Source organism: Brevibacillus sp. BD137 (assembly GCF_041644655.1).
Taxonomy (GTDB): domain Bacteria; phylum Bacillota; class Bacilli; order Brevibacillales; family Brevibacillaceae; genus Brevibacillus; species Brevibacillus brevis_D.
The window spans coordinates 115,343-173,013 of the sequence record NZ_JAOTNO010000002.1; the positions used below are offsets into that span (position 1 = coordinate 115,343).

General features: G+C 44.2%; 42 protein-coding genes and 4 pseudogenes (2 of these 46 running past the window's edge). 37 read left to right on the plus strand and 9 right to left on the minus strand.

Translation table 11 applies throughout. The features are described from left to right. The 12 genes from tycC to ODZ53_RS04265 all read left to right on the plus strand — a co-directional run. Positions 1–12,601 carry the 3' portion of a tyrocidine non-ribosomal peptide synthetase TycC gene (gene tycC, locus ODZ53_RS04210; RefSeq protein ID WP_372676047.1) on the plus strand. The gene continues 6,863 nt to the left of window position 1, outside the view, so only the last 12,601 of its 19,464 coding nucleotides appear in the window; its start codon lies beyond the left edge, outside the window; it ends in the stop codon at positions 12,599–12,601. An 83-nt stretch (positions 12,602–12,684) separates the two neighbouring features. Next, positions 12,685–14,466 (plus strand): ABC transporter ATP-binding protein, encoded by a 1,782-nt coding sequence (locus ODZ53_RS04215; protein WP_372676048.1) that lies wholly within the window; start codon positions 12,685–12,687, stop codon positions 14,464–14,466. A 2-nt stretch (positions 14,467–14,468) separates the two neighbouring features. Further along, positions 14,469–16,268 (plus strand): ABC transporter ATP-binding protein, encoded by a 1,800-nt coding sequence (locus ODZ53_RS04220; RefSeq protein ID WP_372676049.1) that lies wholly within the window; start codon positions 14,469–14,471, stop codon positions 16,266–16,268. Continuing rightward, entirely contained in the window at positions 16,265–16,957 is a 693-nt protein-coding gene (locus ODZ53_RS04225) for a 4'-phosphopantetheinyl transferase family protein (RefSeq protein WP_372676050.1), read from the plus strand. The genes ODZ53_RS04220 and ODZ53_RS04225 overlap by 4 nt, the downstream gene beginning before the upstream one ends. A gap of 45 nt (positions 16,958–17,002) precedes the next feature. Further along, positions 17,003–17,731, plus strand: a complete 729-nt coding sequence (locus ODZ53_RS04230) for a thioesterase II family protein (protein ID WP_372676051.1) — start codon at positions 17,003–17,005, stop codon at positions 17,729–17,731. Positions 17,732–17,782: 51 nt separating this feature from the next. Next, positions 17,783–19,366, plus strand: coding sequence for an alpha/beta hydrolase (locus tag ODZ53_RS04235; RefSeq protein WP_199926911.1), 1,584 nt, complete (start codon positions 17,783–17,785; stop codon positions 19,364–19,366). Positions 19,367–19,627: 261 nt separating this feature from the next. Then, positions 19,628–20,431 (plus strand): extracellular solute-binding protein, encoded by an 804-nt coding sequence (locus ODZ53_RS04240; protein WP_372676052.1) that lies wholly within the window; start codon positions 19,628–19,630, stop codon positions 20,429–20,431. 38 nt (positions 20,432–20,469) lie between these two features. Then, the gene (locus ODZ53_RS04245) at positions 20,470–20,943 is read left to right on the plus strand and encodes a hypothetical protein (protein ID WP_372676053.1); all 474 of its coding nucleotides are present in this window, start codon (positions 20,470–20,472) and stop codon (positions 20,941–20,943) included. Between the two features lie 96 nt (positions 20,944–21,039). Next, a complete protein-coding gene (locus tag ODZ53_RS04250) occupies positions 21,040–21,585 on the plus strand; it encodes an RNA polymerase sigma factor (protein WP_188068262.1) in 546 nt (181 codons plus the stop codon). A gap of 59 nt (positions 21,586–21,644) precedes the next feature. Next, the gene (locus ODZ53_RS04255; RefSeq protein ID WP_483862213.1) at positions 21,645–22,304 is read left to right on the plus strand and encodes an anti-sigma factor; all 660 of its coding nucleotides are present in this window, start codon (positions 21,645–21,647) and stop codon (positions 22,302–22,304) included. 629 nt (positions 22,305–22,933) lie between these two features. After that, on the plus strand, positions 22,934–24,355 hold the full coding sequence (locus ODZ53_RS04260; RefSeq protein WP_372676055.1) for a serine hydrolase domain-containing protein: 1,422 nt from the start codon (positions 22,934–22,936) through the stop codon (positions 24,353–24,355). A 23-nt stretch (positions 24,356–24,378) separates the two neighbouring features. Next, positions 24,379–25,215 (plus strand): M55 family metallopeptidase, encoded by an 837-nt coding sequence (locus ODZ53_RS04265; RefSeq protein WP_015891098.1) that lies wholly within the window; start codon positions 24,379–24,381, stop codon positions 25,213–25,215. A gap of 51 nt (positions 25,216–25,266) precedes the next feature. Here ODZ53_RS04265 and ODZ53_RS04270 read toward each other — a convergent pair whose 3' ends face one another. Continuing rightward, positions 25,267–25,929, minus strand: a complete 663-nt coding sequence (locus ODZ53_RS04270; RefSeq protein ID WP_372676056.1) for an S-layer homology domain-containing protein — start codon at positions 25,927–25,929, stop codon at positions 25,267–25,269. A 238-nt stretch (positions 25,930–26,167) separates the two neighbouring features. On the opposite strand from ODZ53_RS04270, the gene ODZ53_RS04275 reads away from it, so the two are divergent. Beyond that, the gene (locus tag ODZ53_RS04275) at positions 26,168–26,758 is read left to right on the plus strand and encodes a M15 family metallopeptidase (RefSeq protein ID WP_372676057.1); all 591 of its coding nucleotides are present in this window, start codon (positions 26,168–26,170) and stop codon (positions 26,756–26,758) included. 181 nt (positions 26,759–26,939) lie between these two features. Here ODZ53_RS04275 and ODZ53_RS04280 read toward each other — a convergent pair whose 3' ends face one another. Next, positions 26,940–27,662 (minus strand): C40 family peptidase, encoded by a 723-nt coding sequence (locus tag ODZ53_RS04280; RefSeq protein WP_372676058.1) that lies wholly within the window; start codon positions 27,660–27,662, stop codon positions 26,940–26,942. A 147-nt stretch (positions 27,663–27,809) separates the two neighbouring features. Between ODZ53_RS04280 and ODZ53_RS04285 the strand changes: the two genes are divergently transcribed. The 3 genes from ODZ53_RS04285 to ODZ53_RS04295 all read left to right on the plus strand — a co-directional run bounded on the left by ODZ53_RS04285 (position 27,810) and on the right by ODZ53_RS04295 (position 30,459). Further along, positions 27,810–28,496: a response regulator transcription factor gene (locus ODZ53_RS04285; protein ID WP_064199512.1), complete on the plus strand. Its 687-nt coding sequence runs from the start codon at positions 27,810–27,812 to the stop codon at positions 28,494–28,496. A gap of 12 nt (positions 28,497–28,508) precedes the next feature. Continuing rightward, a complete protein-coding gene (locus ODZ53_RS04290) occupies positions 28,509–29,876 on the plus strand; it encodes a sensor histidine kinase (RefSeq protein WP_372676059.1) in 1,368 nt (455 codons plus the stop codon). 136 nt (positions 29,877–30,012) lie between these two features. Next, positions 30,013–30,459, plus strand: coding sequence for a hypothetical protein (locus tag ODZ53_RS04295; protein WP_372676394.1), 447 nt, complete (start codon positions 30,013–30,015; stop codon positions 30,457–30,459). 84 nt (positions 30,460–30,543) lie between these two features. Here the strand turns inward: ODZ53_RS04295 and ODZ53_RS04300 are convergent, their stop codons facing one another. Continuing rightward, entirely contained in the window at positions 30,544–31,440 is an 897-nt protein-coding gene (locus ODZ53_RS04300; protein ID WP_372676060.1) for a LysR family transcriptional regulator, read from the minus strand. A gap of 129 nt (positions 31,441–31,569) precedes the next feature. Between ODZ53_RS04300 and ODZ53_RS04305 the strand changes: the two genes are divergently transcribed. The 3 genes from ODZ53_RS04305 to melA all read left to right on the plus strand — a co-directional run bounded on the left by ODZ53_RS04305 (position 31,570) and on the right by melA (position 34,585). Further along, complete coding sequence (locus ODZ53_RS04305; protein ID WP_372676061.1) at positions 31,570–32,253, plus strand: MOSC domain-containing protein; 684 nt, start codon at positions 31,570–31,572, stop codon at positions 32,251–32,253. Between the two features lie 131 nt (positions 32,254–32,384). Next, positions 32,385–32,954, plus strand: coding sequence for a cupin domain-containing protein (locus ODZ53_RS04310; RefSeq protein WP_372676062.1), 570 nt, complete (start codon positions 32,385–32,387; stop codon positions 32,952–32,954). A 329-nt stretch (positions 32,955–33,283) separates the two neighbouring features. Beyond that, positions 33,284–34,585 carry an alpha-glucosidase/alpha-galactosidase gene (gene melA, locus ODZ53_RS04315; protein ID WP_372676063.1) on the plus strand — a complete coding sequence of 434 codons (1,302 nt, stop codon included), beginning with the start codon at positions 33,284–33,286 and terminating at the stop codon, positions 34,583–34,585. Between the two features lie 51 nt (positions 34,586–34,636). Here melA and ODZ53_RS04320 read toward each other — a convergent pair whose 3' ends face one another. Next, positions 34,637–35,533 carry an AraC family transcriptional regulator gene (locus tag ODZ53_RS04320; RefSeq protein ID WP_372676064.1) on the minus strand — a complete coding sequence of 299 codons (897 nt, stop codon included), beginning with the start codon at positions 35,531–35,533 and terminating at the stop codon, positions 34,637–34,639. Positions 35,534–35,667: 134 nt separating this feature from the next. On the opposite strand from ODZ53_RS04320, the gene ODZ53_RS04325 reads away from it, so the two are divergent. From ODZ53_RS04325 to ODZ53_RS04350, 6 genes are all read left to right on the plus strand, one after another. Further along, positions 35,668–36,918, plus strand: coding sequence for an ABC transporter substrate-binding protein (locus ODZ53_RS04325; RefSeq protein ID WP_372676065.1), 1,251 nt, complete (start codon positions 35,668–35,670; stop codon positions 36,916–36,918). A 20-nt stretch (positions 36,919–36,938) separates the two neighbouring features. Then, positions 36,939–37,895 carry a carbohydrate ABC transporter permease gene (locus tag ODZ53_RS04330; protein WP_372676066.1) on the plus strand — a complete coding sequence of 319 codons (957 nt, stop codon included), beginning with the start codon at positions 36,939–36,941 and terminating at the stop codon, positions 37,893–37,895. A 22-nt stretch (positions 37,896–37,917) separates the two neighbouring features. Continuing rightward, positions 37,918–38,745: a carbohydrate ABC transporter permease gene (locus ODZ53_RS04335; RefSeq protein WP_064199504.1), complete on the plus strand. Its 828-nt coding sequence runs from the start codon at positions 37,918–37,920 to the stop codon at positions 38,743–38,745. A gap of 25 nt (positions 38,746–38,770) precedes the next feature. Next, a complete protein-coding gene (locus ODZ53_RS04340; protein WP_372676067.1) occupies positions 38,771–40,531 on the plus strand; it encodes a glycoside hydrolase family 36 protein in 1,761 nt (586 codons plus the stop codon). A 125-nt stretch (positions 40,532–40,656) separates the two neighbouring features. After that, a complete protein-coding gene (locus tag ODZ53_RS04345) occupies positions 40,657–42,477 on the plus strand; it encodes a PAS domain S-box protein (RefSeq protein WP_372676068.1) in 1,821 nt (606 codons plus the stop codon). A gap of 107 nt (positions 42,478–42,584) precedes the next feature. After that, complete coding sequence (locus ODZ53_RS04350; RefSeq protein WP_372676069.1) at positions 42,585–43,217, plus strand: YczE/YyaS/YitT family protein; 633 nt, start codon at positions 42,585–42,587, stop codon at positions 43,215–43,217. Positions 43,218–43,669: 452 nt separating this feature from the next. Here ODZ53_RS04350 and ODZ53_RS04355 read toward each other — a convergent pair whose 3' ends face one another. Beyond that, entirely contained in the window at positions 43,670–44,608 is a 939-nt protein-coding gene (locus ODZ53_RS04355) for a helix-turn-helix transcriptional regulator (RefSeq protein ID WP_372676070.1), read from the minus strand. 125 nt (positions 44,609–44,733) lie between these two features. On the opposite strand from ODZ53_RS04355, the gene ODZ53_RS04360 reads away from it, so the two are divergent. Continuing rightward, entirely contained in the window at positions 44,734–45,183 is a 450-nt protein-coding gene (locus tag ODZ53_RS04360; RefSeq protein WP_372676071.1) for a VOC family protein, read from the plus strand. A gap of 324 nt (positions 45,184–45,507) precedes the next feature. On the opposite strand, the gene ODZ53_RS04365 is transcribed toward ODZ53_RS04360, so the two are convergent. Then, positions 45,508–45,945, minus strand: coding sequence for an Lrp/AsnC family transcriptional regulator (locus tag ODZ53_RS04365; RefSeq protein WP_372676072.1), 438 nt, complete (start codon positions 45,943–45,945; stop codon positions 45,508–45,510). 142 nt (positions 45,946–46,087) lie between these two features. Here ODZ53_RS04365 and ODZ53_RS04370 point away from each other — a divergent pair, with 142 nt between their 5' ends. Both ODZ53_RS04370 and ODZ53_RS04375 read left to right on the plus strand, forming a co-directional pair. Further along, complete coding sequence (locus ODZ53_RS04370; RefSeq protein ID WP_372676073.1) at positions 46,088–46,669, plus strand: DJ-1/PfpI family protein; 582 nt, start codon at positions 46,088–46,090, stop codon at positions 46,667–46,669. Positions 46,670–46,921: 252 nt separating this feature from the next. Continuing rightward, positions 46,922–47,554 (plus strand): LysE family translocator, encoded by a 633-nt coding sequence (locus ODZ53_RS04375; RefSeq protein ID WP_372676074.1) that lies wholly within the window; start codon positions 46,922–46,924, stop codon positions 47,552–47,554. 611 nt (positions 47,555–48,165) lie between these two features. Here ODZ53_RS04375 and ODZ53_RS04380 read toward each other — a convergent pair. Further along, positions 48,166–48,525, minus strand: a pseudogene (locus ODZ53_RS04380) (LysR family transcriptional regulator substrate-binding protein); the annotation flags it as partial. Between the two features lie 462 nt (positions 48,526–48,987). On the opposite strand from ODZ53_RS04380, the gene ODZ53_RS04385 reads away from it, so the two are divergent. After that, entirely contained in the window at positions 48,988–49,791 is an 804-nt protein-coding gene (locus ODZ53_RS04385; RefSeq protein ID WP_372676075.1) for an MOSC domain-containing protein, read from the plus strand. A gap of 247 nt (positions 49,792–50,038) precedes the next feature. Here the strand turns inward: ODZ53_RS04385 and ODZ53_RS04390 are convergent. After that, positions 50,039–50,345, minus strand: a pseudogene (locus ODZ53_RS04390) (phosphohydrolase); the annotation flags it as partial. A 314-nt stretch (positions 50,346–50,659) separates the two neighbouring features. Between ODZ53_RS04390 and ODZ53_RS04395 the strand changes: the two are divergent. The 5 genes and pseudogenes from ODZ53_RS04395 (at position 50,660) to ODZ53_RS04415 (ending at position 53,529) form a co-directional block, all read left to right on the plus strand. Next, on the plus strand, positions 50,660–51,604 hold the full coding sequence (locus ODZ53_RS04395; protein ID WP_372676076.1) for a LysR family transcriptional regulator: 945 nt from the start codon (positions 50,660–50,662) through the stop codon (positions 51,602–51,604). Positions 51,605–51,643: 39 nt separating this feature from the next. Further along, positions 51,644–51,772 (plus strand): annotated as a pseudogene (locus tag ODZ53_RS04400) (GNAT family N-acetyltransferase); the annotation flags it as partial. Positions 51,773–51,816: 44 nt separating this feature from the next. Beyond that, positions 51,817–52,764: a DMT family transporter gene (locus tag ODZ53_RS04405; protein ID WP_372676077.1), complete on the plus strand. Its 948-nt coding sequence runs from the start codon at positions 51,817–51,819 to the stop codon at positions 52,762–52,764. Positions 52,765–52,793: 29 nt separating this feature from the next. Beyond that, a complete protein-coding gene (locus ODZ53_RS04410; protein ID WP_372676395.1) occupies positions 52,794–52,907 on the plus strand; it encodes a DNA topoisomerase in 114 nt (37 codons plus the stop codon). Positions 52,908–52,914: 7 nt separating this feature from the next. Next, a pseudogene (locus tag ODZ53_RS04415) lies at positions 52,915–53,529 on the plus strand (FtsK/SpoIIIE domain-containing protein). A gap of 199 nt (positions 53,530–53,728) precedes the next feature. Here ODZ53_RS04415 and ODZ53_RS04420 read toward each other — a convergent pair. After that, the gene (locus tag ODZ53_RS04420) at positions 53,729–54,928 is read right to left on the minus strand and encodes an MFS transporter (protein ID WP_372676078.1); all 1,200 of its coding nucleotides are present in this window, start codon (positions 54,926–54,928) and stop codon (positions 53,729–53,731) included. Positions 54,929–55,190: 262 nt separating this feature from the next. Here ODZ53_RS04420 and ODZ53_RS04425 point away from each other — a divergent pair, with 262 nt between their 5' ends. The 3 genes in view from ODZ53_RS04425 to ODZ53_RS04435 are tightly spaced (at most 18 nt apart) and all read left to right on the plus strand, a layout consistent with a single transcriptional unit that may run on beyond the window. Beyond that, positions 55,191–56,048 (plus strand): histidine racemase CntK family protein, encoded by an 858-nt coding sequence (locus tag ODZ53_RS04425; RefSeq protein WP_372676079.1) that lies wholly within the window; start codon positions 55,191–55,193, stop codon positions 56,046–56,048. Next, positions 56,045–56,851 (plus strand): methyltransferase domain-containing protein, encoded by an 807-nt coding sequence (locus ODZ53_RS04430; protein WP_372676080.1) that lies wholly within the window; start codon positions 56,045–56,047, stop codon positions 56,849–56,851. The genes ODZ53_RS04425 and ODZ53_RS04430 overlap by 4 nt, the downstream gene beginning before the upstream one ends. 18 nt (positions 56,852–56,869) lie before the next feature. Continuing rightward, positions 56,870–57,671, plus strand: the 5' portion of a protein-coding gene (locus ODZ53_RS04435; RefSeq protein ID WP_372676081.1) for an opine metallophore biosynthesis dehydrogenase. 515 nt of this gene lie beyond the right edge of the window; 802 of the gene's 1,317 nt are visible here — the first part of the coding sequence; it begins with the start codon at positions 56,870–56,872; its stop codon lies off the right edge, out of view.

Here is a 57,671-nt window from a genome sequence, read left to right on the forward strand (position 1 = left end):
TTATTCGAGACCTTCTGTAAAAAGCTTTGAGGGTGAGCGATTTGTTTTCGGCTCCGGTGCCCTTTTGAAAAAGGAATTGAATCGACTTGCCCATAGTACAGGAGCTACGCTCTACATGGTTCTGCTGGCAGCCTACAATGTACTTCTCTCCAAATACTCTGGACAAGAGGACATTGTTGTTGGAGCGCCTACTGCCGGCAGGTCCCATGCTGAAACGGATTCGATCATCGGTATGTTTGTCAATACACTGGCATTGCGAAACGAGCCTGTGGGGACGAAAACCTTCCTTAGCTTTTTGGCAGAAGTGAAAAACAATACGCTGAAAGCCTTTGAGAATCAGGATTATCCATTAGATGAGCTGATCGAGAAGCTGAACATTCAACGGGATCTGAGTCGGAATCCTTTGTTTGACACCGTATTTATCTTGCAAAATATGGATCAGAAGCCGTTCGAAATGGAGCAACTGACGTTTACACCGTATATGGCAGAAGTGAATCAGGCCAAGTTTGATCTGTCATTAGAGGCGTACGAAGAAGATGAGGAGATCGTCTTTAGCCTTGATTATTGCACCAAATTGTTTACAAGAAAAACGATTGAAAACATCGCGGCACATTTCATTCGAATCCTCCATGCCGTTATTGAGCAACAAGCCATTCCGTTGTCCGAAATCACGATGCTTTCGGCTGAAGAAAAGCATCGCTTGTTAGTAGAATTCAACCAAACGCATACGGAATATCCGCAGAACAAGACACTACATGAGCTGTTTGAGGAGCAAGTGGAAAAAACTCCACTGGTTGCTGCCATTGAAATTGGCGGCAAGCAGATGTCCTATCGCGAATTAAATGAGCGCGCAAACCAGCTTGCGGTTACCTTGCGTGAACGGGGAGTAAAGGCTAATCAATTCGTAGGAATCATGGCAAACCGTTCTGTGGAAATGGTTGTGGGAATCATGGCCATTTTGAAAGCAGGTGGAGCCTATGTGCCGATTGATCCCGAATATCCAGAAGATCGTGTGGCCTACATGCTGGAGGATTGCGAAGCCCGTCTGGTGCTTACCCAAAAACATCTTGGAGCTAAGCTCGCTTCTAGTGTGAGGGTGGAATGCTTGTATCTGGAGGAAGAGCACAACTATTCTCCTAAGCGTTCGAATCTCGAGCCGATTCAAACCGCTTCTGATTTGGCTTATCTCATCTATACGTCGGGGACAACAGGCAAGCCAAAAGGAGTAATGATCGAGCATCGGGGCATTGTCAACAGCGTGTTGTGGAAAAAAGAGGAGTATCAGTTTAGCGTCCAGGATAGAAATCTGGTGCCTTTATCCTTTGCGTTTGATGGCTTTGTTCTTTCCTTCTTTACACCGATCCTTTCCGGTTCAACCGCCGTCTTGGTGAAGGATGAAGAAGCCAAAGACCCTGTATCTCTCAGAAGACTTATTGCAGCTGCGCGATGCACGCAAATGACATGCGTGCCAAGTTTATTCCAAGCGATATTGGAATGCGGTTCTGCTGCGGATATCAGCTCCCTGCAAACCGTCACACTAGGGGGCGAAAAAGTATCGGCTCAGCTCGTTGAGAAGAGCAACAAACAGAATCCGCAACTGGTCATCGCCAATGAATACGGTCCGACAGAAAGCAGTGTTGTCGCCACGTGGCAGCGAATTTCGCAACTGGATTCTACGATAACGATCGGACGTCCCATTGCCAACACCAGCATCTATATCGTGGACAAATTTCATCAGCTACAGCCAATCGGCGTCGTCGGGGAAATTTGCATCGGTGGCCATGGTTTGGCACGTGGATATTGGAACAAGCCGGAACTCACAGCAGAGAAGTTTGTTTCCCATCCTTATTTGGAAGGCGAGCGCATGTACAAGACCGGTGATCTAGGAAAGTGGCTCCCTGACGGTACGATTGAATTTATCGGTCGCTTGGATGAACAGGTAAAAGTAAGGGGATATCGGATTGAAATAGGCGAGATAGAGTCGGTGATGCTCTCCTTTGAAAAGCTGACTTCGGCTGTGGTGATTGTCCACGAGGATCAGCAGGGCCAATCGTCCCTTGCTGCTTATTACACGGCGGAAGAAAAGCTTGAAGTCTCGAATCTATGGTCGTATCTGTCGAAAAGCTTGCCGTCTTACATGATTCCTGCGTACTTGGTCCAGCTCGATTTTCTCCCACTTACGCCGAATGGAAAGCTCGATAGGAAAGCTTTGCCGAAACCAGAAGGCAGACCTGTAACAGGAGCAGAATATGTGGCGCCAGCAAGTCCTCTGGAAAGCAGGCTGGTAGAGATTTGGGAACATGTGCTTGGGGTAACCGACATCGGCGTTCTCGACAACTTCTTCCAGCTAGGTGGGCATTCCTTGAAAGCTATGTCGCTCGCCGCGCAGATTCATCGAGAGTATCAAGTCGAGCTTCCACTCAGAGTGCTCTTTGCGACACCTACCATTCAGGCATTGGCATCGTATATCGAAACAAGTGGAAAAGACACGCATGTACCGATTCATCCTGCACCGTCGCAAGAATATTATCCCGTTTCTTCTGCACAAAAAAGGATGTTTGTCCTGCGCCAGTTTGAAGGCACCAGTACAATCTATAACATGCCAAGTGTGATGTTTATTGAAGGCGACTTGGATCACGCACGCTTTGAAACTGCGATACAGGGGCTGATCAAGCGACACGAATCGTTGCGGACATCCTTCCACACAGTGAACGGTGAGCCTGTTCAACGTGTACATGAGGCAGTTGAGCTGAATGTGCGCTATGAGGATTTGACCGAAGACCAAGTCGAGCAAACCATCGAAACATTTGTGCAAGCATTTGATCTGGAGAAGGCTCCGTTATTGAGGGTCGGACTCTTCAGATTAGCAGAGAATCGACATCTTTTCCTGATGGATATGCATCACATCATTTCGGATGGCGTCTCTGTTGGAATCATCATGGAGGAATTCTCAAAGTTATATCGAAACCAATTATTACCAGAGTTGTATGTTCAATACAAAGATTTTGCTGTCTGGCAGACGGATCTGTTCCAAACCGACATCTATACAAAGCATGAGAACTATTGGTTGAAGTCCTTTGCGGGTGACATTCCGGTACTGAATCTGCCCGCCGATTATTCTCGCCCGCTGGTTCAAAGCTTTGAGGGAGATTGCATTTCGTTCCACACAGATAAAAGGTTGATGGACAATTTATACAAGCTCGCCCATGAGAACCAAACCACGCTGTTTATGGTCTTGCTGGCGGCTTACAATGTACTCCTTTCTAAATACAGTGGTCAAGAAGACATCGTAGTGGGTACGCCGATTGCTGGTAGATCTCATGCGGATGTAGAAAAAGTCTTGGGGATGTTTGTCAATACGTTGGCTTTGCGAAACTACCCTGTCGGAACGAAATCGTTCCAGGCATTTTTGGAAGATGTCAAACAGAATACGCTGCAAGCATACGCTCACCAGGACTATCCATTTGAAGCGCTGGTCGAAAAATTGGAAATCCAGCGGGATCTCAGCAGAAACCCACTTTTTGACACCATGTTTATTTTGCAAAATCTGGACAAAAAAGCTTATGAGCTGGATGGGCTGAAATTTGAGGCCTACTCCGGAGATGGGCAGCAAGGCAACGCCAAATTCGATCTCACACTGGAAGCGCATGAAGATGAGACAGGAATCCATTTTGATCTCGTGTACTCCACGAAATTGTTCCATAGAGACACGATGGAAAGAATGGCAGGTCATTTTCTTCAGGTGCTTCAAGGAGTCATTGCAGACCAAACAGCGGCGTTGCGTGAAATCAACTTGCTCGGTGAGGAAGAAAAACATCTCGTAACGGTTGCATTCAACAACACGTTTGCCGCGTATCCACGCGAAAGCACGATACAGGAGCTGTTCGAGGAGCAAGTGAAAAGAACGCCTGAACATGCTGCGGTTGTGATGAACGAACAGATGCTGACGTATTGGGAGCTGAATCAAAAAGCGAACCAGATCGCAAGTGCTCTTCGCCGATTGAAAGTAGGAAGAGACAGCGTTGTAGGTATGCTGGCAGATCGCTCTCTCGAGATGATCACAGGCATTATGGGGATCATCAAAGCGGGAGGCGCCTATCTGGGGATTGATCCAGAGCATCCAGCTGAGCGCATTTCTTACATGCTCGAAGATGGCGGCGTGAAGGTTGTCCTTGTTCAAAGACATCTGTTGCATCTCGTCGAAGAAGGTCTCATTCCAATCATCTTGGAAGACGAGAGCCTGGAGCAAGCAGACGCCAGCAACCTGACCAACCTCAATGACGCCAAGGACTTGGCCTATGTGATGTACACGTCGGGTTCAACGGGCAAACCAAAAGGAGTCATGGTTGAGCATCGCAATGTCACCCGATTGGTGAAACATACCAATTACGTTCAGGTACGCGAAGAAGATCGCATGATTCAAACGGGCGCTATTGGCTTCGACGCCATGACGTTTGAGATTTTCGGAGCTCTGTTGCATGGTGCTAGCTTGTTCCTGGTTAGTAAGGATGTTCTATTGGATGCGGAGAAGCTGGGTAGCTTCCTGCGAGAGAATCGGATTACCACGATGTGGTTAACCTCACCACTGTTTAACCAGCTCTCGCAAAATAACCCGGCGATGTTTGAAGGCTTGCGTGCGCTAATTGTCGGTGGAGAAGCGTTGTCTCCGAGACACATCAACAAAGTGAACAGCGCCCATCCAGCTCTGGAAATTTGGAACGGGTACGGCCCGACCGAAAACACAACCTTCTCGACATGCTATTTGATTGAGAAGGAATTCGAAGACAATATTCCGATTGGGAAGCCGATCACGAACTCCACAGCCTATATCGTGGATCGCTACAATCAGCCGCAGCCAATTGGGGTGCCGGGTGAATTGTGCGTAGGTGGAGACGGGGTAGCCAGAGGCTATTTGAACAAGCCGGAATTGACTGCCGAGAAGTTTGTTCCGAATCCGTTTGTTTTAGGTGAAAACATGTACCGTACAGGGGATTTGGCGAGATGGAAGGCGGATGGAACGATCGAGTATTTGGGTCGTATCGACCAACAGGTAAAGATCAGAGGCTATCGGATCGAGCTTGGGGAAATCGAGACCGTTCTGACCAATCTCGAAAAAGTAAAAGAAGCTGTCGTTACGGTACTGGATGATACAAACGGCCAAAAAGCTCTCTGCGCTTATTTTGTTTCAGAAGAGGAACTCGACGTAGTAGAGCTGAGAGAGGCTATATCCAAAGAATTGCCTAGCTACATGGTGCCAGCCTTCTATGTCCAAATGGAAAAACTGCCTTTGACTGCAAACGGGAAGGTCAATCGTAGAGCTTTGCCTGAACCATCTGGAGATCGGGTACAAGGCTCCACATATATCGCCCCACAAAATGCAACCGAGCAGAAGCTGACTGAGATTTGGCAAGAGGTTCTGGGGATTCATCCGATAGGCATTCACCATAACTTCTTTGAACTGGGTGGACATTCTCTCAAGGCAATGAATGTAATCACGCAGGTGCACAAAGCATTTCAGGTAGAGCTTCCGTTAAAAGCCCTGTTTGAAACTCCTACGATCCATGAGCTAGCTGCTTATATCACTGCGAGTGAAATGGAACAGTTCGAGACCATTCAACCGGTAGAGCTCGCTGACTTTTATCCAGTCTCGTTCGCACAAAAAAGAATGTACATCCTGCATGAGTTTGAAGGAAGCGGGATCAGCTACAACGTGCCAAATGTAATGATAATAGATGGCCATCTGGACTACGAACGCTTTGAATATGCGATCCGAACACTGGTAAAACGACATGAATCCTTGCGAACATCCTTCCATTCGAAAAACGGGGAACCCGTGCAACGAGTCCATGAGGATGTCACGCTGCTCATCGGTATTTCCGAGGCGACAGATGACCAAGTAGAGCAACGGATTCAGGAGTTGGTCCAGCCGTTTGATCTGGAAGTGGCTCCGCTGTTCCGGGTTGACTTAATCAAACTTGGAGCAGAACGACACTTGTTCTTCATGGATATGCACCACATTATCTCCGATGGTGTATCGCTTGCAGTCATCGCCAAGGAGTTCGCGAGCTTGTACGAGGAAAATCAGCTCCCAGACATGCGTATCCAGTACAAAGATTTTGCTGCTTGGCAGACGAAGCTGGCCCAGTCTGAGCGTTTCCAAAAACAGGAGGATTATTGGACGAATGTCTTTGCAGGGGAGCTCCCATTACTCAACCTGCCAAATGATTTCCCAAGACCTACTGTTCAAAGCTTCGAAGGCGACACGGTAGCGATCGGTACAGGAAATCACTTACTTGCGGAGTTGCGAAAACTCGCTGCAAATACAGGCTCTACACTGTTTATGGTGCTTTTGGCTGCCTACAATGTGCTGCTGTCCAAATACACAGGACAGGAAGAAATCGTTGTCGGTACACCGATTGCAGGTCGATCCCACGCAGATGTAGAACGAATCGTCGGCATGTTCGTCAACACGCTTGCGCTGAAAAATGTGGCAGGAGGCAACCTGACCTTCCGCGAGTTTTTGGGTGACGTGAAACAAAATGCGCTGCATGCGTTTGAACATCAGGATTATCCGTTTGAACATCTCGTAGATAAGCTGCAAGTGCGGCGCGATTTAAGCCGAAATCCGCTGTTCGATACGATGTTCAGCCTGGGGCTTGCGGACTCATCTGTATTAGAAATTGCAGGACTCAACATGTCCGCTTACCCGGTAGATGGCAAGATCGCAAAATTCGATATCGCGCTGGATGCGATGGAACAACAAGATGAGCTTCTCGTGCAATTCAGCTATTGCACGAAGCTGTTTGCCAAAGAATCGATTGATCGCATGGCGACTCATTACATCCATCTTTTACAGACGATCATTGCCAATCCAGATCGCAAGCTGGCAGAGATCAGTGTCTTGTCAAAAGATGAGATGGAGCAAATGCTGCATGATTTCAATGCAACAAAAGTCGCTTATCCAACGAACAAAACGTTCCAGGAGCTATTCGAAGAGCAGGTCGAAAAAACTCCGAATCAGGTAGCTGTCATCTACGAGGATGAACAGCTAACGTATCGGGAATTGAATGAAAAAGCGAACCAGCTCGCGCGTGTTTTGCGCCAAATGGGAGTCAAGCCAGAGAGCACGGTCGGCATCATGGTAGATCGCTCCTTGCACATGGTTGTAGGGACACTCGGTATTTTGAAAGCCGGTGGCGCCTACGTCCCGATTGATCCAGATTATCCACTGGAGCGTCAGACATTCATTTTGGAAGATAGCGATGCGAAGTTATTCCTTACCTTGCAAAAGATGAATACACAGCTTGTATTCCCTTACGAAACTCTCTATCTGGATGCAGAGGGGCTGTATCAGGGAGAAGCGAGCAATCTAGAGCCTGTAGCACTGCCGGAACACGCGGCTTACATCATTTATACGTCCGGTACGACTGGCAAGCCAAAAGGAGTCGTGATCGAGCACCACAGCTATGCGAATGTCGCGTTTGCATGGCAGGATGAGTATCACCTGGATACCTTCCGGGTTCGCTTGCTGCAAATGGCGAGCTTCGCCTTCGACGTCTCGACTGGCGACTTTGCCAGAGCATTGCTCACAGGAGGGCAGCTGGTCATTTGCCCGAATGAGGTCAAAATGGACCCGGCTTCCTTGTACGAAATTATCAAGCGGTATGAAATCACGATTTTCGAAGCGACACCAGCTCTGATCATGCCATTGATGCATTACATCTACGAAAACAAGCTCGACATCAGTCAGATGAAGCTCTTGATCCTCGGAGCAGACAGTTGTTCAGCGGAAGACTTCAAGACCTTGCTGACCCGATTCAGTCATACGTTGCGCATTGTTAACAGTTATGGGGTAACAGAGGCGTGCATCGATTCCAGCTATTACGAAGAAACAGATGTCTCATCCATTCGCTCGGGAACGGTACCGATCGGCAAACCACTTCCGAATATGCAAATGTATGTGATGGATCAACAATTGAATCTTCAACCTGTTGGAGTCGTGGGTGAGTTGTGCATCGGTGGGGCAGGGGTCGCTCGCGGTTATTTGAACAGACCTGAACTGACAGTGGAGAAGTTCGTACCGAATCCTTTCGCACCAGGTGAGCTGTTGTATCGTACGGGTGATCTGGCGAAGTGGCGTGCGGACGGAAATATGGAGTTCCTAGGTCGAAACGATCATCAAGTGAAAATCAGGGGTGTCCGTATCGAGCTGGGCGAAATCGAGACACAGCTACGCAAGCTAGACGGAATCCTGGAAGCAGTCGTGGTCGCAAGAGAGGATCACAGACAAGAAAAGTATTTATGCGCGTACATGGTGGCAGACCATGAGATCGACACAGCACAAGTACGTAAGCAATTGCTAAAAGAATTACCTCAAGCGATGATTCCATCGTATTTCGTCACGCTTGAAGCGCTGCCGCTTACCGCAAATGGGAAGATCGATAGACGTTCCTTGCCGGTACCAGATGTATCTTTACTCAGAACGACAGAGTACGTGGCACCTCGTACGGAGTTGGAAGCGCAATTGGCCCGCGTCTGGGAGCAAGTACTGAATGTGGAGCAAGTAGGGGTTCTGGATGATTTCTTTGCAATTGGCGGTCACTCCTTGCGTGCAATGAGTGTGATTTCGAGCATGCATAACGAATATCAAGTAGATATTCCGCTTCGTGTTTTGTTCGAAAAACCGACGATTCAGCAATTGGCTGCACACGTCGAAGAGACAGCAAAAGAATATGTCATTTCGATCCAACCAGCACCTGCGCAAGAGTATTACCCTGTTTCATCGGCTCAAAAGCGCATGTATATCCTCCATCAGTTCGAGGGAGTCGGCATCAGCTACAATATGCCTTCGACCATGCTGATTGAAGGGAAGCTGGAACCGGAACGATTAGAGACAGCGTTTAAGCAACTGATTGCGCGACATGAAAGTCTTCGTACGTCTTTTGCCGTTGTAAATGGAGAACCTGTTCAGAAGATTCACAAGGAAATCCCTTTTGAACTTTCGTATACAACGATCACAGAAGACCAGGCACAAGAGGTCCTTTCCTCTCTCGTTCAGCCATTCGATCTGGGTGTAGCGCCGTTGCTTCGCGTACGTCTTTTGCAAATCGGAGAAGATCGTCATGTGCTCTTTACCGACACGCATCACAGCATTTCCGACGGTGTATCCTCCGGCATTCTCCTGTCTGACTTAGTGCAGCTATACCAAGGGGATGTTTTGCCAGAGCTCCGAATTCAGTACAAGGACTTCTCCGTATGGCAACAGGAGCTTTTCCGATCCGATGCCTTCAACAAGCAAGAACAGTACTGGGCTCAAGTGTTTGCAGACGAAATTCCAGTGCTAAACCTGCAAACGGATTTCACCCGACCAAGCATTCAAAATTTCGCAGGCGATCAGTATTCCATCGGAACCGGTAAACAACTCATGGAAGGCTTGAACCAGCTGGCTCGAGAAACGGGAACGACACTGTACATGGTGCTCCTCGCGACGTACAATGTACTGCTTTCCAAGTATTCCGGGCAAGAGGACATCATCGTCGGCACACCGATTACAGGCAGATCCCATGCTGATCTGGAACCAATCGTCGGTATGTTTGTCAATACATTGGCGATGAGAAACAAGCCGCATGCTGGGAAAACCTTCACTGAGCTGTTGCTGGAAGTCAAGCAAAATGCTCTAGATGCGTACGCTCATCAGGATTATCCGTTCGAAGAGCTGGTGGAAAAACTCGACATTCCACGGGACTTAAGCAGAAACCCGCTCTTTGACACCATGTTTACTGTGCAAAATAACTCGGATGATGCTATCGACCTGCACGGCTTGACACTTGCGCCTTTCATGACTGATCAGGCTGGTAACCATTCCAAATTTGATTTGACGTTAATTGCCGCAGAAGAGCGTGAAGAGATTCGCATTGGCGTGGAATACAGCACAAGCTTGTTTACGAGAGAAACGATTGAACGGTTAAGCAACCATTTCATGGCTATTGCCCAAATCGTTGTGCAAAATCCGCATATCCGCTTGAGCGAAATAGACATGCTCAAGGCAGAGGAGAAAAAGCAAATTTTCGAGAGCTTCAATGATACAGCGGTCAGCTATGTACAAGACAAAACGCTGCATCAATTATTCGAAGAGCAAGTAGCAAGGACGCCAGATCAAGAAGCGATTCTCTTTAATGGTCAGTCACTGACGTACAGCAAGCTCAATGAGCGAGCCAACAGACTGGCAAGAGTTCTGCGCACCAAGGGAGTCGGACCTGATCGTCTTGTAGCAGTCATGGCGGAGCGTTCACCAGAGATGATCATTGGCATCCTCGGTATTTTAAAGGCAGGCGGTGCTTATGTTCCAATCGATCCGGCGTATCCACAAGAACGCATTCAGTACCTGCTTGCGGACAGCAACGCAGCATTGCTTCTCTGCCAGTCCCATTTGTCGGAGCTATTGTCTCGCGTGTCGAGCGGGCTTGACTGGCTTGAACTGAGCGCAGAGCATGACGTCGAGATAGATGGCTCCAATCTCTCATCACTCAATCAACCGACCGATCTCGCCTATGTCATCTATACATCGGGAACGACCGGTAAGCCGAAGGGCGTCATGATTCCACATCGGGGAATCGTCAATTGCTTGCAGTGGAGAAGAGATGAATATGGCTTCGGGCCGGGAGACAAGGCGTTGCAGGTATTCTCTTTTGCCTTCGATGGTTTTGTAGCCAGCTTGTTCGCTCCACTTCTCGGAGGTGCTACTTGCGTCTTGCCGGGAGAGGAAGAAGCCAAAGATCCGGTATCGCTGAAAAAGCTGATTGTCTCAGCGGGAGTCACACATTATTACGGTGTACCGAGTCTGTTCCAGGCGATTCTGGATTGCTCGACTGCTGCCGACTTCTCTCCTCTTCGCTGCGTAACATTGGGAGGCGAGAAATTACCTGCGCAGCTTGTGCAAAAAACGAAAGAAAAGCATCCAGCAATCGAGATCAACAATGAATACGGTCCGACCGAAAACAGTGTCGTCACCACCATCTCTCGTTCGATCGAAGTAGGTCAAGATATCACGATTGGACGTCCGCTAGCCAATGTTCAAGTGTACATCGTTGATACACAACATCACTTGCAACCGATTGGCGTAGTGGGAGAGCTATGCATCGGAGGACCCGGACTTGCAAAAGGTTATTTGAATAAACCAGAGCTCACACAAGAAAAGTTCGTCCCGAATCCGTTTGTGCCAGGAGAGCTCATGTATAAAACGGGTGACTTGGTGAAATGGCGGACAGATGGCACGATCGACTACATCGGTCGAGCTGATGAACAGGTGAAGGTGAGAGGGTACCGCATCGAGATCGGGGAAATTGAGAGCACCATACTTGCTTACGATGGCATCGATCAAGCAGTGGTCGTTGTGCAAGAGGATGAGTTAACGGCCGGACAGTATCTTTGCGCTTATCTCGTCCCAGCAGCAGTGGTATCCGTTTCTGAGCTGAGAAGGCATCTGGCGAAGGAACTGCCTGCATACATGGTTCCCAGCTATTTTGTCCAGTTAGATCAACTGCCGCTTTCAGCCAATGGAAAAGTGGATCGCAAAGCGTTACCGAAGCCAAAGCCTTCGGATGCGACCACACGTGAGTTCGTGGCCCCAAGAACTGCGACTGAGCATCAATTGGCTGCCATTTGGCAGGAAGTTTTGGGGATAGACCCAATCGGTATCACTGACCATTTCTTCGAGCTGGGTGGCCATTCATTGAAAGCAACGCTGCTGGTTGCAAAGGTGTATGAGTACATGCAGATTGAACTACCGTTGAACCTCATCTTCCAGCATCCAACGATTGAGAAGGTAGCGAATTTCATTACGCACAAGAACTTCGAGGGCAACTCTGGTGGTGCCATTCTCTTAAATGAAGAGACGGCTAGAAAGGTTTTCTGCTTTACGCCGATTGGCGCCCAAAGTGTTTATTATCAGAAGCTTGCTGATGAAATCAAGGGCGTTTCCTTGTATAGCTTTGATTTCATCCAAGAAGACAATCGACTGGAGCAGTACATCGAAGCCATCGTGGCGATTGATCCAAAAGGACCCTTTTCGCTCATGGGATATTCCTCGGGAGGTAATTTGGCTTTTGAAGTCGCAAAAGAACTGGAGAATCAAGGATATGTCGTGACCGACCTCATCTTGTTCGATTCGTACTGGAAAGACAAGGTGATGGAGCGGACTCTGGCGGAAACAGAGAGTGATATTGCGCAGCTATTTGCCGAAATTGGAGAGAACACCGAGATGTTCAACATGACACAAGAAGACTTCAATTTGTACGCTGCCAATGAATTCGTCAAGCAAAGCTTCATTCGAAAAACGGTCAGCTACGTGATGTACCACAATCAACTGATCAATACGGGTGCAACGAACGCAACGATCCATCTCATTCAATCAGAGCTGGAATCGGGTGAGGATGATCTGGTCGCAGTCAAATGGAATGAAGCCGCTTGGACACAGGCTACGAAACGACTGATGACGTACGAAGGGTACGGAATCCACTCCAGAATGTTGGGAGGAACCTACGTGTCGATGAATGCCTCCATCCTTAGAGACATTCTACAGGAGCTGTTTATTCTGAAATAAGATCACGGCTTTGTGATGATTCCCCTTGGGAACATGTTTTTCAAGGGGAGTTCATCCATTACATCATTGGAGAGGAGCCGCAAATGATTTTTACCAAGCAAGCTCAGAACAGAAAGAAAGAGCCCGTGTTTGGCTGGGTACTCTCATATGTAAAGCCTTATCGAGGTTGGGTCATGATCTGTATCATTGCCGCGCTTCTTGTGGCTGTCGCAGACATTTGGATGGGAATCCTGATCAAAACCATGGTCGAACATACGAACAACTTCGACAAGCTAGTCAGTATTGCTCTCATCATTTTTTGTCTGACCATCGTCGGTTTTCTCTCAAAATATTTCATCACATATTCGGCAGCTAGATTCAGTTCAAGAGCCATGAGAGATTTAAAAAACAGCATGGCTGCCCATCTTGAAAAAGTCCCTATGTCCACCATGGATAAATATCATTCCGGCGATCTCGTTTCACGCTTAACAACAGATGCCCAAATCTTGCAAAGCTTTTTGCAAAAGCATTTTTTTCAGCTTTTTTATTTGCCAGTTGTTTTTGTCGGAGCTCTTGGACTGTTGTTGACAATAAATTGGAAGTTAATCATCTTCAGCATCGCAATCTTACCTGTCGCCATCGCGATCACAGGGTGGATGAGCAAACCGCTTCAAAAATATTCGGAGCAAATGCAAGATCATCTGGGTCAAACGAATGCTATCGCTCAGGATACGCTTTCCGGCATTCACATGGTCAAAGCATTTCAATTGGAAGACGTTTTGTATCGTAAATACCATGCCGGTATGAAGCAGGTTTTGAAAAATGCGTTCCAGGCAGAGAAGAAACGTGCGTGGATGACAGCACCAGGGATTTTATTGTTTTCTTCCCCCATTCTGTTTTTTGTTGCTTATGGTGGGTACTTGATACAGGCAGGAGAACTGGATCTGGGCAGCTTGGTCATTTTCAGTTATTTGCTTCACTTTATTATCGAACCACTTTCACTAGCGCCCGTGTTGTTTGCCCAAGTACAAGAGACATCAGGTGCGGCAAAGCGGCTGCAAGAAATTTTTTCACAGCCAGTCGAACAAAACGATCAACCTGCGATTCCCGTTGATCCAAAGGCGATTCCTGTACAGTTTGAGAATGTTACGTTTGCCTACGAGCAGGCAAAGATTCTTGATCATGTCAGTTTTACGTTACATCCGAACAAGACCATTGCATTAGTAGGGGCCAGCGGAAGTGGGAAGAGCACCATCATGAAGTTGCTGTGCGGGTTCTATCCAATGGAACCGGGTAACGGAATACTGAATGTTTTCGGGCATTCCATGGCGGATTGGAATATGACGGACATGCGGAGCTACCTTTCCATGGTTTCTCAGGATACGACGCTATTTCCCGTGTCTATTGCGGAAAATATCTCGTATGGACGCATTCACGCGACACAAGACGAGATCATCGCAGCGGCAAAAGCGGCCAATGCCCATGACTTCATCATGGAGCTACCGGAGGGTTATCAAACAAAAGTGGGAGAACGAGGCTCTCGTTTATCTGGAGGACAGAAACAGCGCATCGCGATTGCCCGAGCGATTTTGAAGGACGCCCCGATTCTACTGCTGGATGAACCAACGTCTGCCCTAGATACAGAATCGGAAGCTTTGGTACAGGAAGCGCTGGAAAATGTGATGAAAAATCGGACTGTTCTCGTTATTGCCCATCGACTGTCAACGATAAAAGACGCGGATGAAGTGCTTGTTTTGGAGCAAGGACAAATTGTTGAACGAGGTACACACTATGATTTGCTTGCACAAGGCGGCGTTTACACCAGATTGTATCAAAAACAGTTTGCCACAGAGATGCATAGCTCGCTGGCAGCAGGAGGAGTATAGGCATGTTCATCCAGAATTTGATGCGGGAACTACGTCAACTCCTGTCGTTTATGAAATCGAAAAAACGAGCGTATATGTTGGGCCTTGTGGGTGACGGAATCGGTCAAGCTGCTGTATTGGTATCCTTACCTTTCGTGTTCAAAGATCTGACGGATTTTGCGAACACAAAAGACCCTGCGTTATTAACCAGAGCGATTGTCACCATGGCTGTGATGTTCCTTTTGCTGAGTATCCTGTCTCCATTTTTTAGCTACATATATCGTCGATGCGTTCGCGAGCTCATTGCCAACATTCGGCTTCAGGTCTATCAACGTTTGAGCAAGCTGCCTTTCGATTATTATGAGCAGCACCATTCGGGAGATACGATGTCGAGACTGGGCAACGATGTTGTCCTCATGGAAAACGCGTACGCAGAGCAATTGAAAACATTAAGCATCATCCTGCTGTCGCTGATCGGTTCGATCCTAGGAATGTTTGTGATGGATTGGAAAATTGCCGTCGTCCTGTTGCTCGTAAGCGCAGTGACTCTTTATGTAAATACGCTGTTTGCTAAGTCAGTACGGCGCATTGGAGATCGAATGCAGCAGCAGATGGGGATGGGGACAGAAAGATTAAACGATTTTTTGTCTGGGTTGCCCATCATCAAAATGTTTCATTTACATAACGTTGTGACCGCCCGTTACACGGAAGCAAACGAAGAAGTAGCTACGTCTGCCATCAAGCAAGGGCATAAACACGGATTACTGGAAGGGACCAATTTTTTTATCCAATTTGTAAGCTTCGGGGGAATGCTTGTTTTTGGAATCATGATGGTTTCCAAACAAATAATCGGGTTGGGTGTGCTGGTCGCCCTCGTTCAACAACAGATGCTTGTGACACTGGCCTTTCTCCAGCTTGGCCAAGTCATCACAGCGTTGCAGAGCTCGCTTGCAGGCGCTTCTCGGGTCGTCGATTTTCTGAATGAACCTCCCGAACTAGAGGAGTATCACAATAGCACCGATAAACACCAGCATTGTGAAAGCATGCTGAAGCTGGAGCAGGTCGTTTTCGGATACAACGATGCTACAAACGTGTTGGATGGTGTTACGTTGCGAGTCGACAAAGGCCAAATGGCTGGGCTAGTCGGAACGAGCGGAAGTGGAAAAAGCACCGTCATGAAGCTTCTGTTAGGGTATTACCCACCTGCTAGCGGAACTCTTTATTTACTGGGCAAGCCCATGGGAGCTTATTCTCTTGCAGAAATTAGAAGCTTGATCTCATACGTGCCTCAGGATGCCTTTTTGTTCGAAGGAACCATCGAAGACAATATCCGCTACGGATGCCTGGATGCTTCGGATGAGGATGTGATCAACGCAAGTAAAGCAGCGTATGCGCATGATTTTATTAGGGAACTTCCAGACGGCTACCAGACCAAAACAGGTGAACGCGGTGCCAAGCTATCTGGCGGACAGCGTCAACGAATTGCCATTGCCAGAGCCATCCTGAAAAATGCACCGATTCTTCTACTGGATGAAGCGACTTCCGCTTTGGATGCAGAATCGGAATATTGGGTGCAGCAAGCATTAACCGCACTTATGAAGGATAAAACAGTCCTCGTTATCGCTCATCGCCTGTCGACTGTAGAGGATGCCGATGTGATTTGCGTAATGGATCATGGAAAAGTCATCGAGCAAGGGAGCCATGTTGAGTTAATGCAGCACAACGGCACGTATGCCAACTTGTACGAAGTGCAGCAGCGAAAGGATCGAGCAGAACAAATCAGTAGTCTTGATCTGACAGAAAGGAGAGTGAGTGCTACATGATTGCCATTTATGCTTTGAAATGTCCTGCAGTCATGGAGAAAGACTCGTTCAACCGATTTTTGCAAGCACTACCCGAAGAAAAACGGGAACGGGTCAACCGTTTCAGAAATCCGGCTGATTCCTATCGGGCGTTGCTCGCGGACGTGCTCGTACGCTCTCTCATTTGTGAAGCCTACGAGATTTCCAATGACGAAATCGAGTATGACTACAATGCATACGGAAAACCTTTTTTGAAATCATTTCCCAATTTCTGCTTTAACGTCTCTCATTCTGGGGAATGGGTCGTCTGCGCCACGGATGACTCGCAGGTGGGGATTGATGTGGAGCAAATATGCCCAATTGAATTGGATATTGCCACTCATTATTTTGCACCAGCCGAAGTAGAAGATCTTTTGGCAAAACATCCGAATGAACGGGTTTCGTATTTCTATGACCTTTGGACTTTAAAGGAGAGTTATATAAAAGCGAGAGGCATGGGGCTGTCCATCCCGTTGCAATCATTCGCCATAAGAAAAAACCTAGACCAATCGATTACGATATCGCAAAGTGATTCGCGTGAGGCTTGGGCATTTCAGCAGTATGAGATCGATCCAGGCTATAAATTGTCAGTATGCGCGACTACCAATCAGTTTGCTGCTCAAGTAGTCATAAAGGATTTACAAGATTTGCATCAAGCGATTTTTCATTGAAAGAGGTCGAGGTAATTTCGTAATGAGGAGAGGGCGGGAAAAGAGATGAAATTGTTTTGCTTTCCATATGCAGGTGGACTTCCTAGCATTTATTACGGGTGGAAACGGGCAGTGTCGCCAGCGTTATTAGAAATGGTTCCATTCGAGGTACGGCCTTCACTTCATAGCGATAGCGTGGTTCTTGCCACCTCGTTTTATGAGGTCTTGGAGGATGTATACAGACGGATTATACCAGAGCTGGGGGAAGAACCTTTTGCTTTTTATGGCCACAGCATGGGTGGATTAATCGCGTATGAACTGACGAGAAAGCTGTTGCAAAATGGAAAGCCACTGCCCCAGCACTTGTTCTTGTCTGCATCCCGTGTGCCGCATGCGTACCACAAAATGGAAAAAACATACAACCTGCCGCATGACGAGTTCATCGAATCGCTACGTACACTCGGGGGCACACCCGATGAAGTTTTGGATAATCACGAGATCTTGGAGGTGTTTTTGCCTATGATTCGCGCTGATTTCCAGGCCGTGCAAACGTATGAAATGAATCACGAGCTTCCTCAGCAAATCCCCGTCAACATGACGGTTTTGTTCGGGAAAGAAGATTCGATTGAAATCCAAGATATTGTGGCATGGCGAGACTACTGCGGGCGAGAATGCAAATTTTACCCTATGCCTGGTGGGCATTTCTTTATTCATCAGCAAATGAATACGATCCTTGTGATCATTCAAGACACATTGAAGGTAGAACAGGCAGTTGCAATCCGTGCACAATTCTAAACGATTGTGTACGGCAACAATAAATCCTAGGTGAAGGTTGGTGTTTTTTTCATGAATCAGAAAGTACTATCTCGTTTGCTGGCGGCCGTTACATTATCAACGGCGCTGGTCTACCCACAAGCAGCAAGCGCGGCGGCTCCAGCTCCGGTTTTGCATGATGACAATCCAAGTGGTCATTTTGGTGACTGGTACACAGGTGCGGTTCCTCCCAATGCATCCAAAGACAAGCCCGTGATCCTGTTTGTCCAAGGTCTGCACTCCACTTACAATACTTGGTATACAACAGACGGATATTATGATGCAGCCTATAACGCCGGGTATCGTACCGCATTTGTGCAACTGAAGGACGCGGATGGTACTGGTGGCAACATGTGGACAAACGGAGCCAAGCTCGCTGAAGTCATTAAAAAGGTTGCAGATTATTATGGTGTTTCCAAAATCAATATCATTGCACATTCCAAAGGTGGTATCGATACACAGGCAGCACTCGTCCACTATGGCGCGCATCCGTATGTCAACGTTGTTCACCAGCTTTCCACGCCAAACAAAGGTTCAGAATTGGCTGATATGGCGTACAGCAATTGGGCAGGATGGCTCGCCGACATTCTTGGCAAAAAAGACGATGCGGTGTATTCCCTGCAAACGTCATATATGGCCAACTTCCGTGCACAGACTGACAGCCGTAGCGAAGTTAGTTCAACTAAGACATACATGGCAGCCGGAACAGGGGATGATGGCTGGTTTAGTGCGACCTGGTTTGGTCATGCGGTTCTTCCTGGTGAAGACGATGGAGCAGTTTCCGTTGAGTCTGCCTTCGGTTTGCCGTATGGAATCAAGAGCTTTACAAAGGACGTTTCCCACGGTCAAATAGCGAAAGCCTCACAAACATGGGATCTGGTCAAGCCGAAATTACAAAATGCATCTATGAAAGTACGTGCAAATAAAGTAAGCGAAGACAAATCAAAAGAAGCCACTGTGGAAGAGAGCTCCGTCATTCTCCGCGGCGGCGAAGTGGAAGACACCGCCTCCGAAACATTTTTCCTGGAGAGCGGAATCGATAAGCTGAATCTTGATACGATGACCTCGTCAGAAGACACCATTGTGACCTTGATCAGTCCGTCGGGCAAAAAGTACGAGGCGGATCTTAGTAAAAAAAGCGAGTCGGAGGATGAACCAGGAATATTCCAAGATGCTGTTCATCACTTCATTGAAGTAGAGGAGCCTGAAGCAGGCGAATGGACACTGGAAGTGGAGGGCTCTGACGACGCCTTTTTCATGGTTGGTTCCGTGGATGGTGGAGAGGAAGCAAAAGTAAAAGCGAGCAAAAAGGTATTCAAGAAAGGCGACAAAGCGAAGATTTCCGTCGATCTTGGCAAAAACGAAATTGATCAATCATCACTGGAAAAAGCAAACCTGACTCGTTCAATGAACGGCGAAAAAGCAAGCGTCTTGGATGAAGTGAAGTTTGCCGTAAAACAAGATGAGCTTACGGGCAATTTTACTGTGCCGACGAAGCCAGGCGTTTATAATCTCTCCTTTGACATAACCGGCATCAATGAGGATGGCGAACCATTTACACGCTCTATTAATTACAATTTTGCGGTAACAAATAGCGATGGAGAATTAGAAAAATAAGAGCAAACCATTTCACGGCCCTGAAAAAGGGTCGTTTTTTTTCTGCATACAAAAGCATCTCAAAGACAAAGATCACCATACACCTGGCTAGGCTGGCCTAGGTTGTGCGGAGATCTTTATTTATTTTTCACCAGACTAGTTTTCCATCGTTTCATGTAACTTTCTAACTATTTCACAAAATACAATCAAACCGTTTACAGCTTGCCTTCGTTTCCTTTGATAGAACCGTTAAAAAAACCAGTGTGAAATGGAGGAAGAATTATGAGGAAGACTGTGTTCCTAGCAACTCTACTGCTCTTTTTCTTTTCGACTACCGGAATGTCAGCCTATGCAAAAATGGACGGTAAGCCGGCGTCCCAGGCGACACCAAATTCCAGCCAAAGTGACCAAGTCATCCGGGTGTACGGACCAGGTGGACCACTTGGACCGATCAAGGAAGCTGCTGAACATTTTTCAGCTGAGACGGGAATGAAGGTGGAAGTAACAGCCGGACCAGAGAGCAAGTGGATCGGTCAAGCAAAGCAAGATGCAGATATTATTTTCGGTGGCTCCGAGTATATGCTGCAGGACTTTATCTTTAACTACCCCGAAATGATCGACACGAAATCACGTACGGAGCTTTACACACGTGCTGCAGGAATATTGGTGAGGAAAGGAAATCCTAAGAAGATTGAAAAGCTGGAGGATTTAACGAAAAAGGGAGTAAAAATAATCGATGTGAATGGGGCTGGCCAGCTTGGCCTGTGGGAAGACCTGGCGGGCAGAAAAGGGCTGATCGGAGGCATTTCTCAAAATATTAACGTTTCTGTAAAGTCGAGTGCCGAAGCCATTGAACGATGGAAATCGAATTCCAGCCTGGACGCCTGGATTACCTATGAATCGTGGCATTACCGGCTCCAGGATGTGACAGACCTGGTCGAACTGCCCGAAGAAGAAAAGCTCTATCGTGGAACGCCGATCGCCCTGACAAAAATCACTGATCAGAAAAAAGAGGCACAGCAATTTATTGATTATTTAAAAACGGAAAAATCTCACCAAATCTTTCAAAAATGGGGCTGGAAGTAAGGACGAGTTTTCCATCTAAAAAACTGGGAGGAACATACATGAAAAAAGCATTTTTTACCCTTGCGATACTTTCGATTATTTTTGTTTTGGCTGCATGCGGAAAAGGCACGGAGGTAAAAACAGAGACGATTCAACCCGATCAAGCCCAAACGGAACAAACCCCGGCTGACCGCCTCCAGCTATTGGAGAATGAGAAGGCAGGAAAGTACCTGGCGGATTCACAGGGAAGGGCCCTGTATTACTTTAAAAAGGACGAAGCAGGAAAAAGCAATTGCAGCGGGGACTGCCTGGCAAACTGGCCGGCATTTACCCAAGAGGATTTCGCCGTCCCAGAAGGTTTTGACAAAAAGGATTTCGATACGATCACAAGAGAAGACAATGGGAAGAAGCAGGTTACGTACAAAGGCTTTCCTCTCTATTATTTTGCAAAAGACGAGCAAGTAGGGGATGTAAATGGACAAGGAGTAAAAGAAGTATGGTTTGTCATAAACAGCGAAACAGCATTTGAATAAGCTTGCCCAGGGAACGATCAGTCGCGGTCGTTCCCATCTTTACTTTTATAAAAGTGTTATGGCAGTATATTTTTATCCAAAAGCAGGGAGTGCCACATGAAAGAAAATTACGATGCGGAATTAATGCGATTGGTTAACGAAAAAAATGGTCACGCATTAGAGGAGCTCTATGATCGATATATAAAGCTTGTTTACAGCTTCGTTATGAAGTTTTGCAACGGGAATGAGGATAAGACGAAAGAAATTATTCAGCTGGTCTTTTTGAGGCTATGGACAACAAACAGCCATTACGATCCTGCTCAAGGCAGCTTTGTAAATTGGCTCCTCACGATTACCCGCAATATATGCATTGACTACCTTCGCAAAGAGAAAAGGCATACGCAACACCATCAAGAGGAACATGAAGAGATCGCCGACCCTGCAAATGCAGTCGAGCAACGAGTAAATACGAATGATATTGCAATGGCGAAAAACAAATTGCCGACGGCCCAAAGAAAATTAATCGATCTGCTTTATTGGAAAGGGTATTCTCTTTCAGAGATCGCCAAGCTGGAACAAGAGCCGCTCGGCACGATTAAAAGTAGGCTTCACCAGGCTCTTAAAGGATTGAGGAAGCATCTGGAACTGGAGGATATAAAATGACAAGGGTTTGTGATCATTTAATATCATATATAGCAAATGAGCTCAAGGAGAGCGACCACATGGCCTTTGCTGAACATTTAAAGAATTGTAAGGAGTGTAAGAAAGAATATCAGGAATTATCCCAGGCCTGGCATGCTTTGCCGTTCGATTATACCGAAATCGAGGTGCCTGAATCGCTAAAAGGCGAGGTGCTGGGGTTTGTTTTTGAGCACAAAAAGAAAAGTGGTACGGAAACATTCATGGCTAAGATGAGCAAGCTCCCCATGATGCTCAAAAGCCAGTTCACTCCAGTTTCAACCAGTATTGTAACCGTCTTGTTGCTCGCGTCTATTGGTCTTGGAATAACGAATGTACAGGTAAAAAATCGTCATGTGGAAAATGTTCCCACTGAAATTGTAACGGCGATTCCCTTAAAAACAGCCAATCAAAGCCAGCCGGGAACAAACGGCATCGCCTATATTGTCCAGCAGGGATCAGAGAAAAATTTGGTGGTGCAGGTTCACGAATTGCCCGGCGTCGAAGGTTCACAGGTTTACCAGGTTTGGCTGCTGAAAAACAGCACGAGGGAAAATGGTGGCATATTCAGGCCGGACGAAAACGGATCCGGAATACTGACCTACCAGCTCGCCGAAGGGCAGACTTTTGATCAAATCGGCATTACTGTCGAACCGGACGCCAACAGCAGACAACCAAGAGGAAAAAAAATAGCCGGTTCATAGATAGTAACAGAAAAGGACAGATACATTTTAAATATTTGGTTAACCGTATAGTACGAACGAGTGCTTACCCATGGAATCCGCATATGTTCACATGGCTCGGCCAGTTCCGCCTTATGGATTCGATAGTGGAACAAACACATGTAGAGGCTGCTGGTGTTAAAACCGGCAGCCTTTGCTCAACTAACTGGCAGGAAAAACTTAGGTGAAGTACGATTGATACTACTTGACGATTGCAAAGCAAAAGTAGAGAAAACTTGTGATGAATAAGAGATTGTTTCTTATCCATTTTGGAGACGGGACGAGCATAGCCAATGACACGAGGTTCCACAGTCCTGCTAACTGGACCCAATCGGTACAGCGGTACAGCAACGCTCATTACTAAAACAACGAATGATCGAATTTGACCAGCGACATTTTTGGGCCTGGCGTTAACAAGACGAGGGGTTATTTGATTACTTTTATTATGAAAATTAGTTATTTTCAGAATTATATATTGTCGTTTTTTTATCTGCGGCTTATAATTCTACTAGTGCATGAACTTCATATCCTTACTTTTTTGAAGTGTATACTTCAGATTAAGCCTGAAATTGCTTTCCTGTTTATAAGAGATGAACCTAAGGAGGCGTGACATGAAGATGAAGGAGTGGGAAGCGTCGTTCGAAGCTTACGTCCAAAGGCTGATGGATGATTTTCAGGTTCCCGGTGCGATCATTGCTGTAGCCAAAGACGGAGAACTCACTTATGAAAAAGCGTTTGGTTTTCGGGACCGTGAAAAACAAGCTCCCATCGATCTGGATACGGTATTTGGGATCGGATCGATTACGAAGTCGTTTACATGCATGGCGATCATGCAGCTTCAGGAAGAAGGAAAGCTTTCCGTACATGATCCGGTAATCACCTATTTGCCTACGTTTCGCACGCCGGATGAAGCCCAAACGAAAAGTATTACCATTCATCATTTCATGACACACACTCTCGGATTTCCACCACTTCCATCTCTCATACCCGCTATGTTACCGAGCTTACAAGCTGATCCGACAGCAGACGAATTACTTCACCATTTTGAAGACCAATGTAAACACCCAATCGATACCTTCGAAGACCTCATGGCATATATAGAGAAGCTGCCCTTTGAATTGTTGGGACCTGCTGGGACAGAATTCAGCTATTCCAACGAAGCTTTTGGCTTGCTTGGGGCGATTATTGAGCGTGCCAGCGGTAAACCATACGAAGCCTATGTCCAAGAGCATATTTTACAGCCAATTGGCATGGAACGAACGGTTTTTCATGTAGAGGAATTAGGCGAGGACAACAATACTACCATGCTGTACACACGTCGCATGAAAGAGGGTGTTCGTGAAGTAGTACGTGCCCCAGGTTGGTGGGATGCTCCCTCCATGCGTGCAGCAGGCTTCCTTAAATCGACCGCACGTGACATGCTTCGGTATGCGGATGTTTATCGGACAGGCGGGCTTTCAAATGGAGCGAGAATCATCTCGGGAGATAGCGCCTCACAAATGATTGCCCCTCATGTCCGTGTTGATTTGAGCCGCAGCTATGGTTACGGACTCGGCGTGGTTCCATTTTCCGAAGATTACACCTTACTTACCCATACCGGCGGCTTGAAAGGGATGACCGCGCAAATGTTCATCGTCCCAGAGGCGGGAGTAACTGGCATTCTTTTGACCAACATGGATGATGCCCCTATTTCCAATCTGACCTTAGGGCTGTTGAACAGTATCTTCGGTCGCCCGCTCGAGACGCAGTTCGCCACATTTCCCGATTATGAGGTGCCGCTTGCTTACTTGCAACAATGTCCTGGTACATATAAATCAGGAGAAGGAGACGCAGTAGAGATCAGATTTGATGAAGCACAGAGCCAGCTTGTACTCGTTCTAGGCAGTGATGTGTTCCCACTGCGTTCCGTTGGCGAAGATACGTTTCTGTTCACGCGCCACAACATCGATTCACTCATCCGCTTTGTTCGCCACCCAGAGGGTGAGATCAAGCGCTTGGCGTTTGGTTCGCGCCAAATGCCGAAAGCAATCTAATCAAAGATAGGGGGCAGTTTCGCATGAAGGTGTTTATTTCGTTGGACATGGAAGGGATCTCTGGATTAAGTGAATGGGAGGATGTGATCCCCGGTCGCAGACATTACGAAGCGGGGAGAAGACTGTTAACTCAAGATGTGAATGCGGCGATTGAGGGAGCATTGGAAGCAGGAGCTACCCAAATTATCGTCAATGAATCTCATGGACCGATGAACAATATCATCCTGGAAGAATTGCATCCACAGGCAGATGTCATCCGTGGTTTTTTCAAGCCTCTCTGTATGATGCAAGGGATCGACAGTAGCTGCGATGCCGCATTTTTCATCGGCTATCATGGAAAAGCAGGGACAGGAGATGCGGTACTCAATCATACATTGTCTGGCCTCGCTATCCATCGGCTGATCTTAAATGGTAAAGAAGTGGGCGAAGCAGGGTTAAATGCAGCAATTGCGGGAGCCTTTGGTGTCCCTGTCGTACTCGTTACCGGCGATTCCCAAACGGCGAAAGAGGTGGAAGAAGATATCCCTGGAGTCTTTACGGTCGCTGTGAAAACAGGAATTACAGGACTCTCGTCGCAAGCGATGCATCCCGTTCGTGCGAGAGAGCTGATCCGTCAGCAAGCAAAAGAAGCATTGCTCCATCGCCGTACAGTTAAACCACTTGCACAAAAAGTAGAGAATACGATAGAAGTCGAGTTTACGAAATCGCAATTTGCCACAGCAGTCAGCTGGATGCCAGGAATCGAGCTCATCGAAGGACGCACGGTACGCTTCCATTCGCCTGATCTTGTTAGTATGATGCCCGTATTGCAAGCGATGCTGTTGATAACCGGACAAGTGAATCAGATGATTACTGGTTAAGGAAACAAAAAATGCAGCCCCTCCTCACGAGGATCGCTGCATTTTTTTGTTTTAGTTCAGAGGCTTATGACTTTTCAAATACGCAAGGGCATTATAAATCATTTCGGCTGCCTCTTCGCGTGTGACGGGCTTTTGCGGATGGAGCTTGTTTTCCTTATCCAATTCGATAATATCTCTTGCCAAAGCTCGTTGAATGGAGCCTTGGTAATCCACGGTGAGGTCATGATCATCTTTGATTTCTACCGGCACTAATTTGATCATGGGCAGATTACCTTTGGTCTCCATGACTTTCATCAGCTGGTGAATGAACTGCTCTCTGGTCCATTCCGCATTCGGATCGAGATCATTCGGTAATTCCAATCCGTTCACTGCTGCTATGATCAGACTCTCAGCATACCAAGCATTGTTATTTGCTTTGGTAAAATAGTCAGTCGCTTGTGGAGCCTTTACAAAAGTGATCGCAGCCAGACTCAAATCAAAGGCATTTACCATCAGTTGAATACCTTGAGCAGCCGTAATCGTTTCGTTCGGTGCAAATTTGCTATCATCTACGCCTTTAATTACGCCTTGTTGCTGTAAGGAAAGAATTTTATCCTTAGCTCCCGATTGGCCTAGATCCGTAAAAGGAGTCGTTGCAGCAAAGCTTGGTTGGGAGAATGACACAGTGAACAATGCAAGCAAGGAAAGAGAGATCATATTTTTTCTGATATTCATGGTAGCCACCTCGTCAATTTTTGAAGTTTCACTCCATTTGACGAGGAACAGCTGATAACGTTTCAGCTTTCTTTCGTACTCCTATCGATTTACACAGAACCACTGTAAAAATTTTTTGTTTATTTACACCAAAATGATTTAAGGAAAACTTTATCTTTTGCCCATGTTTTCATTTATCATTGCCTATTATCATATTGAAAAAAGAATAAAGTGTGTTTGAAACATGGAGGAAATGGAAATGAAAAAGCGAGTTCTCTTACTAAGTATCCTTTTATTGCTACTGGCTTATCCATTTTTGCAACCTATTGTAGAGGACGTATGGCAAAAACAGCCGGTTGCTACAGCCATGCCGAAATACAAAGAGATTCGCGTTGAACAAGACCAGATTTATCAGGGTGATCTGTTACTGGTCAAAAAGAACAATCCGATCCATTCAGAGGCGGTGCCATCCGATGTGATCCTTTTGTCTTCGCACAACTATTTAGTGGAGGGCTATCGCTTGCAAGATAATTCCATTGAATTGTCTGAGAACGCAGCGAAGGCGTTCAACGAGATGGTCCATGCAGCAAGCAGGGACAATGTAAAGGATTTTATGATCAAAAGCGGCTATCGAAGCTTGGAAAAACCGGGAAAACTGGCTGAAGAGAAGGGACATGACGATGATGTATTGCCAGATTGTTTTAACGAACATCATCTGGGTACTGCCTTGGACGTTGCATCCACACAAATGAAAATCGACCAATCCCCAGAAGGAAAGTGGCTACAAGAAAACGCCTGGAAATACGGGTTCATTTTGCGTTATCCGAAGGAAAAGTCCAGTGGCGACTAGCATCATGATACAAGTGCCGACCAATGGGAAATATGTCCTTTCTGGCGACAATCATGGAGGTGTTATTGTGACAGAGTTTTTGTAGTTTGCAGAGATTGAATCAGGCCGCTAGTTTTGAAGAGATATGAAAAAGGCTGCTGTAGCTCTCAGCAAGCCTTTTTTGTTGAGTCCAAGAAAATGATTAAATCACACGTCTTCCAACCTCAAAACGTTTTTCCCAGGAAGTTCCCTTGAAATTGGTTGTTGTAACTCCAGGTTTACCGTACGTATGCAGCAGCTTATTGTCCCCAGCGTAGATGGCAACATGGGTAATGCGAGAAGACGAGCTGCCGTAGCTGTGGAAGAACACAAGATCTCCTTTTTGCAGTTGATCCTTCGAGACTTTTTGACCGACTTTAGACTGTTGACGTGAGTCTCGTGGCAGACTTACTCCGACCTCTTTAAACACTCGCTGTGTAAAGGAAGAGCAATCAAATGTACGCGTTGTTTTTTTACTGGAACCAAATTTATAAGGGACGCCTTTATACTTCATTCCTTCTGAAATGACCTGATCAGCAATGTCGGAAGAGGGAGCCGTTTTACTAACTATCTGTTTATTCTGGCTGCCATCAGTGGTGCTTTCCTCAGTGGCAGTCAGGTCGTTATTCATACCATCTTGCACCATCTGACCATATTGCTCATTATCAATCTGTTCCATGCTCTGATTTTCAACTGATTTTTCGATAATCTGCTGCAGGTTCTGGTCATACTTATGTTTTTTCTGATGGTTATCCTGATTATGTGCAGTAGTGGAGTTGAGACCTGTCTCAGAAGCCGCGTAGGCTTGTCCGCTCATGAGAAGAGAAGTTCCCATTAGAATAGCTACGACCGTAGTAGTGGTACCCTTCCAGGTTCGCTTTGTCATGATGTTCCTCCTTCTGAATGGTTGATCATGTTGTGTGTTCCTCATCCACGGTCTTATCGTACACAACAAAACTAAGATTCCCGGTAGAATTTCATGAGAGTTTCCTGAGAAAACTGTTGGTAAGATATTCAAACGGAGATGATATCCATGCCTACGCCAGATGGAAAAGGCTATTTGCTGCTTGTTGAAGATGAACATAACTTGGCAAGATACTTACAATTGGAGTTGGAGAATGAGGGATTTTCGACGGATATTGAATACGACGGACTTTCCGGATTAGAAAAGGCACTGACGATTGAGTACGATCTCATCCTCCTGGATGTCATGCTGCCTGAATTATCGGGGATAGAATTATGCCGACGAATTCGGGAAACCAAAGATGTCCCCATTATCATGATCACGGCTCGTGGAGAGGTTCCGGATATCGTGACGGGATTAGACAGTGGAGCCAATGACTATCTGGCAAAGCCGTTTGCCATCGAGGAGTTGTTTGCCCGGATTCGAGTCTTATTGCGTCAGCGGGAATCAAAAGCAAACCAGGAGATAGTGGTTGGCCGATTGCGTATCCAGCCCAACGCGCGGCGAGTGTTCCTCGATGAAGAGGAAATCATGTTGACCCCACGCGAGTTTGATTTGCTTTATTATCTGGTTCAAAACAAGGAGCAAGCGGTCTCGCGAGAGCAAATTCTCACAGCCGTTTGGGGGTTTGACTTTATGGGGAATACCAACATCGTGGATGTGTATATCCGGTATTTACGGAACAAAATTGAAAGTGATCCATCCGTGAAGCTGATACATACTGTTCGAGGAATCGGCTATACATTACGAGATTAAAAGGAGAACGCAGTGCTTACACCTCGCAGATACTCACTCAAATGGAGACTGACACTGTTTTTTAGCTCTGGCATGTTGGTCTTGCTTCTCTTTTTGTCCATTTTTATTTTTTTCAGCACCTCTAATCTCGTCCATCAACATGAGCAAAAATTACTCAATCAGAAAGCGACGGCCATCGCAGCCGATTTGAAAACGGAAATCACCGAAGAAGCATCGTTGAAGATTCCCTACCTGACGCGTCTGTTAACCAATTACGCTGACGTCAATCAATCCATTACCATCAGCGATCAAAACGGCAAGGAAATCGCATCGATACAGGGAGCCAATTGGAGAAAAGAGCCGGAAGACTATTATGAAAGGACCTTGGTCGCGAAAGAGCCTGTACAGCTGCCGTTTACATCCGAGCTTTTGTTTGTGCAAATTTCTACTACGACAGAGGCGCTTGAATGGTATTTTTCGATCTTGCTCACGATTCTTTTTCTCTCGTCCTTTTTTACTTTGCTTCTTTCGGCGATTGGAGGCTACTGGTTGAGTAACTGGGGACTGAAGCCTCTCGATCATCTTATCCAGCAAATCCATTCCATTTTCCCTCAACGTCTCTCCCAGCGAATTCACCATCATCACGTAGAGACTGAAATCTACGAGCTAATCCATGCCTTTAATCTGTTGTTAGATCGTATGGAAGAAGCAATGGTCTATCAGCAGCGATTCGTCACAGATGCCTCCCACGAATTGCGAACACCGCTCTCGATTATTGAAGGGTATGTAAGTCTTCTGCAAAGATGGGGGCAGCACAAACCAGAAGTAAGGGACGAAGCACTCGCTGCTGTGGAGCAGGAGTGTAAACGACTTTTCAAACTCATCGATGACCTGTTGTCGCTAGCCAAATTGCAGCATGCCTCACAAGTAGGCTCAACGAAAGTCGTGCAGCCATTAACTCCTCTGTTACTGGAAGTAAAGCAAGCATGGGTACCCATTTTTCCTCCACAAATTAAGCTGCTGTTTGAATGGGAAGAAGCTCTTGTCCTTTTCATGGATCGAGAGCGGATTCGACAGTTATTGGACATCCTTTTGGACAATGCCCGGAAATACACAGATGAAGGACAAGCGAGGGTACGAGCATACGGGGATGAAGAGGCCGTGCACATTGTGGTAGAGGATACGGGGATCGGTATTCAGGCAAAGGAGATTCCCCATCTTTTTAAACGATTTTATCGCGTAGACAAATCCCGTACGCGAAAAAGGGGAGGAAGCGGGATCGGTCTGGCCATCGCTCAAGCAATTGTCGCAGATCACGAGGGAAGCATTTCCATTGCTCCTTCCGCGGAAAGAGGCGTGATTGTTCATGTTTTGTTGAAAAAAGCGGGGATGGATGAATGACACGAATGATGAACGATGGGGCTCTGTGGGTGCAATCCAGAGCCTTCGTTTCTCATAGTGTTCTGGTTAATGAACCTGTAAAATGAAAGGGAGTCAATACAAAGAGTCATTCTTGACGGAGGTGCTCAAAGTGGGAATGTCCCATAAATACATACATAGCAAAATCGGAATACGCCAAGATCAGATGAAGGGTTTTCAGCATCCCCAATATGTCATTACAATCAATGACATCACTTTGAATGACTATTTGAATCAAAATACGCAGAGTCGTTCTTTTGATTTATTGGTTCCACCTATCGGGCTTTTTAATAATCGGGATCAGCAAAAAGTCCTTGAATTGCTTTCTTTTATAAATGTAGCTCTTCCTATTTTAGTTTGTTCGGATGACATGGATTTCTCTTGTACAGTTGTCGCCACGAATGTAGAGGAGGGGGAGAATTACATCATTTGGAAAACGTTCGGATATGGGGTGGACATGTCAAAACCGATCCATGTTCCGCCATTAACCTTCGAAAAAGACGTGTATAAAGAATTTATTGAAGCGTTCAAAGGTTTTATTCAAAAGGAATGGATGACTAAATAATGATAGGCATTTCCTATCGAAATGATAACAACGATGCTATTGAACAATGATTCCCCTCGTCATAAACTGATCTTGACTCCCGCATCAGCGAAGATCATCGCGTTTTACCGTGGCAATTAACTGCTCCATAAAAACTCGGCTTGCCGCACATAAATACTTGTTTTTCCGGTAAACGATACCGATTTGCGCTGTGATATTTGGCTGTTGGATTGGAATCGTGCGAATCCGTTTATCATCGATATAGTCGAGGTAGCCTTTCGAAAGAACCGTGACACCGACACCTTGCCCGACCATATTCGTAATCGATTCCATTGTGGTCATCTCCAAAACAGGCTGTGGCGAGAAGCCCAGCTCCTTACATCTTTCGTCAATCAACTGACGCAAAAAGTACGTGTTGGGCAATAAAATGGAGGGGGTTTCTTTCAAAATCGCAAGGGAAACAAACGGTTCCTTCGCGAGCGGATGATCCACAGGTACGCCAATGGCCAGATTTTCTGTATAGAGCGGAATGGTTTCCAGATCGTCATGCTCCATCGGTAAAAAAACAATCCCCAGATCGAGTTCGTTTCTCAAAAGTCCTTCATAAATATCACCAGTTCTCAACCCGAGAACAGACAATTCTACCTTCGGATAGCGCTGGTGAAACTCGATAACAGTAGGCGGGAGCAAGTAATTGACAACCGTCAGCAGTACGCCAATCTTTAATGCGCCTCTGCTTAAGCCTTGCAGCTCGCTAATCGCTGCGCGTGCCTGTGACAACTCATGAAACACCTGATAGCTATGGTGAAGCAATGTTTTGCCTGCTTCCGTCATAACCGTTCGTTTGCCGATGCGATCAAACAAAGGCATGCCGATTTCATGCTCAAGCAGACGGATTTGCTGACTGAGGGAAGGCTGCGCAATGCCCAATTTCTCAGCTGCACGAGTAAAATTTAACTCCTGGCACAGTGCCATAAAGTATTCTAATTGCTTGAGCTCCAAAAAGACCATCCCCCCGGCGATTTATGAACGAACAATAGGATTTTCCTATTATTATAAGATAAACCATTATGAAATGATATGAATGTAGTGTGCCATGCGCACTTCCAAGAAAGCATGAGGTGATCGCTTGTGAAAATCGAAATCCTATCGATAAATGTAGGGAAACCCAAACAGGTACAGTACCAAAACAAAGAGGTCTCTACCGGCATTTACAAAACCCCGACCACAAAAGCTCTTTATTTATCCTTTTTGAACTTGGAGGGAGATGGGCAAGCAGATCTTGTCCATCATGGAGGGAAGGAAAAGGCTGTATGCGTCTATCCCTATGAGCATTATCCATTTTGGGAGGCCCAATTGCAGAGGGAACTTCCAATCGGTGCATTTGGAGAAAATCTGACGATCCGGGGATTGGTAGAAACGGATGTTTGTATCGGTGATACCTTTCAGCTAGGGGAAGCGGTCGTGCAGATTAGTCAACCGAGACAGCCCTGTTACAAATTGTCTGTCCGTTACGGTGTACCTGAAATGTTGGTTAAGGTACAAGAGACCGGCTATACTGGTTATTATTTTCGCGTGCTAAAAGAAGGGCTTGTATCTCATACGGATGGATTAATAAGACTTTCTTGTCATTCAAAAGCGATAACGGTCTCTTATGCAAACCGAATCATGCATCAAGAAAAAGACAATATCGATGGTATGAAAAAGCTATTGGAAGTAGAGGAGCTGTCCTCAAATTGGCGAGCGACTTTTACCAAACGATTATCCGGCGTGGAAATTGATACTCGTGAAAGGCTGACAGGCAACCAATCATAACGACAGTATTGGCAAGGAAGAATGTGATCGTTGTGAAGAACCAGCTGAAATTGCTCTTCAGAATAGTTACCTGTCATCAGGTAGCCACATAGGCTAAAGGGTAAATCCTTTACACTGGAGAGGAGATCGAGATGTACAACAACTATTACCATCACTATCAATGGTACTATCCCATGCTTGCCGGCTGGAATAACAACCATTTTCACTATGGTTGGAGTCCTGATTATTACAGCTGGAGCCATGCGAATGGGAATCGATACTGGAATCGTTATCAGAATACCATCGAATTGAGAGATTATGGAGCAAAGCCTTTTGTCGTGAATATTGAGCAAGCCACAAAGCAAAACAACACATTCCGTACGGCATTATGGACTGGGAAGCACTTGCAGGTGACGCTAATGAGCATAAATGTTGGAGACGACATTGGTTTAGAAAATCATCCGAATACAGATCAATTCATCCGAGTGGAAGAAGGTCAAGGGCTGGTTCGGATGGGCGATCGCCAAGATTATTTAGATTTTGAACGAAGAGTTAATGATAACGATGCCATCATGGTTCCCGCGGGCACATGGCACAATATTATCAATACAGGTAACACGCCGCTTAAGGTATATTCTATCTATGCGCCACCTCAGCATCCATTTGGGACCGTTCATGAGACAAAGGCCAGTGCCATGGCTTCTGAGCAAAGCCCTCAATAAGAATCGAGCTAATAGAAATGGTGCTAGTCATCACAGAAACCACCTCCAGAAATGGTCAGGTGGTTTTTCTGTTTGGACTTAAGCTTGTCTTACATAATCCGACCTGTATTCACCTTGAGGCAGCGACTCAAAAAAATTGGGGAAGGTATGGCGAGCACGCTTCTCATTCCCTGGTCTGGAACTGGCATGTATACAGCAATTTTTTACCGTTGGATACGGTTTTTTTACCCTTGCTGGTGACTTTTCGCTCCATTACGCTAAGAATGTACAAATCATACCATTTGATGAATCCCAATATCTTGCATTGCAAATCCGTTAGGGGGGTAGTCATGCCAAAAATCACTTTTTTAGGAGCGGGAAGTACTGTTTTTGCCAAGAATGTATTAGGAGACTGCATGCATGTTTCTGCGTTAGAAGGCTCTGAGTTTGCCCTATACGATATTGATCCCCAAAGGCTAAAAGACTCTGAGAGTATGTTGAACAATTTAAAGGAAAGTACAGGTAGAGAGGTGACGGTCAAAGCCTATACCGACCGAAAGGAAGCATTGCGCGGAGCGAAATACGTGATAAACGCCGTACAGATCGGTGGTTATGACCCTTGTACCATTACCGACTTCGAAATCCCCAAACGTTATGGTCTACAACAAACGATTGCAGACACCGTGAGTATTGGTGGTATTTTCAGAAATTTGAGAACAATACCAGTATTACTTGATTTTGCACGTGATATGGAGGAAGTTTGCCCGAATGCCTGGTTTCTCAACTATACGAATCCCATGGCTGCATTGACGGGTACATTGCTTCGTTTTGGCGGGATTAAAGCAGTGGGGCTTTGCCATAGTGTCCAAGTATGCGCACCTTATTTACTACAGTCACTAGGAATGGAAACAGACAATCTTCAGTATAAAATCGCGGGGATCAACCATATGGCATGGTTGCTGGAGATAACGAGAGATGGGGTAGACCTGTATCCGGAGATAAAACGGCGTGCAGCGGAAAAACAGAAGGCCAGACACGATGACATGGTTCGCTTTGAGCTCATGCTTCGCTTTGGTTACTATGTGACAGAATCCTCCGAACATAATGCGGAGTACCACCCATACTTTATAAAAGGCAGATATCCAGAGCTGATCGAACGCTTTCATATTCCGTTGGACGAATATCCGAGACGCTGCGTAGAACAAATAAACAAATGGACAGCCATGCGAGAAGACTTGGTAAACAACAAGCAAATCAGTCACGCTCGCACCCTAGAATACGCATCATACATCATCGAAGCAATGGAAACGAACAAGCCATTTACGATAGGTGGTAATGTTTTGAATACTGGAAGACTCATCAGCAATCTACCGGAAAAGGCTTGTGTAGAAGTCCCTTGCCTGGTAGATGGAAACGGTGTTACCCCTACGTATGTTGGGGAACTTCCTGAGCAGTTGGCCGCTCTCAATCGCACGAACATCAATACGCAGCTTTTGACAATTGAAGCAGCTATTACAAGGAAAAAGGAGCACATTTATCATGCAGCACTGCTCGATCCTCATACCGCTTCAGAATTATCCATCGATGACATTGTGTCTTTATGCGATGATTTAATTGAAGCCCACGGGGAGTGGCTCCCGCAATTTTCATAACAAGGCAAATAACAACCCGACAGCTTTTTTGTCGGGTTTCTTCCTGTTCATTTACTCGATCAGAATATGGGTGGTCGGCAAGCTGTTTTTGCATTCTCGAAATTGACCGGGGGATGTCCCAATGAGCTTTTTGAACACTTTGTTGAAATAGTTGGCATTTGCGTATCCGATCGCCAGTGCAATGTCATTGACGGAGAGGTTCGTTTGGGTAAGCAAATCCATTGCTTTTTCAATCCGAAGCTTGGTGATGTATTGAAGGGGAGTCGTATTCAAATATTCGCGAAATAGATTGATGAGGTAGTATCTAGATAATCCTGCAGCGTTTGCGATGTCTTCCAGCGATATGGTTTCCTTGTAATGAGCTTGGATAAAACAAACGGCTTCCGAAATCCGATCCGGTACCTGCTTGCTAGGATTATCTATATTTTTCATAAATCGATAACACTCCATGACGAACTCATATGCTTTTGCTGAAGAACAGTAAAGATCAGTCACGCGTTTTTCACAAACTTCCTGGTAAATCTTGAGCAAAAGCTGGACGAGCTTCGCTTCTGGTGGAATCGATAAGACAGGCCCCCCGTTCGCTTGTATGTACTCCCAGCATTCAGTAGCTTGGCTGCCAACAAGCGTGATGTAAACAAATTCCCAGTGATCACTTTCTCCGGAAAAATAGTATCGATGACAGCTAGGTACTTCCACCAGAAAGGTTTTTCCTGCTCGTAATGGGTATGACTTTTCCCCGATATCCAGTCGTCCGCTCCCCGAGATGGTGTATTGGAAGACATATGTCCCGACATCGCTTCGATTTAAGCCATCCCAATTGTAACTGGCGGAAGTTTGCCTTTGCCATCCAATTGACCAAATATTGGCTGTTTCATTTCGAGAATCATCCTGAAAACGAAAGCCGTAGCTTCCATAGTTGTTTTTCTTACTGATCAAATACAGCAATATATTACCCTCCGATCACACTTTATTACGATTGATAGCCGTTTAAGCGGGATTTAAGATTAAAGTAACATGTTTTATCAGAAAATTCACTACATATTAAACGCAACAATTTTTTATCCCGAGGAGGAGACTACATGAAGAAATTCGTATCGACCATCGTTTGCGTTCTATTACTTTCCTCAATTTTTGTATCCGCTTGCAGCAATGAAATGGCTTCACCCTCGTCGAATCAGGTTACGCTTCGATTCGCTACCTGGGACACTGGGGAGAGCTTGAAGTATGAACAGGAAATTGCGAAGCTGTTTGAACAGAAAAACCCCCATGTCAAAGTCCAAGTGGAATCCTATGCGGAAGGATATGACGATAAAATTGCCGCCTCCTTTGGTACGAAAAACCCGCCGGATGTGATGTATATGTGGAATTATCCTACCTATTATCAGTCTCTTCTGCCCATGGATGATTTACTCGCAAAGGATACGGCTGCCAAGTCCATCACGGAGGACTTCTATGAAAACATCTTTAACTACCACAAGTTTGAAGGGAGCTCGTACGGATTACCCGTTGGCTTTGTAACCCGTGTCATTTACTACAATAAAAAACTTTTCGATGAAGCAGGCCTTCCTTATCCAACAGAAGGGTGGACATGGGATGATTTTCGTTCGGCAGCTAAACAGCTGTCCAATCCAGCTAAAAAGCAATACGGGTTTGTCTTGAAGCAAAAAGACAATTCTTATGCCTTCCAAGAGTTCGTCTGGAGCAATGGTGGAAATTTCATCAGTCCGGATGGGAAGAAGCTGGAAGGGTTCATGAACAGTCAAGAAACAAAAGAAGCGATCTCCATATTTAGCGAGCTGATTAAAGACGGAAGTGCCATCGTCGTGGAAAGAGACAGATACACAGAGAGCTTTAAGTCAGGCAAAATCGCTATGATCGAAAACGGCATTTGGCCATTGGAGGGATTTAAAGAAGCGGGGCTCGATTTTGGTACGGTGGAATTACCCGCCTTTCCTGGAAAGCCGGTAAAAGGCGTGATTCATTCGGCGGGAGTATCCATAGCAAAGGATACCAAGCAACTTGAGCTTGCGTGGGAGTTCGTCAAATTTTTTGTCTCTACAGAGGGAGCCAAAATACGGAAGGGCGACATGCCAGCGCTAAAAAGTGTCGCCAAGGAAACAAAAGTCGCAGAAGACCCATTGCGCAAACCCTTTTATTCCATGTTAGAGAAAGGCGATGAGGTACCGGCTTTCCTTCTCCATGCAAAATGGAACGAAATCGATAAAAATCTGGATTATGCCATTTCATCTGTTTTACTCGGAAAAGATCAGGCAGGCGACGCCTTGGATAAAGCCGTGAAGGTTTCAAATCAGTTCGTTGAAACGAAGTAACAAAGGGGCGATTTTGCAAGATGATTTCGACCAATATGCAGACGAGAGAGAAGAGGGAACGAATCGAGAAAGTTGCTGTTTCACAAAAGAAAAGGCTCGGGAATCTCACACCCTACCTGTTTATCTCCCCATGGATCATTGGTTTTGTAGCCTTTACACTGGGACCTCTTTTGTTTTCGTTCGCCATCAGTTTCTTTGACTATCCAATAGTCGGTACTCCCCAGTTTATTGGCTTTGACAATTACGTGCAGATGTTTACGAATGATCCGGTTTTTTGGGAGTCCTTAGGGGTTACCTTCAAGTTTGCTGCGATTCTGGTTCCGTTAAATATTTTGATATCGTTGCTGTTGGCTCTTCTATTACATCAGAATGTCGGAGGCTCCTCCTGGTATCGAACGATCTTTTATCTTCCGACAGTTATTGCAGGAGTTTCGCTGTCGCTTATCTGGGCCTGGGTCTATGACGGAGAATACGGCCTTCTGAATTATATTCTGTCATGGTTCGGCATTGAAGGTCCGCGTTGGTTAAGCGATCCGGAGTGGTCACTCTTTGCCATTGTTTTTGCGGGATTATGGGGGCAAGGTGTCATGATGCTGGTTTTTCTATCTGGACTGAAAAACATCCCCAAAGAATTGTATGAAGCAGCAGAGATAGACGGTGCTGGAGTCTTTTCCAAATTCTTCTCCATCACTCTGCCCATGCTCAGCCCAACTATGTTGTTTAATCTAATCACAGCGGTCATCAGTGCATTTCAGCAACTTACGTTTGCATTGGTCATCACCAAAGGCGGGCCGTTGCGGTCGACTTATTTTTACGCCATGTACGTCTATGAGAACGCATTCCGTTATTTTAAGATGGGGTACTCAGCGGCAAATGCCTGGTTTATGTTCCTGATCATTTTGTCACTGACTTTTGTATTGTTCAAAACATCGAAAACCTGGGTGTATAACGAAAATGAAAGGAAAGGGAAGAAATAAACCAAAAGTAGGGGGAGGTACGATGATTCAACCCAATCGTGTTTATAAATGGATGATTCACTCCGTACTATTTTTTTTCAGCTTTTTATTTCTTGCTCCATTTATCTGGATGTTTTTGACGGCTGTCAAGTCACCTCAAGAAGCGTTTGTTTATCCACCCGTATGGTTCCCTTCCGAATTTCATTTCAGCAATTTTCTGGAGGCGTGGAACAAGCTGCCGTTTACGACTTTTTTGCTCAATTCCGTGATCGTGACAGGGCTAGGCGTGATCGGACAATTACTCGCTTCGTCCCTTGTTGCTTATGGGTTTGCCAGATTTGACTTCAAGGGGAGAGATACGTTATTCATGATTCTTTTGGCATCTATGATGATCCCCTGGGATGTGACAGCCATTCCTCAGTATATTGAATTTAATGCGCTCGGTTGGATCGATACATTGCTGCCTTTGATTGTCCCGACGTGGTTTGGAAGTCCTTTTTTTATCTTTTTATTCAGACAATATCTGTTGACAATCCCAAAAGAACTGGAAGATGCCGCACGAATAGATGGCGCCAACTCCCTGCAAATCTACTTGAAGATCATACTTCCGTTGATGTCTCCAGTGCTTGTAGTGGGAGGCGTGTATCAGATGATCAATTCCTGGAATGATTACCTCGGCCCATTGATCTTCTTGAACGATCAAAGCAAATATACGTTGACGCTCGGCCTGATGCAGTTTAAAGGGATGTTCGATGTGGATGTCATATCCGTCATGGCAACGACTCTCTTGATCTGCGTTCCTCCCATCTTTGTGTTTTTCCTAGCTCAACGATACATCATGGACGGAGCATCTACTACCGGATTCAAGTAAATCAATCATAAAAAGGAGGAGGAAGATGGTTCATCATATAGAGGCATATCATGATTCTGTGCTTCGGGTCAAATTGCAAAACGAATGTACTGACGGTGATATCTCCTATGTACATGTCGTAATCGAATCAGATGAGGAAATTTCGTTTCCGCAGGTTCAACTCGCATGGCATTACCCCGCGGTCAATATACAAGCGTACTGGCATCCTGGCAGTTTTCGCAACAAAAGTCTCGGAGTCGATTGGAGTAAAGGCTTTTCCTCCAAAGGTACGGTTGTTGCGCCTGTTGGTTGCTTTCTCAGTTCAGATGGACGTAATCGCCTCGCTATTGCTTATTCCAATGCAATCGAGACTGTCAACTTTAACATGGGCATCCGTGAAGAGGACGGAACGATTCGCTGTCAAATCACGCTTTTTTCGGAGCCTTCCAAACCGATGAAAAGGTATGAGGGAACCATTCGTATTGATCAAAGAGACATTCCTTTTGAACAAGCGATTCAGGCCATATCCTATTGGTACGAGAGCATGGATGCCTATCGACCATGTATGATACCCAAAGCGGCAACATTCCCGATGTATTCTACATGGTATTCTTTTCATCAAGAGCTCGTAGATAAAGAGATCGAAGAACAGTGCAGAATGGCAAAAGAGATCGGATGCGACACCGTAATCGTGGATGACGGATGGCAAACAACCGATAACCAAAGAGGATATGCCTATTGCGGGGATTGGGAGGTCGCTCATCAAAAGATCGGCAACATGAAAGCACATGTGCAAAAAGTACAGGCTATGGGAATGAAATACATCTTGTGGTATAGCATGCCTTTTATCGGTTTGCATTCGAAAGCGTGGGGTACCTATAAAGATAAGCTGCTGGTTTATCGAGAGCATCTGCAAGCAGGTGTTTTGGACCCAAGATATCCGGAAGTCCGGGAATACTTGATTTCCACTTATGAAACTGCTCTGAACGAATGGGGCGTCGATGGCTTCAAGCTGGATTTTATAGATGAGTTTGATTTGAACAAAGCGAATGACAAAGCCCTCGAAAAAGATGGGAGAAGAGATTTTGACTCCGTTCAAGAAGCGGTTGAATGCTTGCTTGAAGGAATCTTCGCGCGGTTACACGCCAGGAAAGCTGATGTCATGATTGAATTTCGTCAAAAGTATATCGGTCCCTTTATGAGAAGGTTTGGCAACATATTTCGGGTTGCCGATTGCCCGAATGATGCCGTTACCAATCGGGTGGGGACGATCGATTTGCGGTTGTTCTCCGGTAACACAGCTGTTCACTCAGATATGTTGATGTGGAGCCCGGAAGATACGGTTGAAAATGCGGCCCTACAGCTCATTAATGTTTTGTTTGCGGTTCCACAGTTATCGATGCGCTTCGAGAAATTACCGCCGGAGCATATCGAAATGACAAAGTTCTGGTTGAAGTTTTGGAGAGAAAACAGAGACGTGCTTTTATTTGGAGAGTTACGTGCAGAAGCTCCCGAGTTACTCTATCCGAATGTTCAAGCGCGAAATTCATCGAAAGTAGTCATGGCAGTCTTTGGTAGCCCATACGTGAAAGTGGTTGAGCCAGGCAATAAAAAGCTATTCATTATGAACGGGACACTACACCAAGAGCTGGTTTTGGATGTAGACAGAGAGTTACCTAACAGAGTAGTAGAGATTTATGATTGTTGCGGAAACCTGGTGTGTATGGCTCCGTTGGCAGTTCAGAAGGTGCCACATCGTCTGAAGGTAAAACCGTCGGGATTAGTGATCCTTACATGTTTGAAATGATCGATGCCGCTCCTATTCAAGGGGCGGTATTTTTTTAGTGGGATAGATATTTTCTCAAGGATATTTTCAACGGGCATAGAATAATAACATTATTCACAATCTTCGTTTAAGGAAGGTATAAACCTATGGATAAAGAAGCTCAGCGAATCGACCTTAGACAAGAACAGTTCAACATGAAAGAGCTGCTTCAGTCACTGGTTGAAACCACTACAGACGCGATTTCAATTAGGGACATGCAGGGTCATATACTTTTTGTGAATAGTGCCTTTGAAAAAATCTACGGTTGGACATATCAAGACCTCCTGAATGACCCGTACTGCCTCGTACCTGAAGATCTCATTCACGAGACAAAGGAAATTTTCCACGAGATTAAATTTGAAGGAAAAAATATTACGGGCTATGAGACCGTGCGTCAACGAAAAAATGGTGAGATCGTTCAGGTTGGTTTAACTGCTTCGCCTATAAGGGATACAGAAGGTACGATCGTAGGCACTTCAGTCATCGCCAGAGACATAACAGACCGAAAAATGGCGGAGGAAGCACTCGTGAAAAGCGAGGCAAAGTACCGTATCCTCGTTGAACATACGAGCGATGTTATTTGTCAGTATGATGTGCACATGAATAATCTTTTTGTATCTCCTTCTATCGAGCACCACTTGGGATACACACCGGATGAATTTCTACAAACGAATAGTTTTGATCACATTCACCCCGATGATGTCCCTATCGTGAAAGATATACGCTCCTTCATTTCGACGAATACCCAAAATGTTCAGATGGAGATCCGATTACGGCACAAAAATGGATCCTGGGTGTATTGGGAGTCGCGTTGTGTACCAATCAGGTCTGAGAACAATGAGGTTGAAAGCTTCCTATTCGTTTCACGCAATATCACCGAGCGAAAACACTCCGAAGAAGCCTTGCGCAAGAGCGAGGAACAGTATCGATTCATTGCTGAACACACGGCTGACTTCATTTCCGTCATAGATAAATACGGTCACGTATTGTATAGTTCACCTTCCCATGTGAAGAAATTAGGGACGAGCCAAATTATTTTTGAAAACATACATCCAGAAGATGCAGCACTCGTCTGTGAGCGATTTTCCACGATGATTCAATTCGATATCCCGGTTACATGTGAGTATCGATACAAACTCGAAAACGAGAAATGGATCTACCTTGAATCAAGAGGGATGCCGTTTTTTAGCTCAGATGGCGGAAATCAATACTTCATCAACATTACACGTGACCTAACAGAGAGGAAGCAAAACGAAGAGCTTCTCCGCAGAACAGAGAAGTTGTCCGTAATCGGTGAATTGGCCGCAAGTATCGCGCACGAAATAAGAAATCCGCTTACGGCATTGAAAGGCTTTATCCAATATTTGCGGCCAACACTATCGGGGGGAGCCACTTATACAGACATTATGTTGTCCGAGTTAGATCGAATCAACTTTATCGTGAGTGAGCTACTTGTGTTGGCCAAGCCGCAAACGCTGAATGTGAAGCAGATTCTTTTACACCCTCTTATTGAAAGCGTGGTAACGTTTCTGGAATCAGAAGCAAATCGAAACAACACTTCGATCAACACAATATTCAGCGATATTCCGATAGCGATTAAAGGAGAAGAAAATCAAGTAAAACAAGTCTTTATCAATCTATTGAAGAATTCCCTGGATGCGATCACGTCAAATGGCACAATTAGCATAGAAACCACATGTCTACCGAATAACCAAGTGCGGATTCGCTTTACCGACAATGGATGTGGCATTTCCCAAGAGCTGCTGCCCAGACTCGGTGAACCTTTTTATACTACGAAAGAGAAAGGAACAGGCTTAGGTTTACTTGTCAGCAATAAAATAATGAAAGATCATCAAGGAACCATCAACATCTCAAGTGAGGTCAACAAGGGTACCACCGTGGAAATTATGTTTCCCATTTCGAAATAGGAAGGTGATCCAAATGAATTCGCAAATCGCTATCAAAAAGGTAGCTTACTCCAAATCCCCACCTACGTGTGCTGAGAAAGCTAGAATCATTAGAGGGGGAGAAAATCATGTGGAGGAAGTTTCTGCTTCATCCGATTGCAGTTCGATACAGTGTGTTTATGATCGGACTGGCGGTAATGGCGTTTGGTATTGGCATGATGATTGAGGCTCATCTAGGTGTTGCGCCGTGGGATACACTGCATATCGGATTACAAAAGACATTTGGACTGACCATCGGCATATGGTCGCAGATCGTGGGAGCCATGATCATTCTCGCTTCCTACATCATTGGCAAGATCCGGCCGAACGTGGGTATGTTTTTAAACATGTTTTTCTTCGGGCTGTTTATTGACGTATTCATGTGGCTGAACTGGATTCCTACAGGTAAGACCGTTCTCGAACGAGTTATTTTGTTCGCTGCCGGTCTGCTCATCTATACGATCGGAACAGGTATGTATATTTCACCGCGATTGGGAGCCGGTCCACGTGACAGTTTTATGTTAGCTTTACATGAGCGAATGGGATGGGGGATCGGTAAAGTCAGGATCGGTATAGAGTGCACAGTCATGGTGCTGGGCTTGTTGCTTGGAGGGCCTGTTTCGGTGGGAACTTTTGTGACGGCCCTTGCCATTGGACCGCTTATCAAGCAATTTATTCCGATGTGGGAGCGAATTTTGGCAAAATCGTACGGAACGGCTTAAACCAGAGAAAAAGAAAAAGGGTGCTCAAGTGAAGTACCCTCAGCCTGTTGATAAACCTCAACAGGCTTTTTTATTCATTTCAGCCCTACAGAAGATAGTGAAGGAGAGGGGAATAAACTACATTGACCCTACCCCCATTTTCCGGCAGGACAACATTCAATTCGATGAAGACGGCTCTCATTTTATGAAGGAAGCAACGACCTCCCCAAATCGAATGGGTGCTAGAACGATGCCATCATAAACAATGTACCGGCAAGCCTTTTTTTATTCGATGTTGATGTTGAAATATTGCTCCCCAGAGGTATTGCTACTTTATGGATAATTTTACTTGGTGGTTTTTTCTATATTCATGAGGAATGACGGTTACGATGCAAAAACGACTTGCGGCAACCTTGGTATCATCGAATCTACTAAAATCACTATTGCATTTGAGAAAAGGTACGTTCCTCGTTTTATAATGTTCGGTAGTGATGCAAAAGCTGCTCGACTCTTTCCTGGATCAGTTGTTTCAACGATTCAGGCTTCATTGATATAACATGATTGCCATACTTCATAAAATAATCAGCTATGAACGCCTCTTCTCCCGGATTATAAAATCCTGAAATGACTGTTCGATTACCATTTTCGATTTTCATCGAAGGAAAGTGTTCTTTATAGAAAATATCCTTCGCTTGTTCTAAAACTTCTACTTCAAATTCAATGCTAGTCTTGGAACGATAAATTTCTAATGCACGGCTAATGAGCTCATCGACAGAAAATGGAGATTTCATGTTTTCTTCCGCTATAGCGGTTATTCGATCGCATCTGAAAACTCTGTATTGATTCGAATAGAGCTCTATCCCGGCAGCATACCATTGACCAAACTTGGCGGAAATTTTGAAAAATTGAACACGGTGGCTTTTTTTCTTATTATTTTTCGAATAATGAATCGTGCAGCTGCTCTCGTTCAGAATGCTTTTTAAGATTAGATCCAAAAATCGGCTGGCATGACGATGCGTGTACATTTCAAATTGCAGCACTTTTTTCATTTTGCGAATTTGCTCGATTTGCTTTTGAGAAAGACAGCTTTCAAACTTTTCATTGAGTCGATTCACGCTTAAATGAAAAGGTGTGGATTGATACGATTCTAATGTCAACATGGCAAAGTACAGCGCGTACACTTCATCCATCGTAAACGTAATAGGGGATAACAACCGATTTTTTAAGATCCCGTATCGCCCATGTCTCCCATGTTCCGCAAAAATAGGCATACCTAATTGTTCTAATGAATCAATGTCCCGCAGAGCCGTACTTTTTGAAATCTTATATTTTTCCTTCAGGTCATTCAAATTAAAAAATTCCCGGCCGTTTAAGTACCGGATCATGTCATTTAATCGTTCTGATTTATTCATCGTACCGTCCTCATAAAGGTGTCATTAATTGATACCTTTATATACTATAATAAACTCAAGGTAATAATAAACTCAAAGTAGATAAAAAGTTACCTGACATAATGACGAAAGAGGAGTCGAATCCCATGAGTGCAACACTAGAAGTAGCGATTTTCTTATCCATGAATGGAAGAGCGAAAGAAGCTATAGATTTTTACAAAAAGCATTTTAACGCAGAGGAATTACTGCTTGTTACCTATGAAGACATGGCAAAGCGCGACAGCACTTTGCAGCTTACTGATGTAAATAAGCATTATATTTCCCACTCCGTTTTATCCATCGGAAAAACGAAAGTAATGCTGGCGGAAAATACAATGGATGTCAAAGAAAAATATGTAGCTGGAAATAACTTCTCCTTGTGTATTCAAAGTGGGGACTTGGAGGAAATCGAGCATTTTTACAAGAGTTTGATTACGGATGATAGAGTAAGGGTCATTGTACCTTTATCCAGCAATGTGTTTAGCAAAGCATATGGAATTATTGAAGACCCATTCGGTATTCAAATTCAGCTTATGTATGATGATCGGTTGCATTGAGAAAGCAAGAACGATGATCGCAATAAAAAGCAGTTGCCGTCCCGGGCCCCGGGTATCTGGTCGGTCACTGCTTTTTTCATCGGCCAAACAGGGGGATTCGCCGGGAATAAAGAGTATACTCAAATGCGTGTAAAGGCGGTAAAGAAGTTGAATTCATCTACTAAATCGATGGCTGCCGCCAAAGGGGGACCATCAGAAATTAATGAAACGGGTAACGTGGGTTGTAGCGCTTGGCGTGTTGCTCAACCCGTTGAACTCATCCATGATTTCTGTTGCGCTTCTGAAAATTGAGTAAGCAATCGTTAATTGATTATGCCAGTATTTTTATTCTTCACTAATAAAGGGAGCAATTATTTTTTTTTCATAAGAAGATAACACGATATTCGTTGATGGCGTACCATATTGCATTGAATCATCAATAAATTGTTCTAAACTTTCTACAGAATACGTTGCTAATTTGACAATATAGCTAATTTCCCCTGCTACTCTGTAACACTCAAGTACATCTGGATGATTATAGCAAAAGTTAGCTAATGATTTACAATCCGTTGATTTAAACAATATAAGTGCAGAAATTGGGCGGTTTATTTTTTTTAGTGAAACATGTGCATGGTATCCTTCAATAATTTGTTGTTCCTCTAACTTCCGCACTCGCTCAGTTACTGAAGGAGAAGATAAGTGAACGGCTTCTGCTAAATCTTTCATTGAAATTTTTGCATTTGACTGTAGTAATCCAATGATTTTTTTATCAATTTGATCCATAAATTATCCAACCTTTTTTTATAAAGTAGAATAACCTAAATTCTTTATATAATAAAGCCGAACAATCGAGTATCCTTATTGAACTTATTTATCAACCTTCTCTACTTGTATAAAATAAGGATATCAGGAGGTGTTTACGATAATGAAAAAGGTTTTATTATTATTAGCTGACGGATTTGAAGCAGTAGAAGCTAGTGTATTTACAGATGTACTAGGTTGGAATAAATGGGAGGGAGATGGATCAACCGAGGTCGTAACAGTTGGTCTTCGGAATAAATTAACCTGTACTTGGAATTTTACTATTATACCCGAAAAAACGGTTGATGATATTCAATTAGATGAGTTTGATGCACTAGCTATTCCAGGAGGGTTTGAAGAAGCTGGTTTTTATCGGGATGCATACAGTAGAGAATTCTTAAATGTTATTCAACATTTTTATGTCAAGCAGAAGCCTATTGCCAGTATCTGTGTTGCATCATTAGCGCTTGGTAAAAGTGGAATTCTTACAGATAAAAAAGCCACCACATACAGTCATCCAACGAGTAGACGAAAAGAGCAGTTAAGGAATTTCGGTGCAATAGTCCAAAATGATTTAATTGTTCAAGATGGAAATATTATTACATCTTCAAATCCAGGTACAGCTTTTGATGTTGCATTTTTATTACTTGAAAAACTAACATCTAAAAAGAACGCTAAACATGTAAAGGATCTTATGGGATTTTAGGAATTTATCTTTAACAAAGGGGTACTTTGTGAGTTCTTGGAGCTTGCTAGAAGTAATGTGAAAAATCGCCATACTATAGCTCTATTTGTTGAATCAGAAGGAAAAGAAGAATAGTTTGAATATTACAATAATTATCCTAAAATACCTTTTTGCTGATATCTCACATGAATTAAAATAGGAAAAAAAAGTAAATGTCCTTTTCATGCACAATTAATGAAAAGAATAGTAAGTGACTAAAATAGGAGAATTTTTATGATTGTAACACTTTTTACTTATATATTGTTAGGTTTAGCTTTAGCAATACCTGCAGGTGCTATGACTGTCCAAATGACTAAACAAGGAATGAGAAATGGTTTCGTACATGGTTGGTTTGTAGGTTTAGGAGGAATGACTGTAGATTTATCTTTAATAGTCCTGATTTATCTAGGGTTCTCTAGTGTATTAACCAATTCATGGGTAGAAGCAGTTATGTGGCTACTAGGTTTTGTGTTTTTAATGTTTCTTGGAATAGAAAGTATTAAAGAAGCAAAGTCAGAGGTTAACGTAGAGGGTAAATCTTTATTAACAGCTTATTTATCTGGTTTTATGATTGCTATATCACCGGCTAATATTGTATTTTGGATAGGGATCTTTGGTCCGGTTCTAGTTTCTTCATTAGGTAATGCAAGTACATCTGCATTTATTATAATAGCGGTAGGTATTTTATTAGGTATCTTTATGCATGATATGGTCTTATTAGGCTTTGTTCATTTTACTAGACGTTTTCTAAATCCAACCTTTATTAAATGGATATCTATATCTGCCGCAATAGTACTATTCGGATTTAGTGGTTATTTTGGTTACGAGTTTATAAAACAAGTAATTACTTTTATCTCAAAAGCATAATCTTATAAACTTAAATAGGGTGGGACGCAGCGTAATTGTAAATATGTTATATTACGCAGGTAAATCCTCAGGAATTCGTTGATCCCTGAGGGGAGTTAAATTCCCTACACGTAGCCTTTAGAAAAAAACGACCTCCACTATAATTGGCGTTGTATGAGCTTAGCTTGATAGCGATGGGGTGCCACACACATTTTAACGAAAATATACGCTAAGTAAATTTCCACATAAAAGAAGCCGAATTTTCTACTCTAAGAAAATTCGGCTCCAATTCGTTATAAGTTAGTTGCTACTATGTTTTCTTCATATTCTTTCATTATTTTATAAAAAGTATTTTTCTTGAGATTTAGCTAGTGCAATTCCTTCAGCTTGTCGCTGTCGATTTTTTTTTGCGCTCTTTATCTGCTACACAGGAAAGTGTCTTAACGTTGAATTTCATACAGTACTCATACCTATCTCCGACCTATCTGATTTTTATAATCCACGATAATCGTAAATTAACGGAGGATGTTCATCGTCATCAGTCGTCATGTGCTTCACAATAAAATTAGCATCATTTATTTAATATTCTTTTATGAATGGCTCGTCTGGTTCAAAATACTCCTTATCAACAACTACAAGCTGCCTTTCCATAAGTTCAGTAGCAAACAATTTATAAATAAATCGGTAAAACCCTTCAAAACAGAGTTCCCGAAACAATAGTTGCACCTGTACCTTTCCGAACCAAATTCATTATGGCATCCATAATATTTGATTTCAATAACTGGTTGGATGGTGTACCCCATTGCTTTGCTTGTTGCATCAATTAGTTGTCTGCACTTGTAGTTTTCAGGGAATAATACAAGAGGAAGTTCCAATGTCTCTTTAAAGTTAATGCTCTCGCAATTGGTAAAAGGATGATCTTGTGAAACAGCAAAGTAAAGTTGATCTTCATAATAAGAAGATTCTTGATAACCGCTCATCTTTTGGGGGAGGTTCGTTAAAGCAAAATAACCTTATTTTGGAGTGCACTCTCCACGATATCATCGGATTCGATAGTTTGAACTTGAATATCGGGGTTTTCTTGATGAAAATGCAAAAGAACAGTAGACGCTAGCTGACTCCTCTCACCAGGCAAGGCGCTGATCTTTAACTTTCTACGTTTTATGTTCTGAAGCTGTTTTATTTGTTCCCTTGCACTTTGGAGGTTGGATTACGATCTGACAATGTTCCTTCAAGATGCTGCCCGCTTTTGTGATTGAGACTTTCTTTCCAATCCGGCCAAAGAGAGGTACCTTTACTCCAAGCTTAATTAAATCCATCTATTATAACCATCGAAACAATGATATTGATCTATTATTTAGGCAAGCATATATTGTGGATGAGACTTATCCTTTCTTATTGTTTTGTATCCCTACCTGAATAGAGTCCATAATACATACAAAGGAGTGAGCACTTTGTTACCAAAAATTGTTTCTACGTGGAGATACCCAGTAAAGTCAATGATGGGTGAAGAAATGAATGCTACTATTATAACCGATAAGGGAATACTGGGTGACCGAGCATATGCACTTATTGATACGTCAACAGGAAAGCTAGCTAACGCAAAGAATCCGCAAAAATGGCCGACCATTTATGAATATCGTGCTTCATTTGTAGAACCTCCTACCGTCAGTCACCCAAACCCGCCCGTACGATTTACTTTTCCTGAAGGCTCTACCCGCCTCAGTACGGACTCTGATGTAAATGACATGCTCTCCGAGAGCTTAAAGCGTAATGTTAAGCTGATCACTCCTTCCAACCAAGCGGTTCAATTTGAAGGTTACATCCCTAACATGGAGGAACTGGTCAACAAAGACTCAGTATTCACCAGAACATCTCCGGAAGGAACATTCTTTGATATATCTATGCTCCATATTCTTACTACTTCAACCATCAATAAATTGCGTTCCATTATACCTGGGAGCCGAGTTGAAGTCCGCCGGTTTCGGCCAAATATCGTCATAGAAGTTCCTGAAGATGATGGCTTTATTGAGAACGATTGGGTAGGGAGAACCCTACGAATCGGGGATCAGGTCCGCTTACAAATTGTTCAGCCTACTCTTCGTTGTGTCATGACTACGCTCCCTCAAGGAGACTTGCCCAGGGACCCAGATGTCTTACGAGCTGCAGTAAAGTACAACAGTGGAGGAATAGGCGTTTATGCTACGGTACTTAAAGGAGGGCATATCCAACGAGGAGATACTGTAGAAGTTGAATAGAGAATAGGGATTGCATTCAATAAGGAGCTGGTTCTAGTTTTTAAACGAAGAATCAGCCCCTTCCTCCTTAGATATATAGTCCAGTTATCAAAACAAAGGAGGCATTCACAAGGGCAAAAGTACAAATAAACGTTTCAAGACAAAGGGTATAGCATCCAAGTTAAAGCTGGATCCCATACTTTTTAAATCAAGGAACCCGTTAATTAAGGGGGAAAAACATGGGGGTCAATCCGCTCAGGCATTACTGAGTTTCAGGTTTATGAGCGAAACCTTCAAGGAAAGCAGGAAGGATTTTTTGTTTAAAATTATCTCGAGGGAAAGCAGATACAACTTGCTCACGAATTTCCTCTGAAATTTCGTCATATCCATCCCCCTTAACATCGTATCCTACTCCAGAAATAAATTAATGAAATTGGGGGTTCTTTATATTAAGCAATTCCAATCGATGGGTGAAGTGCAATCGAATCCAAAACCAGTCTAATTGACTCATTATCCATGCCATGTTGTTGAAGAAAACTACGTGCAGCATTTGCACCATCTACTTCAAAACGTTCCAAAGTAAATCGTTACCATATTCACCAAGGATTTCTTACGCCTCTACTGCTATTTTATTAATTGAGATTTCAATAAATCATCAAGAAACAAACTTTAAATAATAGATGTTATCTATGTTAACTATAGAAATCATAGAATTGATTAATAGATAACTGAGAGTTAAAATGAAGTTATTTTCTTTTTAATGAATAGCTTTCATTATTCTATGTTTATTAATAAAAAGGGTTTAAACTACGTACGCCATAACAAAAGGTAAAGTAAGGGAGAGTATGAAGCGATTATAAGGTTAAAAAATTAAGGAGATTATTTTTATATGGAATTAAGACAGTTAGAGTATTTCATGACACTTTATAAAGAACTTCATTTTACAAAAGCAGCTGATAAGCTAGGTATTACGCAACCTACATTAAGCCATCAAATTAAAGCTCTTGAAGACGAAATAGGTATGCCATTATTTGACCGCATGGGAAAGAAAATAGCCATAACGGACGTCGGTTCTATTTTAGCCAACGAATGTAAGAATATTTTTAATGCATTAGATAATGTAAAAGAACAAATCAGTGAATTAAAGGAGATAAAAGGAGGTAAAATTGCAATTGCCACTTTACCTGGCGAACTAACAGACTTAGTTTCCACTTTATTATTAGATTTTCATAAAAATTATCCAGAGGTAACAGTAAAAATTATAAGTTCAGATGAAATACTAGAATTAATAAACCAGAATCAGGTTAATTTTGCTGTTACAATTGATTCTTCCGAGTACGTATTCGAAGATGAAAAAATTATAAAAATACCATTATACACAGAAGAATTATTTTTAGTGGTATCAAATAACCATTCACTAGTGAATGAACAAGAAATACAATTCTCAAAATTGAATAAGTTACCATTAATCTTGTTCCCAGACAGCCATGAATGCAGAAAGTTATTGAATTATACATGTTTACCACAAAAAATAAAATTGTATCCAATTATTGAGACCTCTAGTATCCAATCGTTATTTGATCTTGTTAGAAATGAATTTGGAGTGACAATTGTATCTAAAACTTTACTTGATATTACTGTAGATAATGACTTATCAGCTATTCCTATAGTAAATCCAAGTATTAGTAGGAAAGTTAACCTTATTTTGCGTAGAGATAAATTTATTGGGTTTGGCACAAGAAATTTTATTGAATTGCTTACAAATGAAATTACAAAATTAGGGTTCCCTATTTCTGAACAAAGTAAAGAACAGATTAGAAAATTAATTAAATAATTATTATATTTTTGAGTAACTAGTAGAGGAATTAACACTTGGAGAGCTACGGTTGGAGGGGTTCGGACGGCATCTTCAGAAAGAGGAAAAGGTATCGGGAGCAAATTAATTCTATGGGTCATTGAGCGGGCAAAAGAGCGGGGCTGCCATATAATTCAGCTAACATGAATACTTATGAAGTGAGACTAACATGCATCGAGGTGTCTGCAGGTATGACAACAGAGAAATTTTTTAAACATCCTATTGGCATCATGTTTGCTGCGACTTTGGCTACATTGCTGTGGGGGAGCGCTTTTCCGTTTATCAAGCTTAGCTACGGGATGTTGGCGATTGGGAAAGAAGACTGGTCGGAACAGCTATTATTCGCTGGATATCGGTTCGTTCTCGCCGCGCTGCTGATCTTCTTGTTCATGGTCATGATCGGCAAAAAAGCCGGATATCAACGGGGGACGCTGTTAAATCTCGGTAAAATCGGTCTGTTTCAGACGTTTCTTCAGTATGTCTTTTTTTACTACGGCTTGAGTGCAAGTACAGGAATCCAAGGTTCGATTATTGCAGGGACAACCTCTTTTTTTCAAATCCTGTTGGCCCATTATATGTATAAGAACGATCGCTTGAATTCAAGGAAATTGATCGGTACTGTGCTTGGTTTCGCCGGTGTGATTATCGTTAATATGACCAAAGGGCAACTGTCTCTTCATATCGGTGTTGGGGAAATCTGTCTACTTATTGCGATGTTCTTCGGTGCATTCGGCAATGTGCTATCCAAAAACGAAGCTAAAGAGCTAGATGTGCTGTACATAACAAGCTGGCAAATGCTGATTGGCGGAGGCGCGCTGCTTGCTGTGGGCATGGCGTTTGCAGGACCGCTGCCATTTGTGTTCACATGGAAATCGGCGCTGATTCTGCTGTATTTGGCGTTGCTATCTGCCGTCGGCTTTGTGCTTTGGAATAATGTCATGAAATACAACAAGGTTGGCAGCATTTCTATGTACTTGTTTTTAATGCCCGTTTTCGGGGTCATTTTGTCGGCGCTGATTTTAAGTGAAGAATTACATCTTATCGTGTTGATCGCGCTAGGTTTGGTCGTCTCAGGCATTGTCTTAGTCAACCGTCCCCACAAAGGGGGTGCCCGGCACGAGCACAGGCCGATTGGTTAATTGGCTTAAATACATCACGCGCGTACACAATTGCTTTTAGAAATATGGGAGTAGATGGAACATTTTCTTGCGGTCGGGTGCAAACACCGTTACTTGGCCTTATATGCAAAAGAGAGGAGGAGATTGAATCCTTCATTCCTTAAAAATTCCATGAAGTGTTTGCGACCTTTAATTTTAAACATAACTTTCAAGCAGTACTCATGGCAAAGACGATATATTCCACTTCCAGGAAAGAACACTATAGGGCTAGAAGTCCCAAACATTGAAATACGTCCTGTTTACTTACGAAGCCTCTTAGAAAACAAGGAGTTTCTAGCACACAGGACAGGGCTCACTTTTCCATTAGGAGCTGACATCGAAGGGAAGCCAGTTTATGGAAACCTATCGAAGATGCCTCACTTATTGGTGGCAGGTACCACGGGGAGCGGCAACTCTGTCTTCATAAATTCAGTTATTTGCTCGTTAATGTATACGTGAACCGAAGAAGAACTACGGTTCGTTTTCGTTGATCCTAAGCAAGTCGAGCTTAGTGCATATGAAAACTTACCTCATTTGCTATTGCCTATTGTTAAAGACCCTGCAAGAGCCGGCACAACACTTGAGAAGTTAATCAATATTATGCTGCAACGGTATGATTTGTTTGACGCTGCTGGTGTAAAAAACATCGGCGGGTATAATCAGCAACTATCGGTTAAGGGAGAACCTCTCTTACGCTTCATTAGCTGGTTTCGAGGCAGAATAAAGGCCTTGAACAAGCCCTTATGAACCGCCATTTGTCAAAATATAAAGAAGATCGCCAATCACCTAACCAAGAAGGTAGGATGAGGGGGGATCTTCTTTGTTTTTCGATAGCACCCAATGAAATACATGCTCTTTTCTTAATTATATTCTCGATCACAAACAAGTGAAGCCCCCGTAGGGGGCTTTGTCAACAATCTGAGGGTATTCAAATGGAGTACCCTTTTCAACTTTGTTGCAGCTTGCGTTCAGCCATATAGGATGCGATTCCCAAAATCAGACCCAGTGCTACGAGTACGGCACCCACCCATGGCAGGGAGGTTATATCAAGATGTGTAATAACCCATCCGCCAATGAAGGCACCAGCAGCATTTCCTAGATTTCCGGCAGAATGACTGGATGTAGAAGCAAGCGCTGGTGCATTCTGAGCGAGGTTCATCACGCGTACTTGCAGCCCTGGAAATACAGCGAAAGAAGCCGCTCCCCAAAGAAATATGGTCAATACGGCAGCAATTGGACTGTACAGGGTAAACGTAAACAGCGTCAAAATGATGCATATCGTGAAGTAAAGTCCAAGAATGGAAGGCATCAGCTTCCAATCCGCAAGCTTTCCGCCCACGATATTACCGATGGTCACACCACAGCCGAAGAGGACAAGAATCCACGTTACATGATACTCAGCAAAACCGGTAATTTGCGTCAGCAGCGGCGTAATATACGTAAATACGGTGAATAGACCAGCGTTGCCTAGTGCTCCAATAAGGAGGTACAGAAGGAGCTTGGGTTTGAGAAGAGCGCTAATTTGCCCAGTGATACTCCCCGTGTTTTCTTGCCGCATTTTTGGGACGAAAACGAGTATTCCGATCAGAGCTATGATTCCCATGATTGCAATCGTTCCAAATGAAGCTCGCCATCCCATATGTTGACCGATGAAAGTCCCCAAAGGCACACCAATAATATTAGCAATCGTCAGACCTGCCATCATAATGGAAACGGCTGCGGCACGTTTGTCAGGACTTACGAGACTGGAAGCTACAACAGCACCCACCCCAAAGAATGTCCCGTGCGTCAGAGCGGTAATCAGGCGTGCTCCCATCAATATATCGTAGTTGGGAGCAAAAACAGAGATTCCGTTCCCGAGAATAAATAGAATCATAAGGAGACAGAGTAGTCTCTTTTGGGGAATCCGGTGGGTGAGGACTGTCAGTATCGGTGCACCGACAGCTACCCCTAGCGCATACATGGTAATGAGTTGTCCCGCAGATGAGATACTAACATGCAAATCCTCTGCAACATTCGGTAGTAGACCCATGATGACGAATTCCGTCATCCCAATGGCAAAGGAACCCACGGTAAGAGAGAGCAAAGAGATTGAAGACTTTTCCTTGTTGACCTGTTTCTTGGTAGTAGTTTGAGATAACGCCATGAAGTCAATACAACCTTTCTGTACGATAAAATCCGTTTATGGTGCGGGTAAAGATTACCTGTTCCACTTTGTTAAGTCAAGGTATTCTTCTTGTATAGATGTAAAAATCCTACCGTTGACAGACACCCAAATTGTGGTTATGATTTACTCGATAATAATCGTAATCATTACGGTTTATTTTTTAAGTCTTAAATCGTAATGATTACGTTTAACCTAAGGTCATTCGCTTTTCATCAAAAATAGGGTAAGAGGGTAGGTTGAGATGAAACGGGAAATCGATTTTATAAAGTTTAATCCCACACAAAATATGACCATTCTTGTGAAAAACAATCACCCAGCTGAAGAGTATACGCACATCGCCTCAAAAATTATGTCCTACGCTAGTGTCCATGCTGAACAAGTGGGTTTTATCGAAAAACCGAATCATTATGGAGCAGCAGCACATCTGCAAATGGCTGGGGGTGAGTTTTGCGGCAACGCATGCATGGCATTAGCGTCGCTTATCGCGCATGAAAATGGTCTACAGCATAATGATTTCACCGAAATTGTTTTGGAAGCTTCGGGAACAGATCATTTCGTTGTTTGTCAAGTGAAAAAAAATAAAGACGAATATTACTGCCAAGTTTCGATGCCTCTTCCCAAAAAGATCGAGCAGCAATCAATCAACTATGATGGCGACGAAATAAACCTGGTGATTGTGAGGTATCAAGATTTCTTTCACATCGTGATTGAAGTAGAACAGTTCAGTGAGGCGGTAAGAAAACGTGCGCAATCTTTAGCCAAGCTGCTTGGAGTAACTGTAGGGATGAGTTTAATCGGGGTGCTATTGTATCAGCCAGCTTCGAATGAATTGGCTCCCCTTATCTTTGTTCCGTCTTTAGATAGCATGATCTGGGAAAGCGGCTGTGGGTCAGGTACTGCTTCACTTGGGGCCTATCTGGCTTGGAAAAAGCAAGGCGATATTGCTGCTCCCATCAGGCAACCGGGAGGCACGATTCTTGTAACGGCCGATTGGCAAAAAGAAGAAGTAACAAGTCTCAAAATTGAGGGGGCAGTCGGAATCGTGGCACAAGGCAAAGCATTCATCGAGATTCAAGATAGCAAGGGGAGAACGGTATGAATAGACACGAACAAATGCAACAACAGTTGACTGCATTTCTAGAAAGGTTCACCCATTTAGCAGATCGATATGACGGTACCATCCATCACAGCTCGGAGTTAGAGAAGATCATCGATGAGTATTCTACTTTCATAACGGATGAAAGAAACAAAGAAGCCTGGGAGCAGATAGAACAGCCAATCGGAAACCAATTGAACCAGCTTGTGGAGAATGTAAGGAAATCGTCGGCGATTTGCGTTGCGATTATGGAGAAATATCGTGCGTTGAAGCTGCTAAAAGGGATTGACGATAAGACCGACTACTTTCAAAACATAGAATCTTGTATTGAAGAAGAATTTGGGAGTTTTCAAGTTACTATTGATTCAAAGGTGTTGATGGTAGGCTCAGGTTCCTTTCCCATGACGCCATTATTGATTGCGAAGCGGACTGGAGCAGAAGTAGTTGGTATCGACATTGATGAGGAGGCCATCGAACTAGGGCGGAGTGTTGTAGAAAGGCTGGGAAGTGGATTGTCTATCCGCTTGGAGAAAGAGTTTGTGGAACGACTTGATGTGACGAAGGATGCAACCCATATCATCTTTAGTTCAACAGTTGCAAATAAGTATGATCTGCTGGAACAATTACATCCATTGACAAATGACCAAGTGATCGTGGCGATGCGATACGGGAATCAAATGAAATCCCTTTTTAACTACCCCATGAGAGAGGTAGATGAGCGGAAATGGAGACTGATTGAAACCATCTTGCGTCCCGACCATGTGTTTGATATCGCGTTGTACAAAAAAGCATCGGTTGCATGCTGATCTTAAAAGGAGGTTTCTATGGGTGATAGGAAACGAATCTTGCTATTGGGAACAGGTCCTGCTTCCATTCAAATGGCTGTCATTTTTAAAAAACATTGGAATTGTTGCGTCGGGGTCGTTGGGCGTGAGTCTGTTCGTTCCACATCATTCTTTACTTCACTTAAGCAAAGCAGTCAGCAAATTCGCGCAGATATTCAAAATGAAAAGCATCAAAAGATGGAAGGCGAATGCCAAATCGATCATGTATTCCATGGATACGGGAGCGTTACAGGGGAATGGGATACCTTCCTATTATCTGTCACAACAGATGCATATACAGAGGTTTTACAACAAATAAATGATCAGGTTTTACAACAAATAAAGTGCATGATTTTGGTTTCCCCGACCCTTGGTTCCAACAGTTTACTACGCCATTATTTAAACAGGATTGGTTCGAATGCGGAGATTATCAGTTTTTCTACATACCTTGGCGATACACGCTGGTTCCATGATCAGCCATCAAATCGAGTGATTACGACAGGGGTTAAGAAAAAGCTTTACATCGGCTCGACGCGCGCACCCTCCCCGAATGTAAAAAGACTTTGTGAGTTATTTGAGCAAGTAGGTATTCATTTGGAAGTCATGGACTCTCCGATCGAAGCGGAAACGCGAAACATATCACTATACGTGCATCCGCCACTGTTTATGAATGCTTTCTCCCTTCGTGTGATATTTGGAGAGGAACCAATCAAAAAGTACGTATACAAAATGTTTCCGGAGGGCCCCATCACGCAATATCTCATACGCGATATGCTGGCTCAATGGAAAGAGATTACCAAAG

Coding starts and splice junctions, on each gene's coding strand:
- ODZ53_RS04215 (WP_372676048.1), top strand. CDS start 12,685: ATGATTTTTACCAAGCAAGCTCAGAACAGAAAGAAAGAGCCCGTGTTT.
- ODZ53_RS04220 (WP_372676049.1), top strand. CDS start 14,469: ATGTTCATCCAGAATTTGATGCGGGAACTACGTCAACTCCTGTCGTTT.
- ODZ53_RS04225 (WP_372676050.1), top strand. CDS start 16,265: ATGATTGCCATTTATGCTTTGAAATGTCCTGCAGTCATGGAGAAAGAC.
- ODZ53_RS04230 (WP_372676051.1), top strand. CDS start 17,003: ATGAAATTGTTTTGCTTTCCATATGCAGGTGGACTTCCTAGCATTTAT.
- ODZ53_RS04235 (WP_199926911.1), top strand. CDS start 17,783: ATGAATCAGAAAGTACTATCTCGTTTGCTGGCGGCCGTTACATTATCA.
- ODZ53_RS04240 (WP_372676052.1), top strand. CDS start 19,628: ATGAGGAAGACTGTGTTCCTAGCAACTCTACTGCTCTTTTTCTTTTCG.
- ODZ53_RS04245 (WP_372676053.1), top strand. CDS start 20,470: ATGAAAAAAGCATTTTTTACCCTTGCGATACTTTCGATTATTTTTGTT.
- ODZ53_RS04250 (WP_188068262.1), top strand. CDS start 21,040: ATGAAAGAAAATTACGATGCGGAATTAATGCGATTGGTTAACGAAAAA.
- ODZ53_RS04255 (WP_483862213.1), top strand. CDS start 21,645: ATGGCCTTTGCTGAACATTTAAAGAATTGTAAGGAGTGTAAGAAAGAA.
- ODZ53_RS04260 (WP_372676055.1), top strand. CDS start 22,934: ATGAAGATGAAGGAGTGGGAAGCGTCGTTCGAAGCTTACGTCCAAAGG.
- ODZ53_RS04265 (WP_015891098.1), top strand. CDS start 24,379: ATGAAGGTGTTTATTTCGTTGGACATGGAAGGGATCTCTGGATTAAGT.
- ODZ53_RS04270 (WP_372676056.1), bottom strand. CDS start 25,929: ATGAATATCAGAAAAAATATGATCTCTCTTTCCTTGCTTGCATTGTTC.
- ODZ53_RS04275 (WP_372676057.1), top strand. CDS start 26,168: ATGAAAAAGCGAGTTCTCTTACTAAGTATCCTTTTATTGCTACTGGCT.
- ODZ53_RS04280 (WP_372676058.1), bottom strand. CDS start 27,662: ATGACAAAGCGAACCTGGAAGGGTACCACTACTACGGTCGTAGCTATT.
- ODZ53_RS04285 (WP_064199512.1), top strand. CDS start 27,810: ATGCCTACGCCAGATGGAAAAGGCTATTTGCTGCTTGTTGAAGATGAA.
- ODZ53_RS04295 (WP_372676394.1), top strand. CDS start 30,013: ATGTCCCATAAATACATACATAGCAAAATCGGAATACGCCAAGATCAG.
- ODZ53_RS04310 (WP_372676062.1), top strand. CDS start 32,385: ATGTACAACAACTATTACCATCACTATCAATGGTACTATCCCATGCTT.
- melA (WP_372676063.1), top strand. CDS start 33,284: ATGCCAAAAATCACTTTTTTAGGAGCGGGAAGTACTGTTTTTGCCAAG.
- ODZ53_RS04325 (WP_372676065.1), top strand. CDS start 35,668: ATGAAGAAATTCGTATCGACCATCGTTTGCGTTCTATTACTTTCCTCA.
- ODZ53_RS04330 (WP_372676066.1), top strand. CDS start 36,939: ATGATTTCGACCAATATGCAGACGAGAGAGAAGAGGGAACGAATCGAG.
- ODZ53_RS04335 (WP_064199504.1), top strand. CDS start 37,918: ATGATTCAACCCAATCGTGTTTATAAATGGATGATTCACTCCGTACTA.
- ODZ53_RS04340 (WP_372676067.1), top strand. CDS start 38,771: ATGGTTCATCATATAGAGGCATATCATGATTCTGTGCTTCGGGTCAAA.
- ODZ53_RS04345 (WP_372676068.1), top strand. CDS start 40,657: ATGGATAAAGAAGCTCAGCGAATCGACCTTAGACAAGAACAGTTCAAC.
- ODZ53_RS04350 (WP_372676069.1), top strand. CDS start 42,585: ATGTGGAGGAAGTTTCTGCTTCATCCGATTGCAGTTCGATACAGTGTG.
- ODZ53_RS04355 (WP_372676070.1), bottom strand. CDS start 44,608: ATGAATAAATCAGAACGATTAAATGACATGATCCGGTACTTAAACGGC.
- ODZ53_RS04360 (WP_372676071.1), top strand. CDS start 44,734: ATGAGTGCAACACTAGAAGTAGCGATTTTCTTATCCATGAATGGAAGA.
- ODZ53_RS04365 (WP_372676072.1), bottom strand. CDS start 45,945: ATGGATCAAATTGATAAAAAAATCATTGGATTACTACAGTCAAATGCA.
- ODZ53_RS04370 (WP_372676073.1), top strand. CDS start 46,088: ATGAAAAAGGTTTTATTATTATTAGCTGACGGATTTGAAGCAGTAGAA.
- ODZ53_RS04375 (WP_372676074.1), top strand. CDS start 46,922: ATGATTGTAACACTTTTTACTTATATATTGTTAGGTTTAGCTTTAGCA.
- ODZ53_RS04395 (WP_372676076.1), top strand. CDS start 50,660: ATGGAATTAAGACAGTTAGAGTATTTCATGACACTTTATAAAGAACTT.
- ODZ53_RS04405 (WP_372676077.1), top strand. CDS start 51,817: ATGACAACAGAGAAATTTTTTAAACATCCTATTGGCATCATGTTTGCT.
- ODZ53_RS04420 (WP_372676078.1), bottom strand. CDS start 54,928: ATGGCGTTATCTCAAACTACTACCAAGAAACAGGTCAACAAGGAAAAG.
- ODZ53_RS04425 (WP_372676079.1), top strand. CDS start 55,191: ATGAAACGGGAAATCGATTTTATAAAGTTTAATCCCACACAAAATATG.
- ODZ53_RS04430 (WP_372676080.1), top strand. CDS start 56,045: ATGAATAGACACGAACAAATGCAACAACAGTTGACTGCATTTCTAGAA.